The organism is Corynebacterium sp. HMSC055G02 (assembly GCF_001809065.1).
Classification (GTDB): Bacteria; Actinomycetota; Actinomycetes; order Mycobacteriales; family Mycobacteriaceae; genus Corynebacterium; species Corynebacterium jeikeium_D.
On record NZ_KV795671.1, the window covers coordinates 1 to 48391 of the forward strand.

The 48391-nt window shown below is 58.2% G+C and carries 47 protein-coding genes and 1 pseudogene; 23 read left to right on the forward strand and 25 right to left on the reverse strand.

The genetic code is table 11. From position 1 onward, the window contains the following. Nucleotides 1–164 precede the first annotated feature (164 nt). Both rpsT and HMPREF2547_RS08175 read right to left on the reverse strand, forming a co-directional pair. Nucleotides 165–431 carry a 30S ribosomal protein S20 gene (gene rpsT / locus HMPREF2547_RS08170; RefSeq protein WP_016422323.1) on the reverse strand — a complete coding sequence of 89 codons (267 nt, stop codon included), beginning with the start codon at nucleotides 429–431 and terminating at the stop codon, nucleotides 165–167. A gap of 271 nt (nucleotides 432–702) precedes the next feature. Next, nucleotides 703–1317: a type II toxin-antitoxin system PemK/MazF family toxin gene (locus HMPREF2547_RS08175; protein ID WP_069359618.1), complete on the reverse strand. Its 615-nt coding sequence runs from the start codon at nucleotides 1315–1317 to the stop codon at nucleotides 703–705. A gap of 162 nt (nucleotides 1318–1479) precedes the next feature. Here HMPREF2547_RS08175 and lepA point away from each other — a divergent pair, with 162 nt between their 5' ends. From lepA to HMPREF2547_RS08195, 4 genes are all read left to right on the forward strand, one after another. Beyond that, nucleotides 1480–3327, forward strand: coding sequence for a translation elongation factor 4 (lepA, locus tag HMPREF2547_RS08180; protein WP_070605494.1), 1848 nt, complete (start codon nucleotides 1480–1482; stop codon nucleotides 3325–3327). A 12-nt stretch (nucleotides 3328–3339) separates the two neighbouring features. Further along, nucleotides 3340–4356 (forward strand): ankyrin repeat domain-containing protein, encoded by a 1017-nt coding sequence (locus HMPREF2547_RS08185; protein ID WP_070605497.1) that lies wholly within the window; start codon nucleotides 3340–3342, stop codon nucleotides 4354–4356. Between the two features lie 91 nt (nucleotides 4357–4447). Next, complete coding sequence (locus HMPREF2547_RS08190; protein WP_070595784.1) at nucleotides 4448–6031, forward strand: cation:proton antiporter family protein; 1584 nt, start codon at nucleotides 4448–4450, stop codon at nucleotides 6029–6031. A 77-nt stretch (nucleotides 6032–6108) separates the two neighbouring features. Further along, complete coding sequence (locus tag HMPREF2547_RS08195; RefSeq protein WP_049172631.1) at nucleotides 6109–6681, forward strand: histidine phosphatase family protein; 573 nt, start codon at nucleotides 6109–6111, stop codon at nucleotides 6679–6681. A gap of 279 nt (nucleotides 6682–6960) precedes the next feature. Here HMPREF2547_RS08195 and HMPREF2547_RS08200 read toward each other — a convergent pair whose 3' ends face one another. Beyond that, complete coding sequence (locus tag HMPREF2547_RS08200) at nucleotides 6961–8046, reverse strand: lipoate--protein ligase family protein (protein WP_049172633.1); 1086 nt, start codon at nucleotides 8044–8046, stop codon at nucleotides 6961–6963. A 32-nt stretch (nucleotides 8047–8078) separates the two neighbouring features. Here HMPREF2547_RS08200 and HMPREF2547_RS08205 point away from each other — a divergent pair, with 32 nt between their 5' ends. Further along, on the forward strand, nucleotides 8079–8699 hold the full coding sequence (locus HMPREF2547_RS08205) for a cation efflux transmembrane domain-containing protein (RefSeq protein ID WP_049172738.1): 621 nt from the start codon (nucleotides 8079–8081) through the stop codon (nucleotides 8697–8699). Nucleotides 8700–8757: 58 nt separating this feature from the next. On the opposite strand, the gene nagB is transcribed toward HMPREF2547_RS08205, so the two are convergent. The 5 genes from nagB to HMPREF2547_RS08230 all read right to left on the reverse strand — a co-directional run bounded on the left by nagB (nucleotide 8758) and on the right by HMPREF2547_RS08230 (nucleotide 13121). Next, on the reverse strand, nucleotides 8758–9543 hold the full coding sequence (gene nagB / locus HMPREF2547_RS08210; protein WP_049172635.1) for a glucosamine-6-phosphate deaminase: 786 nt from the start codon (nucleotides 9541–9543) through the stop codon (nucleotides 8758–8760). Nucleotides 9544–9704: 161 nt separating this feature from the next. Then, nucleotides 9705–10016: a hypothetical protein gene (locus HMPREF2547_RS08215; RefSeq protein WP_049172637.1), complete on the reverse strand. Its 312-nt coding sequence runs from the start codon at nucleotides 10014–10016 to the stop codon at nucleotides 9705–9707. Between the two features lie 81 nt (nucleotides 10017–10097). Next, on the reverse strand, nucleotides 10098–10412 hold the full coding sequence (locus HMPREF2547_RS08220; RefSeq protein ID WP_049193606.1) for a cupin domain-containing protein: 315 nt from the start codon (nucleotides 10410–10412) through the stop codon (nucleotides 10098–10100). 65 nt (nucleotides 10413–10477) lie between these two features. Continuing rightward, nucleotides 10478–11266 (reverse strand): MerR family transcriptional regulator, encoded by a 789-nt coding sequence (locus tag HMPREF2547_RS08225; protein ID WP_070605499.1) that lies wholly within the window; start codon nucleotides 11264–11266, stop codon nucleotides 10478–10480. Nucleotides 11267–11381: 115 nt separating this feature from the next. Continuing rightward, on the reverse strand, nucleotides 11382–13121 hold the full coding sequence (locus tag HMPREF2547_RS08230; RefSeq protein WP_070605501.1) for an ABC-ATPase domain-containing protein: 1740 nt from the start codon (nucleotides 13119–13121) through the stop codon (nucleotides 11382–11384). 142 nt (nucleotides 13122–13263) lie between these two features. Between HMPREF2547_RS08230 and HMPREF2547_RS08235 the strand changes: the two genes are divergently transcribed. After that, the gene (locus HMPREF2547_RS08235) at nucleotides 13264–14583 is read left to right on the forward strand and encodes an MFS transporter (RefSeq protein ID WP_246816340.1); all 1320 of its coding nucleotides are present in this window, start codon (nucleotides 13264–13266) and stop codon (nucleotides 14581–14583) included. On the opposite strand, the gene HMPREF2547_RS08240 is transcribed toward HMPREF2547_RS08235, so the two are convergent. Both HMPREF2547_RS08240 and HMPREF2547_RS08245 read right to left on the reverse strand, forming a co-directional pair. Then, entirely contained in the window at nucleotides 14580–15614 is a 1035-nt protein-coding gene (locus HMPREF2547_RS08240; RefSeq protein WP_168161659.1) for an NADP-dependent oxidoreductase, read from the reverse strand. The genes HMPREF2547_RS08235 and HMPREF2547_RS08240 overlap by 4 nt on opposite strands. 59 nt (nucleotides 15615–15673) lie before the next feature. Next, nucleotides 15674–16270: an HD domain-containing protein gene (locus tag HMPREF2547_RS08245; RefSeq protein WP_016422339.1), complete on the reverse strand. Its 597-nt coding sequence runs from the start codon at nucleotides 16268–16270 to the stop codon at nucleotides 15674–15676. A 57-nt stretch (nucleotides 16271–16327) separates the two neighbouring features. Here HMPREF2547_RS08245 and HMPREF2547_RS08250 point away from each other — a divergent pair, with 57 nt between their 5' ends. From HMPREF2547_RS08250 to HMPREF2547_RS08260, 3 genes are all read left to right on the forward strand, one after another. Beyond that, complete coding sequence (locus HMPREF2547_RS08250; RefSeq protein WP_016422340.1) at nucleotides 16328–17422, forward strand: trimeric intracellular cation channel family protein; 1095 nt, start codon at nucleotides 16328–16330, stop codon at nucleotides 17420–17422. 15 nt (nucleotides 17423–17437) lie between these two features. Then, nucleotides 17438–18733, forward strand: coding sequence for an alpha/beta fold hydrolase (locus HMPREF2547_RS08255; protein WP_070605503.1), 1296 nt, complete (start codon nucleotides 17438–17440; stop codon nucleotides 18731–18733). Between the two features lie 104 nt (nucleotides 18734–18837). Then, nucleotides 18838–19482 (forward strand): class I SAM-dependent methyltransferase, encoded by a 645-nt coding sequence (locus HMPREF2547_RS08260; RefSeq protein ID WP_070605505.1) that lies wholly within the window; start codon nucleotides 18838–18840, stop codon nucleotides 19480–19482. 7 nt (nucleotides 19483–19489) lie between these two features. Here the strand turns inward: HMPREF2547_RS08260 and HMPREF2547_RS08265 are convergent, their stop codons facing one another. The 8 genes from HMPREF2547_RS08265 to arsC all read right to left on the reverse strand — a co-directional run bounded on the left by HMPREF2547_RS08265 (nucleotide 19490) and on the right by arsC (nucleotide 28637). Further along, nucleotides 19490–21316 carry an amino acid ABC transporter ATP-binding/permease protein gene (locus HMPREF2547_RS08265; protein WP_070429479.1) on the reverse strand — a complete coding sequence of 609 codons (1827 nt, stop codon included), beginning with the start codon at nucleotides 21314–21316 and terminating at the stop codon, nucleotides 19490–19492. 1 nt (nucleotide 21317) lies between these two features. Next, nucleotides 21318–23036, reverse strand: a complete 1719-nt coding sequence (locus HMPREF2547_RS08270; RefSeq protein ID WP_246818337.1) for an ATP-binding cassette domain-containing protein — start codon at nucleotides 23034–23036, stop codon at nucleotides 21318–21320. Between the two features lie 117 nt (nucleotides 23037–23153). Beyond that, nucleotides 23154–24179, reverse strand: coding sequence for an ABC transporter substrate-binding protein (locus HMPREF2547_RS08275; protein ID WP_070605507.1), 1026 nt, complete (start codon nucleotides 24177–24179; stop codon nucleotides 23154–23156). Nucleotides 24180–24290: 111 nt separating this feature from the next. Continuing rightward, nucleotides 24291–25151 (reverse strand): ABC transporter ATP-binding protein, encoded by an 861-nt coding sequence (locus HMPREF2547_RS08280; RefSeq protein WP_016422346.1) that lies wholly within the window; start codon nucleotides 25149–25151, stop codon nucleotides 24291–24293. After that, on the reverse strand, nucleotides 25148–26137 hold the full coding sequence (locus tag HMPREF2547_RS08285; RefSeq protein WP_231367182.1) for a FecCD family ABC transporter permease: 990 nt from the start codon (nucleotides 26135–26137) through the stop codon (nucleotides 25148–25150). Before HMPREF2547_RS08285 ends, HMPREF2547_RS08280 begins: the two co-directional genes overlap by 4 nt. A 250-nt stretch (nucleotides 26138–26387) precedes the next feature. Next, complete coding sequence (locus HMPREF2547_RS08290) at nucleotides 26388–26555, reverse strand: antitoxin (protein WP_016422348.1); 168 nt, start codon at nucleotides 26553–26555, stop codon at nucleotides 26388–26390. Nucleotides 26556–26697: 142 nt separating this feature from the next. After that, nucleotides 26698–28095, reverse strand: coding sequence for an MFS transporter (locus HMPREF2547_RS08295; protein WP_049189323.1), 1398 nt, complete (start codon nucleotides 28093–28095; stop codon nucleotides 26698–26700). A gap of 197 nt (nucleotides 28096–28292) precedes the next feature. Continuing rightward, on the reverse strand, nucleotides 28293–28637 hold the full coding sequence (gene arsC / locus HMPREF2547_RS08300) for an arsenate reductase (glutaredoxin) (protein ID WP_070605509.1): 345 nt from the start codon (nucleotides 28635–28637) through the stop codon (nucleotides 28293–28295). A gap of 275 nt (nucleotides 28638–28912) precedes the next feature. Here arsC and HMPREF2547_RS08305 point away from each other — a divergent pair, with 275 nt between their 5' ends. From HMPREF2547_RS08305 to HMPREF2547_RS08335, 7 genes are all read left to right on the forward strand, one after another. Then, entirely contained in the window at nucleotides 28913–30043 is a 1131-nt protein-coding gene (locus tag HMPREF2547_RS08305) for a metal ABC transporter substrate-binding protein (RefSeq protein ID WP_070605510.1), read from the forward strand. Between the two features lie 23 nt (nucleotides 30044–30066). After that, entirely contained in the window at nucleotides 30067–30735 is a 669-nt protein-coding gene (locus HMPREF2547_RS08310; protein WP_042388536.1) for a metal ABC transporter ATP-binding protein, read from the forward strand. After that, on the forward strand, nucleotides 30725–31555 hold the full coding sequence (locus HMPREF2547_RS08315) for a metal ABC transporter permease (protein WP_070605512.1): 831 nt from the start codon (nucleotides 30725–30727) through the stop codon (nucleotides 31553–31555). Before HMPREF2547_RS08310 ends, HMPREF2547_RS08315 begins: the two co-directional genes overlap by 11 nt. Then, nucleotides 31548–32366 carry a metal ABC transporter permease gene (locus HMPREF2547_RS08320; RefSeq protein WP_070605515.1) on the forward strand — a complete coding sequence of 273 codons (819 nt, stop codon included), beginning with the start codon at nucleotides 31548–31550 and terminating at the stop codon, nucleotides 32364–32366. The genes HMPREF2547_RS08315 and HMPREF2547_RS08320 overlap by 8 nt, the downstream gene beginning before the upstream one ends. Nucleotides 32367–32369: 3 nt before the next feature. Then, nucleotides 32370–33062: a metal-dependent transcriptional regulator gene (locus tag HMPREF2547_RS08325; RefSeq protein ID WP_049172669.1), complete on the forward strand. Its 693-nt coding sequence runs from the start codon at nucleotides 32370–32372 to the stop codon at nucleotides 33060–33062. Between the two features lie 92 nt (nucleotides 33063–33154). Further along, nucleotides 33155–33472 (forward strand): hypothetical protein, encoded by a 318-nt coding sequence (locus HMPREF2547_RS08330; RefSeq protein WP_126107947.1) that lies wholly within the window; start codon nucleotides 33155–33157, stop codon nucleotides 33470–33472. Next, complete coding sequence (locus tag HMPREF2547_RS08335) at nucleotides 33469–33990, forward strand: hypothetical protein (protein WP_070439451.1); 522 nt, start codon at nucleotides 33469–33471, stop codon at nucleotides 33988–33990. Before HMPREF2547_RS08330 ends, HMPREF2547_RS08335 begins: the two co-directional genes overlap by 4 nt. A 13-nt stretch (nucleotides 33991–34003) precedes the next feature. On the opposite strand, the gene HMPREF2547_RS08340 is transcribed toward HMPREF2547_RS08335, so the two are convergent. After that, the gene (locus HMPREF2547_RS08340) at nucleotides 34004–34969 is read right to left on the reverse strand and encodes a quinone oxidoreductase family protein (RefSeq protein WP_246819655.1); all 966 of its coding nucleotides are present in this window, start codon (nucleotides 34967–34969) and stop codon (nucleotides 34004–34006) included. Between the two features lie 30 nt (nucleotides 34970–34999). Continuing rightward, nucleotides 35000–35686, reverse strand: coding sequence for a GntR family transcriptional regulator (locus HMPREF2547_RS08345; RefSeq protein WP_070605563.1), 687 nt, complete (start codon nucleotides 35684–35686; stop codon nucleotides 35000–35002). A gap of 148 nt (nucleotides 35687–35834) precedes the next feature. Here HMPREF2547_RS08345 and HMPREF2547_RS08350 point away from each other — a divergent pair, with 148 nt between their 5' ends. The 5 genes from HMPREF2547_RS08350 (at nucleotide 35835) to HMPREF2547_RS08370 (ending at nucleotide 40095) form a co-directional block, all read left to right on the forward strand. Next, nucleotides 35835–37046, forward strand: coding sequence for an NRAMP family divalent metal transporter (locus tag HMPREF2547_RS08350; RefSeq protein WP_049193630.1), 1212 nt, complete (start codon nucleotides 35835–35837; stop codon nucleotides 37044–37046). 92 nt (nucleotides 37047–37138) lie between these two features. Next, nucleotides 37139–37912, forward strand: a complete 774-nt coding sequence (locus HMPREF2547_RS08355) for a LamB/YcsF family protein (protein ID WP_049193632.1) — start codon at nucleotides 37139–37141, stop codon at nucleotides 37910–37912. Between the two features lie 71 nt (nucleotides 37913–37983). Continuing rightward, entirely contained in the window at nucleotides 37984–38637 is a 654-nt protein-coding gene (locus tag HMPREF2547_RS08360) for a 5-oxoprolinase subunit B family protein (RefSeq protein WP_049172678.1), read from the forward strand. Nucleotides 38638–38655: 18 nt separating this feature from the next. Further along, nucleotides 38656–39540: a 5-oxoprolinase subunit C family protein gene (locus tag HMPREF2547_RS08365; RefSeq protein ID WP_049172680.1), complete on the forward strand. Its 885-nt coding sequence runs from the start codon at nucleotides 38656–38658 to the stop codon at nucleotides 39538–39540. 87 nt (nucleotides 39541–39627) lie between these two features. Further along, entirely contained in the window at nucleotides 39628–40095 is a 468-nt protein-coding gene (locus HMPREF2547_RS08370) for a GNAT family N-acetyltransferase (RefSeq protein ID WP_049193633.1), read from the forward strand. A 49-nt stretch (nucleotides 40096–40144) separates the two neighbouring features. Here the strand turns inward: HMPREF2547_RS08370 and HMPREF2547_RS10780 are convergent, their stop codons facing one another. Continuing rightward, on the reverse strand, nucleotides 40145–41620 hold the full coding sequence (locus HMPREF2547_RS10780) for an NAD(P)(+) transhydrogenase (Re/Si-specific) subunit beta (RefSeq protein WP_070595767.1): 1476 nt from the start codon (nucleotides 41618–41620) through the stop codon (nucleotides 40145–40147). Between the two features lie 6 nt (nucleotides 41621–41626). Further along, complete coding sequence (locus HMPREF2547_RS10785; RefSeq protein WP_070605519.1) at nucleotides 41627–43216, reverse strand: Re/Si-specific NAD(P)(+) transhydrogenase subunit alpha; 1590 nt, start codon at nucleotides 43214–43216, stop codon at nucleotides 41627–41629. 389 nt (nucleotides 43217–43605) lie between these two features. Here HMPREF2547_RS10785 and HMPREF2547_RS08385 point away from each other — a divergent pair, with 389 nt between their 5' ends. Then, nucleotides 43606–44808, forward strand: coding sequence for an alpha/beta hydrolase (locus HMPREF2547_RS08385; protein ID WP_070605521.1), 1203 nt, complete (start codon nucleotides 43606–43608; stop codon nucleotides 44806–44808). Between the two features lie 6 nt (nucleotides 44809–44814). Here the strand turns inward: HMPREF2547_RS08385 and HMPREF2547_RS11005 are convergent, their stop codons facing one another. From HMPREF2547_RS11005 to HMPREF2547_RS08395, 3 genes are read right to left on the reverse strand one after another with little or no spacing between them, the layout of a single operon-like run. Then, complete coding sequence (locus HMPREF2547_RS11005) at nucleotides 44815–45057, reverse strand: hypothetical protein (protein ID WP_246819657.1); 243 nt, start codon at nucleotides 45055–45057, stop codon at nucleotides 44815–44817. Next, the gene (locus tag HMPREF2547_RS08390; RefSeq protein WP_246819659.1) at nucleotides 44979–45359 is read right to left on the reverse strand and encodes a TetR/AcrR family transcriptional regulator; all 381 of its coding nucleotides are present in this window, start codon (nucleotides 45357–45359) and stop codon (nucleotides 44979–44981) included. Before HMPREF2547_RS08390 ends, HMPREF2547_RS11005 begins: the two co-directional genes overlap by 79 nt. Beyond that, nucleotides 45346–46842 carry an MFS transporter gene (locus tag HMPREF2547_RS08395; protein WP_070605523.1) on the reverse strand — a complete coding sequence of 499 codons (1497 nt, stop codon included), beginning with the start codon at nucleotides 46840–46842 and terminating at the stop codon, nucleotides 45346–45348. The genes HMPREF2547_RS08390 and HMPREF2547_RS08395 overlap by 14 nt, the downstream gene beginning before the upstream one ends. Before the next feature lie 384 nt (nucleotides 46843–47226). Here HMPREF2547_RS08395 and HMPREF2547_RS08400 point away from each other — a divergent pair. Next, a pseudogene (locus HMPREF2547_RS08400) lies at nucleotides 47227–48391 on the forward strand (IS110 family transposase); the annotation flags it as partial.

Genomic DNA, 48391 nt, shown 5'->3' on the forward strand with positions numbered 1-48391 from the left:
CGAGCGGACACACTTTTTGCTACTTAACCCACCACTAACTCGCGTTGGGGTTAAATAATAAAAACCGCCTCCCGCCACATCCGAAATGAAATCGGAAAATAGCAGGAAGCGGTTAATTTCACGGCGCAAGCGCAGCGCAGAATCAGCACAGCGCCAAAAGGGAATTAGCCCTCCAGCTTGTTGAAAGCCTTAGCCATACCGGACTTCTTGTTAGCCGCAGTGTTGCGGTGGAAGACGCCCTTGGTGACAGCCTTGTCCAGCTTGCGGGAAGCAACGCGCAGCTGAGCCTCAGCAGCAGCCTTGTCGCCAGCCTCAACAGCAGCCTGGAACTTGCGGATCTCAGTGCGGACTGCGGAGCGGATAGCCTGGTTACGCAGGCGAGCCTTCTCGTTGGTCTTGTTGCGCTTGATCTGGGACTTGATGTTTGCCATCGTGAATACCTCTTGTATCCGTAGTAGTTGGAATTGTTACCGCCCGCCACCAAGAAAAGTCCTGATCACAGTGCAAATTTCGGGTCGAACCTCTGCTGGTCAAACTAATTAACCAGCGAGTTAAAACCGCCCACTGCGCTTATACGACGATGAAAACGCGAACCCAAGGTCCTGCCCGCGCTCGCCGCAAAGGAACGCAACGGTAAACAACTTGCAGAATTCTAGCAAACAGCGCTGCCTAATACCAGCCGCTGCCTAGTTCCAGCCGCGGCTAATTCCAGCCGTAGTCCCCCCGCAACCGGGCGGCGATGAGCTCGAAGCGCCTGCGGGGCATCATTGCGCCTGCGCGGCGAATACCCGATTCTGGGATGAGCAAGATACGGTCCATGCGAACCCACGATGGCTTGGGGTCTTCATTCCAGAACCCGCTGCCGATAAACAGCCACTCCGGGTGCTCACTGTGCTCGCTGCGGGTGGAAATCAGCATGCCCAATAGGTACTGGTCATGGCGCCCAACCACGACCACAGCGCGCTCGCGCAGGGCAGCATTTTCACCTTCGAGCTGCAGCGGAATCCATACCACTTCGCCGGGGTCGGCCTGACCATCCATGTCGGGGCTGTAGACGATTGTGCGGGCCAACTCCGCGGTTGGGCGCGCGATGGTCACCGAATCTCGCAGTCGAAGTAGAGCCTCCTTGGACTCGTCGGAAAGCGAGGTGTCCTGAGCGAGCCCAAGTTGCGTGTTGAGCTTAAACAGTGCCTCATCGAGGGTGTCGGGGCCGCGGAACCACTCGGTACCGGCGAAAAGACGCGCGCTGATGCGATTACGCAGGCGGCGTGGCCAGCTTTCGCGTTCATTTTTATCGGTGGACGAAGTGGAGCTCATGGAATCTAAGTCTAGAGGTTTAGTGCGGAGGGAATCGATAGGTAAGATTGTGCGTGATTGTATTTAAGCCCGGCTGGTCGGTTTTCGAGGCCGGCGCATATGGGTCGGCCAACGCCGCGCCCCAATGCCCATAACGTCTTTATTTTTCGGAGTAGACCCAACGTGACCAAGAATTTTGCGGAGCAGACTTTTACGGACCCCTCACGGATTCGAAATTTCTGCATTATTGCGCACATTGACCACGGTAAGTCCACCCTGGCGGACCGAATTCTGCAGCTCTCGGGTGTTGTGGAGGCGCGCGACATGCGCGATCAGTACCTCGACAATATGGATATTGAGCGCGAACGCGGCATCACTATTAAGGCCCAGAACGTGCGCCTGCCGTGGGTTCCGAGCACAGGTCAGCACGCGGGGGAAGAGATTGTCCTGCACCTGATTGATACGCCTGGTCACGTTGACTTCACCTACGAGGTCTCGCGTGCGCTAGAGGCGTGTGAAGGCGCGATTCTGCTTGTCGACGCAGCTCAGGGCATTGAAGCGCAGACGCTGGCCAACCTCTACCTGGCCATGGAAAATGACCTGGAGATCATTCCGGTTCTGAACAAGATTGACCTGCCGGCCGCGGATCCGGACAAGTACGCGGAGGAGATCGCGCACATCATCGGCTGTGAGCCGGAGGATGTCATGCGTGTGTCGGGCAAGACCGGTGAGGGCGTTGCGGAAATGCTCGACCGAGTCTGTGAGCTCGTCCCGGCGCCGGTCGGCGACCCGGAGGCACCTGCCCGTGCACTGATTTTTGACTCGGTCTACGACACCTACCGTGGTGTGGTCACGTACATCCGTGTTGTTGATGGGCAGCTCAAGCCACGTGAAGTCATTCAGATGATGTCCACCGGCACCAAGCACGAGCTGTTGGAAATCGGCATCGTCTCGCCGCAGCCGAAGAAGTGTAAGGGCCTTGGCGTCGGCGAGGTCGGTTACCTCATCACCGGTGTGAAGGACGTTCGTCAGTCCAAGGTCGGTGACACCGTCACGCTGAACGCCACACCGGCGGAGGAGCCGCTGGAAGGCTACGCAGAGCCAAAGCCGATGGTCTACTCCGGTCTGTTCCCAATCTCTCAGCAGGACTATCCTGACCTGCGTGATGCGTTGGAAAAGCTCCAGCTTAACGACGCTTCGTTGACATTCGAACCTGAGACTTCGGTGGCCCTCGGATTCGGTTTCCGCGGGGGCTTCCTGGGCCTGTTGCACATGGAGATCACCCGCGCCCGACTGGAGCGCGAGTTCGACCTGGATCTCATTTCGACGGCCCCGAACGTTGTCTACCGCGTGGTCACTGAGGATGGCACCGAGGTCACTGTTCACAATCCGAGTGACTGGCCGGAGGGGAAGCTCCGCGAGATTTACGAGCCGATGGTTAAGTGCACCATCGTCGTGCCAAGCGAGTTCGTTGGCCCCACCATGGAGCTGTGCCAGCAGAAGCGCGGTGAGATGGGTGGTATGGACTACCTGTCTGAGGACCGCGTGGAACTGCGCTACAAGATGCCGCTGGGCGAGATTATCTTCGACTTCTTCGACATGCTGAAGTCCCGCACCAGGGGTTATGCTTCGCTGAACTACGAAGATGCCGGCGAGCAGATTGCCGACCTGGTCAAGGTGGACATCCTCCTGCAGGGCGAGGCCGTCGATGCATTCTCCGCTATCGTCCACCGCGATAACGCGCAGTGGTACGGCAACAAGATGACCAAGAAGCTGCGCGAGCTAATTCCTCGCCAGCAGTTCGAAGTCCCAGTTCAGGCTGCAATCGGTTCGAAGATTATCGCCCGCGAGAACATCCGTGCACTGCGCAAGGACGTCCTTGCTAAGTGCTACGGCGGTGACATCTCCCGTAAGCGCAAGCTGTTGGAGAAGCAGAAGGCCGGTAAGAAGCGCATGAAGAACATCGGTTCGGTCTCGGTGCCGCAGGAGGCATTCGTGGCTGCGCTGTCCACTGACGAGGGCAGTAAGTAAAGGGGAAACTGCATGCCACGGAAGCGGAAGAAACTGGTCGAAGATTTCGAAGAACTGCTCGAAGCCGGTGACCTGGATGCGCTGAAGGCCGTCTATGACACATGCGCTCTCGACGCAGTCTTTGGCTACAGCAAGGACACTGCACTAGCGCTCCGTGGCACCCCGCCAGAGCTCATGCGCTGGCTAATCGACCAGGGAATCGACGTCAACACCGAGAACCGCTTCGGTAAAACCGCCCTGGCAGAGCACGCAAGCCGGGGCGACATCGACAAGATGAAGCTCCTGCTCGACTGCGGTGCAGACATCGAAGCGGGCACCCATCCGCCGCTTTTCATGGCTGCGAAGAGCCATCAGCCCAAGGCCATTGCGCTTCTGCTGGAAAATGGCGCTGACCTTCACCGCGAGAACCGGCTCGGTCACGGCCGGACAGCGTTCAAAGAGGCCGTCGCTACCGCCGATACCGATGCCCTAAGTCGAGTCCTAGAGAGTATCGAGGTGCTCCTGGACGCTGGGTCGGAAATCGACGACGAAGTCCGCGAAGAGTTCACCAAATTCGGTCGCCGCTACAACCGCATGTCAGACAAGCAGCGCGACAAGTACCAGCCGGTCATGGATCGCCTCTACGAGGGCATCGGTGCGGAACGTCCGGACGTGATTACGCCTCACGATGGCCACAGCGACATCATTGTCCCCGCAGGCAAGTCGACCAACGGCCAGTTCCGATACCTCTGGAACTACCTGGTGCCGGGTGGTGGCGCAGCCGCGACTGTGCAGGGCGAGGTTATTCGAATCGTTGGCCGGCTCGGGTACGAGGCCCTGGAGATGGGCTACGTCAACTGGGACGAAGACTTTGTCGCGATGACCGACTTTTGGCTGGAGACGGTTGGGGCTGCCGAGGATGCAATGGCCGTCGTAAAGCAGCGTAAAGCTGGTGAGCAGGACGTTGATGCGCTGACGGCAGGGGCGGTCGCGTGGGTGGCGGAGCACCCGCAGCCGATTGCATTGGGCGAGGTTCCGTACCGACGCTAGCTCCCAAGACGCTAGCCCCAGTCGGGTGGCAAAGAACGGTTAATGGCCAACCTCTGCATTTATCAGTTGTGTCAGCCGTTATCTTTGATGGGTGGAATCCGTATACCTAACAGCAATACTGTTTTCGATTATCGGCGGGCTCGGTGCGTCGTTGCTTCGGCTGCCGCCGCTGATTGGTTTCCTTGGGGCCGGTTTTGCCGTTCATGCAATGGGGCTCGAGGAAATCCCGTTCATTGATTCGCTGGCCGAGCTCGGTGTTACCACCTTGCTGTTCACGATTGGTCTGAAGCTAAATCCGAAGGATATCGTGGCGCCGCGAGTGGTCTTTTCGGGGTTGGGCCACGCATTTTTAAACACGGTAGTTTTTGCCGCGCTATTCGGTATCGCCAGTTTCTTGCCGCTGCGTGAGCTCACCGGGCTGTCGGTGACTGCGTTGATTTACATCGGCATTGCGACTTCCTTCTCGTCGACGGTGTTCGTGATGAGCCACTTGGAGGAGCAGAACCGCGGTGCTTCGGCCATCGGACGCATCGCGATTGGTGTGCTCATTCTGCAGGACATCATTGCGGTTGGTGTGCTGGTGGCATCGTCGGGTAAGACCCCGGAGCTGTGGGCGCTGGCTCTACCACTGTTGTTCTTCATCCGTCCGCTGGCGGCGCGTCTTCCCAACCGCATGTTCCGCACTGAGCTGCTGGTTCTCACCGGTATCGGCATCGCAGTGGCCGCGTACTCGGCTTTCGAGCTGGCAGGGCTGTCCGGCTCGCTGGGCTCCTTGGTTGCCGGTATTCTGCTGTCCTCGCACCCAATTTCTGACCGTCTGTCGGAAGCTCTGATTAGTATCCGCGAGCTGCTGCTGGTCGCGTTCTTTATCCAAATTGGCCTCGGTGGTCTGCCAAGTGCTGGCGGCTACGTTATCGCCGCGATTATGGTCCTGTTCCTGGTGTTCAAGGTCACTATCTTCATCGGGATCCTCAAGCGCACCGGACTGTCCCTGCGCACTAGCGCGTTGGCGGGCCTGACGCTGAGTAACTACTCGGAGTTCGGTCTCATTGTCATGGCTGCGGCGACGCAACAGGACATTCTGCCCGATGAGTGGACCTCGATCATGGCGGTCGCCGTGGCGGGTAGCTTCATTGCCAGCTCGCTGATGGTCCCGCATGAGGACAAGCTGGTCAGCTTCCTGCAGAAGTTCGTCCCAGAAACCCCAGAGGACCGCCTGGTCCCAGAAGAGGCAACGGTCATTATTGATAACGCTGATGCCCTCATCATGGGTATGGGGCGCGTCGGCGTCGGTGTCTACGGCAGGTTGGTTAATGAGTACGGCATGAACGTCTTCGGCGTTGACTTCGATGAGGATCGCATCGAAGAGCTGCGTGAGCAGGGCTACCAGGTTATCTCGGGTGATGTGACAGACCCAGAGCTGTGGCACCACATCGAGTTGGAGAAGAAACCAGCGCTGTACGTGTTGGCGCTGTCTGAGCACGCTGAGACCTACGCGATGATTCAGAACATCCGTAAGCAGGACACCGAAGCCGTGGTTGCTACCACCACTAAGGTGCAGAGGTTTAAGGATCAGCTTCTCAACGTTGGTGCCGACATGGCCGTCTACCTTTATGACGGTGCTGGCGAGGAGCTTGCCGACCGCGCAGTGGAAACACTTAAGCAGCGTTCGTAGCCGGATCCGTGACCCCGTGATGGGCTAGCAGGGCTGCCGCGGCTAACCGCACTTTCAGATAAGCCTAAGCTGGAACTATGACTGATTTATATCTCGTGCGGCACGGCGAAACTGAGTGGTCGCGCACTGGACAGCACACATCGGTAACTGATCTTCCTCTGACTGACAACGGTCGGGAAGAAGCCGAGGCCCTGAACGGCTGGCTGGATCCGAAGGACTTTGGGCTAGTGCTGGCATCACCCCGCCAGCGTGCCCAAGAGACCGCTCGATTGGCAGGATTCCACGACTTCGAAGTCGAAGAGGATCTCGCGGAATGGTTCTACGGCGACTACGAGGGGATTACCTCGAAGGAAGTGCAGAAGACTGTTCCCGACTGGCAGATTTGGACTCACGGTGTGCCCAATGGCGAAACCGCGGAAGAAGTCCGCAAGCGCGTTGAACGTGTAGTCAAAAGGGTTCGTGAATCGGGTGAAGACAAGGCGATTCTATTCGCCCACGGTCACTCGCTGCGTGCGCTCACTACGGCCTGGTTGGAACTGCCCATTGAACTTGGCCAGTCCTTCCCATTGAATACTGCGTCCCTGTCAGTGCTTGGTCGCTACCATGACCGGCCTGCGGTTCTGCGCTGGAACCTCTCGCGGGGGCTGTAGCGGCGTTGTGGCCAGTGTCTCGGTGAATTCGCCGACACCGTTCAAGCTCTGTAGTGGGCGCCCGTGAATCACAATTCCGGTGCCTTCGATATCGGGGAGACCACCACGGCGGTGTTGTTACGGCGCGCGCCGAACCCTTCACCAGGTTTTGGTGCATATTCGCAGGATAGGACCCAATTGCACGCTCGCCGCTCACGTCGACTCTCCTTTGTTTACTTGTCTCCTTTAGTTAACTCCTTTTCCCGACCAGCTGTCGTATACAAGTAAGCAGTGCGACGTTTAGGGGACTCGGTGAGTCCAGCCCTCCGTGCCGTATTTGGTGTCAATAAGATGCTGCGCCGCAGCGAAGTCCTCGTCGGAAAGCGATGCCTCGGTGGCGCCGTAGCGGTTGATGAATGTCTGCTTCATCGTGTCAATGACTTCCGCGCGGCTGGCACCGGTCTGGCGACGGAGCGGATCGACGCGCTTCTTCGCGCTGCGCAGGCCCTTATCGGCAATCTTGGCCTTGCCAATGCGCAGGACTTCCATCATTTTGTCGGCATCGATGTCATAACTCATGGTGACGTGGTGGAGCACTGTCGAACCACGGCGCTTCTGTGCGGCACCACCAATCTTGCCGCCATCGGAGGTGATGTCATTGATGGGGACGTACCACGCATTGACGCCGAGCTGTGCGAGTGCGGCGATGACCCAGCGGTCGAGGAACTCATAGGATTCGACGTAGCTGAGGCCGGCGACCAGCTTCTCCGGAACATAGATCGAGTAGGTGACGCAGTTGCCACCCTCCATGAACATCGCGCCACCGCCGGAGAGACGACGCACCACTTGCACATCGTGCTTCTCTACGCCCTCGGGTTCGAGTTCATTGACATAGGACTGGTAGGAACCGATGACGGTGGCACGATCATCCCAATCCCAGAAGCGCAGAGTTGGTCCGCGCTGTCCGGAATTGACTTGGTCAAGGAGGAGTTCGTCGAGGGCAACATTCATCACCGTCGGCAGGACTCCCGGCTGCAAAACCTCCCACTCCAAATCAGTGAAGTCGACAGCCTGTGTCAGTGCACGTCGAACGACCTGCGCAATGATGTGGGTATCAAAACCGTGCAGTCGCACCTCGCGACCAGACTGCTCCTCAAAATCCTTCAGCGCCGCATCGAGGCGAGCCTGTAGGCGTTCCGTATTGTCCCCGGCAGGCGCACCGAGGAGAGCGTCATTAATAATGTCGTAGGCTTCATCGGGTTCGAGGAAAAAATCGCCCGAAATGCTTATCGACGAAATAGTGTCACCGGTGGTCTCGCAGTCGGCAACAACCAATTTGCCGCCGGGAACCTTCATTTCTGAGTGGAATTTCTGCGGGTGCGTCATAGGATTCGATGGTACTCGCGCCGGGCGTTACGATGTCCTCCGTGTTTACCTCATCAACTTTGGATCACCGCGCCCGCAAAATTGTTGCGTGGGTAGCAGGCCTGAATCTTCTCGGATTCTTCATTGAATTAATTGTTGCCTCAATTATTGGTTCCGCAGCGCTGTTCGCCGACGCTGCAGACTTTCTTGAAGACTTTCTGATCAACCTGCTGGTTCTCACCGCATTGGGGTGGTCGCTGGCGAGCCGTCGTAAAGCGAGCTTCGGCCTTGCCGGGCTGATTCTGATTCCGGCGATTGCGGCGTTCGGCACCGCCATTTGGAAGATGATTAGCGGTGAGCCGCCAGAGCCACTAACGCTGTCGGTGACGGCAATTATCGCGATGGTCATCAACCTGGTCTGTGCGATTTTGCTGATGAACCTGCGCAAGGCCGACAGTGCGCTCATGCGCGGCGCGTGGTTGGCGGCGCGTAACGACGTCCTGGCGAACCTGCTCATTCTCGCCGCCGGAGTGGTCACCATTTTCTGGTTCAGCGCATGGCCGGACATCGTCGTGGGACTTGTCATCGGCGTCATTAATCTCACGGCAGCGAAGGAAGTTTACGAGCAGGCGCGTGCCGAAGACCCCGAGCTGGAGATGGATGATGACGACTAGCGCTGACTAGTCCGGGGGTGGGAGCGAAGGTTGGGAAGGGGCCGTGGAGGGCCGGGGCCTACTTCCACATATCCTTCTGCCACTGCGGCTTATGGGCGTAGGTGAACTCGTAGTATTCCTTGTTCTTCAGCTCACTGGCTGCGGCCTGGTCAATGACAACCGTGGCCCGTGGGTGCAGCTGCAATACGGACGCAGGCATCGACGCGCTCAGTGGGCCCTCGATGGATGCGGCAATAGCGTGCGCCTTTGCGGTGCCGGTGGCCAGCAGCAGGAGGTGCCCCGCACGTGAAATGGTGCCAAGCCCCTGGGTGACCACGTGGTACGGCACATCGTCCGCGGAGTCGAAGAAGCGGGCGTTATCCAGCACGGTCTGCGGGTGCAGCGTCTTAATGCGAGTCAGAGAGCCAAAAGAGCTGGCGGGCTCGTTAAAACCAACATGCCCATTGGTGCCGATGCCCAGCAACTGAATGTCAATGCCGCCGGCCTCGATAATCTTTCGCTCGTAATCCTCGCAGGCCGCGCCGATATCGTCCGCGAGGCCATCGGGAATATGGACCCTCGCCGGGTCAACATCCACGTGATCGGAAAACTCATTGTGAATCACGTGGTAGTAGCTCTGCTCATGCTCGATGGGCAGTCCCACGTATTCGTCGAGTGCGAAGAAACTGCAGTCCTTAAAAGTGACTTCACCAGCCCGATGGCGACGAATCAGTTCCCGATACGTCGCAAGCGGAGTCGATCCTGTCGCTACACCGAGGTTTCCACCTTTGTTGGCGTAGTGAGCGAGGTAGTCCGAAGCGATGCTCGCGACTTCGGCCTCAGAATCGACGATGATGATTTCCATGGTGGAACACTCCTGAAAACGAGGGCTCGTGGCAGAAATTGCAAAAGGTGCGAGACAGAGTACCAGTGACTCCACAACGCTAAGCGCTATAGCCCTATTCAGATGAGGTTAATCTGCCACGGGGTGAGACCTGTAATTGAGCCCTGTTTTTCCTGCGTAGGCTACTTCACCCAGAAGTTGCCGTCTTCATCCTTGTAGATGATGTCGCCAGCGTGAGCGACCTGGGTGTCGTTAACCTGAAGCTCAACCAAATCCAGCGTTTCGACGATTGGTTCAATGTAGACGCCACCGTTAAACCAAACCTTGAAAGCATCTGCTGAAGTCGAAGAACCGGAGAAACGGTGTTCTTCATACTTGTGCACTGGTGCAAAGGGGCAACCAATAGCCTGTGCGACAGCTGGAGAGGCAGCAACAGCGCCCAGCACAGTAGCGGCACCGATGGCGACAGCGGCGATAGAGCGAGAGAATTTCATGGTTAATTCCTTCCCGAGTCGGGGATATGACGGAGTTATGGAGATGCCGAAGTGTGCACTGTCAGCTGCTGTTGCTGTGGGCTAGACTGAGCCTTCTTTTTCAATGACAAGCATGCGCGCCTCGCCCTGCGGGTGCGCGACATGTTCGTCGCCGGCTTCTGCGAAACAGATAGTGCCAGGCGTTAATGTGCGTACGCATTCCTCTCCCGCATCGCGGTAGTGCATATCGACGGCTCCGTCGACAACCACAAAGACCTCTTCGCCATCATTGATGTGCCACTTGTATGGCTGATCGCTCCAGTGGAGCCGAACGCTTGTGGCTCCAGTCATAGTGACCACATCCAGTGCGCCCCACGGGCGATCAGCGGTGAAGTCTGCGGCTTCGATGAATTTCATGAGGCAATTCTATGCCGATTCAGTCCCGGATGGGAAGGCCGGGCTGAACGGCTGCTTCCCTGTATTTACCGCCACTCGGCAGTTGCCGGGTCAATGCCTTCCTTACGGGCCTGAGCTTCAATCAGCTCCAGCAGGTAGCCAGCATTGCCGCGGTAGTACCGATCAAACCGGGAATCAGCGACGTACATGCGAGCCAACAGAATCTGCTTTTCTCGACCAGCCTCGTAGAAGCGAGTAATAGAGGCCAAGTGACGGTCAACTAGCTCGGCCGCCTCAGCGGAACCGGGCTCGACGTGGCGCTCGGCGGCGTCGGCAAGCGCATCGGCAAAATCCTTAGCCTCTGCTTCAAGCTCGGCCCAGTCGCTGTCCTTCATCTTTTCCTGAGCCTGCTGAGACTGCTCCCACTCAGTGGTGTCGCCCCCGCGCTCCTCAGCTTCGGCTTCTAGATTCTGCCAGTCGCGGCCCAAGAGCTCCGCTTTCGTCTTTGCTTTCATGGTATTTCCTTCCTCAATCAGTTTGTCCAAGGACTGCACCATGTGGTGCAGGTCAGCGATCTTCTCGGTGAGAACAGTTCGCTGTGCGAGTAAACGATCTTTCCGACTTCTCGGGGAGGAATCGCCGTGGATGAACTCCTCGATAGTCTTCAACGGCACACCGGCGGCGCGGTAGACCAGAATCTCCAGCGCGGTGTCGATGTCCTCATCGGTGTAGAGGCGGTAATCGGACCACGTGCGATACTGCGGGCTGAGTAGTCCGATGGCATCCCAATGCCTCAGCGTGCGTGTGGTAACGCCCAGGAGCTCGGCTGCCTCGCCGATGGTGTACTCGTTGTCGTTGTTGCTCACGGGAATCATCTTTCTGTTTGACGCCGCGTCAAGGTCAAGACCTGACGCCGAAATCCGTCGAGGAAGTTAGCTGGGGCAGCCGCAGGGGAGGGAGCGGGGCCGGGGTCCGCCAATCTTCGAGGCTCTACCGCAAGAGCCGAAGCCGATTGATTGCCGCTGCGACCTCCTGGACGCGAGGCTCGGCCAGATGACCAGAGTTGGTGAACTCAGCTGTCACATCGAAGAGTGAATGACAAAAGTTGTCGTACTCGCGCTGGATTAGGTCGGTGAGGTCAGTACGCCCATCGAGCTGCTTTACGACGGCGCCCAGAATCCGGGCAATTGCTTCTGTTTGGGAGGAGTCCATCAATTGGCTGACAGCGCGCAAATCAAGATTGTCCTTGCCCACCTGAATCAGCTCTAGACCACGAGCACGCGGTGGCTTAGGTGGTTTCGCACCGCCACCGCGCCCACCGCGACCGCCGCCGCGGCCGCCATGCCCACCACGGCCACCACCGGCGGGGAAGTCAGCCTGCAGAAAACGCTCACCGATCTGCGCAAAAGCAGGCGAAGGCTCGGCCGGAGTAGCCGATTCGCGGAGCTCACGGGCGCGCTTGGTGACGTCGTAAGGCGTGTACGCATCCATAGCAATCACGGTGTCCGCGACATCGATGAATGCACCAGAACCACCAGCGACGATGACCGTGGAGATTCCGTGGTTTTCCCAGAGCTCGCGGACCCGTGCGACCAGTGGAGTAATCGGCTCGCGGTCATCGGGGATGAGGCGGCGCATGCGCTCATCGCGAATCATAAAGTTGGTCGCGGAGGTGTCCTCATCGATGAGCAGCACTCGCGCACCGGAACCTAGCGCCTCCATCAGGCCCGCAGCTTGCGACGTCGACCCCGATGCATTCGCGGTGGAAAATCGAGTCGTGTCATCACCGGAGGGAAGGCCGTTGATAAACGGCGAGATATCCACACCAGTGATGGCTCGGCCGTCCTCGGCACGCAGCGCAACCGCAGTCTCGTCGGCGACTACAAACTCGCGGCCATCGCCAGCGACATGGTTATAAACACCCGTGACCAGGGAAGACAACAACGTGGACTTGCCGTGATAACCGCCACCAACAATCAACGTCACGCCCCGCGGAATACCCATGCCGTGCACGGTTTTGCCCGACGGCAGCTGAAAACTGTGCTGCAGCGATTCCGGCGAGGTAAACGCAGTCGCGCCGGGCTTCGGAAGCTGGCTATTGCCCGCCTGACGAGGCAACACCGCACTGTCTGCCACAAACCCAATCAGGTCCGCGTCCGCCACTGCACGGCGCAAAAAGAGCTGGTCATACTCCAATTCCGCGGCTGCCTCGAGCGCATCGATGGGTGCGTTCACGATGGCGTCGTCAAGCGCGTCAAACAGATCCTCACAGATCAAGCGCGCCGCCTCACGCCCGAGAATGCGTCGGCCGCGGGCGGGCAGTTGGATTTCTAGGCTGATCTGTAGGGCATCGCCATGCTTATCGACGTCGTGCGCATCCGCACGGAGCTCAGCGACAGCTGCTCGGCGCAAGACCTGCTGACCTGGAGAATCAATGAATAGCCCGCGACCATACTTCTTCAAAGCGCGCACGAGACGGCGGTTCAGCAAATCGAGCTCCGCCGTGCTGAACCTGCCGGGCTGTGACCGGGAGGCGCCGCGATAGTCCAGTACGGACAGCGGAATATGGACGCGTGCCCGTGATGCCGGGGCATAGGGGTCGGATTGGACCTTGTCGATAAACAGCGTCGCGTCCAGATCCGGCAGGTCGTGGGAGCCACGCAAAGATTTGTATGCACCGTAGCTCTTGCCATCGAGGTTGGAGAGACGCCGATAAAGGTCAGCGGGCATATTTCTACTTTCGTTGAAGCTGTTAGATGTTCTTCCCGCGAGTGTAGTGGCTGAGGGGACAAGCGCGATTCGGTCTTTGACTGGCCTGGGCAGACAGCCACGTGCGGTAGCGCCGTTGCTACAGGCAGGTAGCGTAAAAGGTATGACTGATAGCTCGGAAGCTGCCAAACCCGCAGGGGAGAACCCAGAGTCGGTGCAAAAACACGCCAGCGCCAACGCCAAGCGCTACGTTTGGGCGCACGGTTTGCAGAATATCGGCGATCAAATCGTTGCGGCAAAGACGCTGTTGCCATGGTTACTTCATTCGGCTGGAGCGCCGGGCTTCTTCATCGCCATGCTTGTGCCGGTGCGTGAGTCTGGTTCGATGCTTCCGCAGGCAGCGCTGACACCGTGGGTAAAGTCTCGCCCGCGCCGCACAACCGTCTGGATCGCTGGTGCTTTGGGACAAGCCATCGCGGCGGTGCTGATTGGTCTGGCGGCATTGTTCCTGGAAGGCACCGCGCTCGGCGTCGCTGTCATCATTGCACTTGCAGGCTTTGCGACGGCACGAGCCCTGTGCTCGATGGCCTCGAAGGATGTTCAGGGACGCACGATTCCGAAGGGGCAGCGCGGGCAGATCAGCGGCCGAGCTGCGATGTTGGGCGGTGTCGCCGCAATTATCGTTGGTGCGGTGTTGTGGATCATCCGCGACAACGTCACCAAACCAATCGTGGCGGGGCTCATCTTTGTTGCGGCGCTGTCGTGGGTGGCAGCGGTTTTGATCTTCCGCGGAATTGTCGAGCCCACCAATGAAGATGACAAGGACGAGCCGAATAAAACCTGGTGGCAGGACACCTGGCGGCTATTTGCGGAGGATAAGAACTTCCGTGACTTCGTGATTGTCCGTAGCTTGTTGCTGGTCACAGCACTATCCACGTCGTTCATCGTCACGCTAAGTGCACAGGTGGGTGCTGACCTGGAAGCCTCTGACGGTAGTGGCGGGGGAGTGAGCGCAAACGTCGGCATCTTCATGCTCGCCGCCGGGTTCGCGTCGCTCATTGGCGGAAAAGTCGCCGGAATCTGGTCTGATAAATCCTCGAAGAAGGTCCTGACCTACTCTTCGCTGGTCGGTTCGATTGTGCTTTTCCTGCTGGTCGCCAGTTCACACTGGCTTTCCACCAGCACCAATGCCTGGATATTCCCACTCGGCTTCTTCGCAATGTCGGTCGTCCACGCCGGTGTTCGCGTGGCTCGGTCGACCTATGTCGTTGACATGGCAGAAGGAGACAAGCGCACCGAGTACGTCGGAGCGGCCAACACCATCATGGGCGTTGTCCTGCTCATCGTCGGTGCGTTGTCAGGTGTTATCGCTAGCTTCGGTCCCGCGGCAGCTTTGATCTTCCTGGCGCTGATGGGATTGGTTGGTGTCGCGATGTCCAGCAGGCTGAAGGAAGTCTCGGTTCCGCGCAAGGCAGGTCTTTAGAACTCTACGACCATCTTGCCGGTATTGCCTCCGCTAAACAGCTCGAGGAATGCAGCTGGCATGTTCTCGATACCGTGGCGAGTGGTGACATCGTAAGCGACCTTACCGCTGACGACCAGCGGAGCCATTCGCTCCTGGAATTCACCTGCCAGGTGCAGGTACTTGCCCAATACGAAGCCGCGCAGCGTAATGCACTTGCCAATGGCCAGAGCTAGGTTGCGTGGTCCGGTCGGAGCTCCGGTGTTGTTGTACTGGGAGATTGCGCCACACATAGCGACACGGCCAAAGGTGCGCATCGCGCCGATGGCTGCCTCCAGGTGGTCTCCACCAACGTTGTCGAAGTAGAAGTCAATGCCCTCTGGTGCCGCCTTTGCTAGCTGCTCTGCAACCGGGCCGTCGTTGTAGTTAAAAGCGGCATCAAAGCCGAGTTCGAGCAGGCGCTCAACCTTCTCGTCCGAGCCAGCGGAGCCAATGACGCGGGATGCTCCCAACTGCTTGGCGAACTGACCAGCAGCCGAGCCAACTGCGCCAGCAGCGCCAGAGATAAAGACGACGTCGCCTTCCTTCATCTCTCCGATGGCACTCAGCCCAACGTAAGCAGTAAGTCCAGTAAGACCAAGAATGCCCAGGTATGCAGCAGCTGGAGCAACGTTGAGGTCAACCGGTGTTGCCTCGGAATCGGCAATAACAGCATTGGTCTGCCAGCCGTAAGAGTGGCGGACAGCGTCGCCACCCTTGAACTTATCCGACTTGGACGCGAGGACAGTGCCCACAGCACCGCCAGTCATTGGCTGGTCGAGCTGGAATGGTGGGACGTACGACTTGACATCATTCATACGGCCGCGCATGTATGGATCGACGGTAGCGACCGAGTTGGCTACCAAAATGTCTCCGTCGTTAAGCTCTGGCAAATCGACAGTCTCAAGGCGGAAACTCTCGTCAGTTGGCAGGCCGGTCGGGCGAGAAGCTAAAACCCACTGCTGAGTGGTGGTGGGCAGATTAGTCGTGGACGATGCATCGGTGGAAGTCACTATTATTCTCCTGTTGCGCGTTCCCGGATTTATTGTCGGTTTAATTGTTGACTCGCAGGTTACGCCTCTTGTACCCAGGAATCGAGGCGCTCAATAAGAACGCTCAGGTCCGCTAGCAAAGGCATGTCGGGCAGTCGTTCGGCAATCACGTTGCGGACGCTTGTGTACCACCACAGTTGCTGGCTCGGAGTAGACCGAAAGCGGTCCCACAGAGCGTGGCCATCGCGGTCTAAATCCTCCAGAGTCTGGCTGAGATTGTGGAACTTATCCGCAGCGGCCACGATGAGGGACTCCTCGCTGCCATGAGAAAGCTGCTCCAGGTAGGCATCGGCACGCTCCTGCCACGAGGGCAGGGAAGAGTCTTTGGTGACGCCCTCGACGATCTCAACCACGCGAGGCCCGAACTCATCTTCCATCTCGGCACGTGAGTAGTTTTCCGGCACGTCTTCCAAAATGTCGTGGAAGAGGGCTGCCAACAGCACGTCTTCGTCGTTAGTCACGCTCGCCGCAATCAACATCACTGACATCGGATGGCTGATATAGGGAAGGCCAGAGCCCTTTCGGTAGTGCCCATCGTGTGCGCGGGAAGCAGTTGCGATGCCGCGCATGAGCCTGCTGCTGGGGCGTGCTGAAGCAAAGGTGTCAGCGTTTTGCATGGGTATCCCGACCTTTCGTTGATGCTTGAAAAATAGCAGCGTCTAAGCTTGAACATCATGAACGTCGCAGAAGTAGATCCGCTCATCGAGTCGATGTACCGGTGGTCCGATGTCAGTGGTGTCCTGCTCATGGGCATCATCGGTGGCACCATCGCCCGGCAACGAGGCTACGACATCATCGGGTTCTTCTTTATTGCGCTGTTCTCCGCACTGGGGGGCGGCATGATTCGCGATGTTCTGATTAACCAGGGCACCGTCGCCGCAATGAGCCAGCCGGAGTACCTAATCCTGGCGTTTACTGGTGCGCTCATTGCGCGATTTTTCTATTTCAAAGGAAAGACCTGGGAATACGTTCAGGTCCACGGTGACGCTGTGGTCTCGGGACTCTGGGCAGCTACGGGAACGGTCAAAGGCGTCACGTATGGTCTGCCCATTCTGCCGTGCATCATGATGGGCGTTTTCACCGCCACTGGTGGTTCCATGATCCGCGACATTGTGACCGGGCGAGTACCCGCTGTTTTCGGCGGCAACCAGCCCACGGTCATCCCGGCCGTGGCTTGCGCGGTCATTGTCATCGGAGGCCACCATTTGGGATTTATGGCCGTGTCCATGGTCATTGGTCCTATCGTCAGCATCCTGCTTTCGCTGCTGGGGTACTGGGGTAATTGGCGAGTGTCGGCACACTCGGAGTGGGCGCCACTGAACGACACCGCGGCGCAGATTGCGGTCCTCGCACGTCGCGCAGAGGGCAAGAGCCGCGAGGTTGGTCGACGTTTCGAGCCCGCACGCCTCCGCAGCTGGCGTCACCGACAGATGGAAAAAGCGCTGCAGCGTCGCATTCAGGCTGAGGTTGATAGGGGAGTGTCGCGTTCCGACGCCGAGGCCAACGCGGAGGAATTCCTGGAGGAGTTCAATGCGGACTTCCCAGCGGATCTGCACATGCCGACGGCGCAGCAGGAGACAGTGCAGGATGACAGCGACGAATCCGATTTCGGTGTGGACCTATCCGGTGATTCCTATGATGACTACGGAGAAGATACGGCACTGCGGCAGCGGGAATACCGGGAGATGTTGGATCAAATTCTTGCGGACGATGAGGCGACCGATTTACTCGTCGCAAAGCTGATGAAGAAATACGAGCAGCGGGATTAGAGGAGCGGCAGAGACATGGCATCGACGAGTACTGCAAGCAGGCATTTTGGGTACATTATTAAGGAACACACCGTTGAGGTGCCCTGGGATCCTTTTACCGAAGCTGCGAATGCCGCGACATTTGAGCTTTTCGCCAGGGAAATCTATGCGCCAGGAAATGAGGATGCGCCGGCAATTGTCTATTTGCAGGGCGGCCCGGGATTTCCGGCACCGCGTCCGGTAGGTGCCAGCGGAGTAATCGGTGAGGCGCTGAAGGAATTCCGCGTCATCCTGCTGGATCAGCGCGGCACTGGGCGCTCGCATCGAATTGATGCGGCCAATATTGCAGATGTTCCGGCCGAGCGGCTTGCCCAATTGCGTCAGGAATACATCGTCGAAGACGCGGAGGCATTGCGAAAGCATTTGGGCATTGCCAAATGGTCGCTGTATGGCCAGTCTTTTGGCGGGTTTTGTATTACTTCGTATCTCAGCTGCTATCCGGAATCCGTGGAGCACGCTTATCTCACAGGCGGTTTACCTGTTCTGGACCGTGGTGCTGACGACCTTTATCGCACGACGTATGCGAAGCTGCGCACCCGTCACGAGCGTTTTTATCGCGAGTATCCGTGGGTCGAAAACCGAATTCGAGAAATCTGCGCGCACCTCGAGCAATCTGCAGAAACTCTCCCCACCGGTGAGCGACTGAGTTCTCGCCGATTCCGCACCATCGGAATTGAATTAGGCCGCGGAGATGGATTCCACAATCTGGCGTATTTGTTGGAAGAGCCATTCCACATTCGCAATGGCGAAAAGCAATTGCGCACCGATTTTCTGGCCGATGTAGGGACCCGCGTGAGTTTCGCCGACGGTCCGCTATACGCCGCGATTCATGAATCCATTTATGGTGGCGTCGGGAACCAGCCCACAACTAATTGGGCAGCTCACCGTATTCGCGAGGAAATCCCAGGTTTTGAAGAAAAAGCCAATCCTGCAGGAGACGAGCCGTTTTATCTCACCGGTGAGCACGTTTTCCCCTGGCAATTCGACGAGGACCCCGCGCTCGTTCCTTTCAAGGAAAAGGCGGAAGCATTTGCGCAGCACACCTGGGAAAGCTCGCCGTATGATTCCGCACGCTTGCTTGCCGACGCCCCGACCTCGGCAGCCGCGGTTTACCTCGACGATATTTTCGTGCCGTTCGAGTACTCCATGGAGACAGCCAACTGCTACCGGGACCTGCGGCCACATGTGACCAATGCATTCCAGCATGACGGCATTCGCCACGATGGTGCGGCAATCTTTGCCCGGCTCCGCGAGCTCGTCGAGGATCACTAGGATGCCAGTTTGCCGGTGGAGATTCTCTCCCCGTAGAACTTCAAACCTCCGCAGAACCTCATGTAGTCCAGCATTGCCTCTCGGTGCCGTCTATCCTGGTGAGCATGTCGACAGCAGAGTTCTGGGATGGGAAATTCACCGCAGATCGCGAGGCCGCAAGTGACGGTTCGCGCTCTTTCTTTGGCGGCGAACCGAATCCGACAATCGCGCAGCATGTTGAGGTAATCTGGAAAGGTTTCTCCGACCCCTCACGTGCGCTCGACCTAGGCTGTGGCCGTGGCCGTCACACGGTGTGGTTAGCCAGCCAGGGCTGGGATGTCACCGGCATGGATTTCTCCAGCGTCGGGCTCGAACATACTGGAGCCGCGTTGGCAGCTGAAGGGCTCTCTGCGAACCTGGTCCAGCAAGACTTAACAGACTGGCAGCCGGAAGCAGGAAGCTTTGAGCTGGTAGTCGCCGCATTTATTCACCTGCCGCGCAGGGACAGGGAGAACCTCTGGCGAGCCGTCGCTGAGGCTCTCACTCCGGGTGGCTACTTTGTCTCAGTCTCACACCATCCGGACAACGAAGTCCACGGCCCGGGAGACCCCGAGCTGCTCTACAGCGCGGATGAGGTCACTGATTTCTTTGCGCACGAGCCGCAGAGTCTCGAAGCGGTGGTGGCGCAGCGTGACGTCGTCAAGCAAATCGATGGCAAGAACGTTGTCGACACCGTGGTGGTGCTGCGGAAGACCTGCGCGGAGAGCTAGAAGGAGCCTAGACCTCGGCGCGCGCAAGTCGAGCAAATGCGCCGTCTGCGTTGAGGAGGTTGTCATACGTGCCGCGTTCGATGAGCTGGCCGTTTTCGATGACCAGGATGTCATCGGCCTCGGCCAGTGTCTGAAGTCGGTGCGCAATAAAGATGCAGGTCGCTCCACATGCGCGGGCATTGTCTACGATACGAGCCTGCGTCAGTGGATCCTGGTGGCTGGTGGCTTCGTCGAAAATAACAATCTTTCCGGCGAGGTGTGCAGCGAGGTCATTGGGCTTAGTGCCGTCGGCTAGTACCGCGCGTAAGTAGGTGCGGGCCAGCGCCAGACGTTGACGCTGACCACCGCTGAGCCGCTGCGCGCGGCGGCCAATGGGCCTGTCCAGCGGCATCTCAGCAGGGTTGATGGCGGCGAGTTCGAGCGCCCAGTGCATCAGTGATTCGGGAACCTCGCAGCCATCAGGCGCGCCGAGACATAGATTCTCAGCGATGGTGGCCTCCATGAGAAAGGGATTCTGATCTGCGACAACAACCGTTCGGCAGACATTGGTTGAGCCGAGGTCACGGGCATTGTGGCCATTGATGATGACCTCGCCGACATCCGGATCGACATGCCGCTGGATTAGCCGGGAGAGTGTGGACTTGCCCGAACCAGTTGGGCCGACCACACCGATGAACTGGCCTGAGGCAATGCGCAGATTGATCTTGGTCAGTGCAGGGTTATCGGCGCCAGGGTAGCGGTAGCTGACATCGCTCAGTTCGAGGGCAGGGACTGAGTCGCCGGAGTTGGCCCTCGCGGTCTGCGCGTGGTGCAGGTCCAGCGACTCCGGCTGCTTCGGCTCTTCCACAGTCGGCGGCTGCGCGGCCAGCTCCCTGATCCGAGTGACTGCATTGAGTCCCGCTGGCAGAGAAGATGCCAGGCGCTCGATCGAATCCATTGATGAAGCAGTTCCCGCCACCAGGGACGTCGTCACCAAAACAGCAGGGAGCATACGGTAGTCGGCTGAAAGCGCCGGGATACCAGCACAAAAGACGGCAATGCTGCCACCCCAAATCCGAAGTCCGGTCGCGCCAGAGCGCAGTCCAGCCCGCTTGCCGCCTGCACGCATTTTCTGAGCAAGCTGTTCATCGAGCTCACGCAATCCCCGCAGCCGCTGCTCGGCTGCGCCGTAGATGAGGATTTCCTCCCGAAGGCGCAGCGTATCGGCAATGTACTGCGCAATGTCCGTGCGTGTGGAGTTCGTTGCGGAAGCCTCCGTCGTCGCCTTCTTAGAGCCTGCGAGCGCAATCACAAAGCCAACCGCGAAGGTCAGCGTCAGAGCAATCGCAGGCAGGGCTCCGGCAGTCGATGCCGCTGTCACGACCGCCATCAGCGGAATCAGTACGGCCGTCACCGCGGGCGCAATTGTGTGCGCGAAGAAGACTTCCACTCGGTCAACATCACGAATCGCAATTGTGTGAATCCTGGCAGTACCCAGCCCATCGGTTACCGCGGGCGCCTGCGGGATAAGACGCTCGACGATCCACAGCCGCAGCTCGCCGAGCAGCCGAAACGCAGCCAGATGCCCGAGGTACTGCTCGACATACCGCAGAATCGCTTTCAACAGCGCCAGCCCTGCAACCACGCCAATGACCGCCCACGTCCACTGCATGCTCAAGCTTTGCGACGAGTCGGTTGCGTCCCACTTCGACAGCGCAATTGTGGCAATTGCCCAGGCGGGCACAGCCAGCATCAATGCACCCAGAATGTGCCCAGCCACGCGTGCGAGGATAGATGCACTGAGCGCTCCGCGAGCCTGTGCGGAAAAGCGCAGCAACCAGATGATGTTGTTCATGTCAGCTCTCCTCGGTCAGCGCTCGTGCGTAATACTCATTGCTTGTGCTCAGTTGGTCGGGTTTGCCCGCAGCCACGATCCGGCCTTCGGCGACGACAATGACCAGATCAACGTCCGATAGCGCTTCCATGCGGTGAGCGACCATGATGCTCGTTCGTCCTTCAGCAAGGCGGGTCAAGGACTCCTTGATGAGACCTTCCGTCCGACGATCGATGTCCGCTGTCGGCTCGTCGAGAAGCACAATCGGAGCGGCGCCGAGCAGACCACGCGCAATGGCCAGGCGGCGTCGTTGCCCGCCTGAGAGCCAATTGCCCTGATCGCCGACCTCCGAATCGAGACCACCAGGGCGCTGCTCGATTTCAGCGAGTAAGTGCACGTCGCGAAGTGCTTTTCGCATATCGACGGCCGTTGCGTCCGGGCATGCGATGCGAAGATTGTCCGCGACGGTGGTGCCGAAAATGGCTGGCTGCTGGGAGATGAGCAGCGAGTTGGCGAGCAACTCCGGGGTCGAAAGCGCGTCGCCGTCAAGGCAGACTTCCCCGGAATGCGGCTGTAGGCCTGCGAGTACACGCAGGAGTGTGCTCTTTCCGGAACCGCTGGGGCCAACGATGCCGACTCTGCTGCCGGCTGGAATTGTCAGGTTGATATCGGAGAGAATGCGCTTTTCGCCGATGTCAACGCTCACATCGCGGAGGGAAATCTCCGGTGCGTGCGGTGCGGAGGCTTTGGCGGAATGCGCTGTTCCGGTTGTGAACGCTTTAGCGGCAGGCTCACCGAATACCTCCACTATTCCGTTTCGATGCGTGCGCCCGCCGAGTCCGATGTAGAAAGTGCGGCCGACGCGATTGACGGGCTCGTAGAGCAGAACGGATAGGAAAACACCTGCGAGGGCCGTGCCCACGCTGATTGCATCTGCCTGCAAACGCAGCAAGACAAGACCGATTGCGGTCGTCGACATTGCAATACCAAAAACCGCGTCGTTGACAATAATCATCAGCTGATTGCGGGCGAGTAGGGCGGTGAGCTCAGACATCGCAGTGCGAGTTTGGCTGGCAAAACGTGCCATGACTCGATCAATTGCTCCAAGAACTTTGAATGTTCCCAGCCCTTCGAGCATCTCCAAGTAGGCATGCGTGGCCTTCGCTTGCTTTCGGCGATACGTCGCATTGGATTTCCGCAGAATCTTTCCCGCACCAATAATGATCAGCGGCGTGGAAATGAAAAATAGTGCCAGCCACAAGGCGGTTTTCGTATCCACCCACAAAGCCCAGACCGCCAAAATGATCAGTGGAGCACTAAACGAGGCCAACGTGGGAGCGAGAAATGTCGCTCGGTAGTTCGCGGTCTGTTCGACGCTTGTGGTCGCGGCATCGAAGAGTAGGCCTTCGCCAGTGTTGGACGCGCTTCGGTGTGAGTGACCGGATTTCCCGCCACCGTGCCCTCTTCCATGCGCGTGCTTCGGGGCTTGTTCAGGAGCGGAAAACTCCGGCTTCAGCACACTGCCAACCACATGTGAGCGCCACAGCTTTTCCTGCTCGCCAGCAAGCCGTGGTGGCAATGCCTCGGTGACATAAGCACAGAGGCTTCCCAGAATGACCGCCACAATTGCAGCGGACAGGGATTCATGAAGTCCCCACTGCCCAAACCAGTTGCCGCCACTGGTGTCTGCGACACCGCCGTACAAACTGCTTAGAGCATCGAGCGTGTATCCAAGAGACACGGCGCTGAGAGCGAAGAAAAAGCTGCGCCCCCAGCTGGATAACAAAACCCAGTGCATTCGGCGGGGTGGGGAAGTCAGTGCTTCATGAATCCACATAGCGACGTGAAAACCTATTTTCTATTTAGCCAGTGCGTCAGCGATCTCACGCAGTCCATCGGGCATGTGCATTCCGGCGGTGCCAGAGGTCGTCTTCGCATCAATTAGTTGCACTCGATCATTCTTGACCGCAGCGACGTCGGCAAGCGCCGGATTATCCAGCAACTCCTGGAATGGAGCCTTGCCCTGGCCGTGGAAATCCTGAATCAAAATGACATCCGGATTCAGCTGCACAATTGTTTCCGGATCAGCGGGAACGGCACCCGGGCGCTTACCCTTTGGCGAAATCGGCTCGCCACCGGCCAGCTCAACGAGATTCGTCGTCGCCGACTGCATGCCCATAATCATCTTCTGACCACCGCGGGCAAACAGGACCAGCGTCTTTGGCTTAGTTGTGGAGTCAATTTCCGAGAGAATCTCTTCGGTTTCCGATTCAATCTTGGCAACCATCTCGGCCGCCTTATCTTCGGCTCCGAGCAACTTGCCGAGTTTGGTCACCGACTCTGCCAGCGCCTTCGGCGAGGCGAAATCACTGCTGGCAAACGCCGCGGTCGGAACATCGCTGGCACCCAGCAGCTCACTTGCCGACTGCTCCTGATCATGGCGGCTGGTCATCAACACCATGTCCGGCTCATAGGACAGAATCTGCTCCGGATCCGGCTTCGTGGAGTTGGCAATCGCGTTAGGCACCTGACGCGCCAGCTCAACCTGATTACCCGAGTTCTCATCGAGCGCATTCTTCGTCACGGCTACGACACGCTCTGGCCCAACCAGTTCCAACGCCAGATCCGCAACCTCGGTCGACAGTGCAACGATGCGCTTCGGCTGACTCTGCACCGTAACGTCGTGGTCACCGACGGTCACAGTACGCGGCCACTGCGCCTGCTGGTTTGTCGAAGTTTCGCTTGACGACGACTGCTGCGCCGTCTCCTCCGAGGAAGAACAAGCGACCACCGCAGCGAGGGGGAGTGCTGCAATCAACGGCAGAGTGACGGCCTTTTTAGAGTTTCGCTTCAAGGCAGAGATAGGAGAAGTTGGTGAAAACACGAAAGTACTTCCTTGAGTGTTGAGTTTTGATTGTTGGGGAGTTTTCGGTTGCGTTGGTGCTAGCTGGAATCAGACAGTGTGAGTCAGACAGTCTGAAACAGCCAACTGCAATCAGTCAGCCGGGCGAGCCCGAGCCAACGCCGTCACTCGCACCGAACCGGTATGTGGATCGGTATCGACAGCGCTGGAGATGCGATAAATCGCATCTATTCGGGGAGGCGTCAGCACTTCTTCGGCGGAACCAGTGACTTCCAATCCGCCGTTGTGAATCACACTGAGCCGGTGGCAGCTGCGGGCCGCGAGGTTGAGGTCATGAAGGACGACTCCGATACCGTGGCCCTCGTCGGCAAGCTCGCCGAGGAGCTCGAGGATTTCCAGCTGAAACCCGATGTCCAAGGCCGCAGTGGGTTCGTCGAAAAGCATGACCTTGGCCTGTTGTGCCAATAGCTTTGCGATGAACACCAATTGCCGCTGCCCGCCGGACAGAGCCGTGATGGGACGGTCGGCGAGTGCGGTGACACCAACGCGGTCGAGGGCATAGGCGACGATGTCGTGGTCCGTGGAGTTCAGTGAACTGCGGAAACGGTCACGCCGACGGTGGTGCGCGTACCTGCCGAGTGCCACGACAGTTCGAACGTCAATAGCGGCATCGGCCGGTGTGTGCTGCGGCAGGTACGCCAACCGGGTGGCGCGTTCGTGGGCACGAAGCTTCGTCAGCGGCGCACCGAGGAGCTCAACCTGCCCCGAACTCGGTGTCACAATGCCCGCCATAGCACGGAGCAAGGAGGATTTTCCGGTGCCATTGGAACCGATGATGCCGTGGACCTCGCCAGGTCGAATAGCGAGGTTCACGCCACTTACGACGGTCCGATTGCGGTAACCGACACTGAGGTCGGTAGCCCGCAGCAGCGCGGTGCTATCGGCGTCTGGCTTAGTGACGTGGTCGCTGAGGTTTTGTGTCTGCTGACTCATGACTGGCGGCCACCTTGCCGAAGAATCAACGCGAGTAGCGCCGGTGCGCCAAGGAACGCGGTGACTGTGCCAGTTTGCAGAGCAACTGGGGAAAAGAGACTGCGGGCGACGAGGTCGGCGAGAATGAGAAACACTGCGCCGAGGCACATAGAAATGGGCAGCAGGCTGCGGTGATCGGGGCCGATGGCAAGGCGAATCAGGTGCGGGACGACCAATCCGACAAAGGAAATAACGCCAGTGACAGCGACGCCCGCTGCCGTGACTAACGCAGCCAGGGCGAGCAGCAGTTGCCGGATCCACACTGTGCGCATACCAGTGGCAGCGGCCTGTTCTTCGCCGAGGAGGAACAGGTTGAGTTCGGGAATGAGCATCATCAAGATAACCGTGCCGACGGTAATGGGGCCGACTGCCAGTGCAATGTCCTGCCAATTCGAAGCAGTTAAATCGCCGTTGAGCCAGAACATGGCCTGTTGAGCGTCATCGCTGTGTGGCGCGTTCGCGATGGTGGCGGAGATGACTGCGCCGAGGAACGCGTTGAGTGCAATACCGACGAGCAACAGGGTTGCTCCACTGCCGCCATTGAGACCGGCGACGATTTGGACAAATATGACAGCCAGCAACGCGCCTATGAATGCGCCAGCCGAAAGAACCCACGGTGCTTTCGCGGCCACGCCAGTGACGATGAGAATGACGGCTACCACTGCTGCACCGGAGGAGACACCGGTAACACCGGGTTCGGCCAGCGGATTGCGAAAAACTGCCTGCATGGTTGCACCTGCGACAGCGAGCGAGGCACCGACCAGTCCAGCAAGGAGGACACGGGGCAGCCGGATGCTCCAGACAAGTGATTGCGTGGCAGGGGATATCTCTGGCAGAAGGTGGTTGAGAGCCGGGAGGTCGTCGGAAAGCGTCTTGATGAGCGGGGTGAGCAGCGCGACGATGCCGTTGCTGAAACCTGTTCCCGCGGGGCCTATGGAGATCGCCAAGAGGATTGTGGCGGGGACGGCCAGGAAAAGTAGAAAGCCGAAGAGCCGGGCTCGAAGTTTTTGTTTTCGAGTGCGCGGAAGAGAAGCTCTATCGACAATAGTTTTCACTTGGTTAATGATGGACAATTTGAAAATAATTGTCAATAAAGGCGTGTCGGTGGGGCTGTGGGGTCCCCTAAGAACAGCAAAACCCCGCACCAGCTCCCTTGTGAAAACAGGGTGCTAATGCGGGGTGAAGAAGCTCTGTAGCTTACTTCTTGTCGCCCAGGCGCTCGTCTGCCATGTCGCGAACCTTCTTGATCTGGTCGGCCTTGTCCTCGCCGAGCTTGTCCTTGCCCAGCTGCTCAGCCTTGTCCAGAACCTTGTCGGTGTTCTCTTCGTTGCTCAGTGCTTCCTTGGCCTTGTCCATAAGTCCCATGGTGAAGACTCCTTCCATTTTTAATGTCTATTCGCGTTTTTTCGTTTGTGACATAGAGTGTACCGATGAATTGGCGACCTTGCGACCGTATTGGCCCCACGGAGTGAAGTTGAGATTCGACTAGCTACACCGTGGCCGACAGTTATTGAGCTGTTTTGGTGCGGGCTTCATCTGCCTTGTGCATGACATCGCGCTCGTACTTGCCGACGAACATCATGAGGACAAACGCTATAGCGACAACGCCAATGAGGGTTGCGAATGTAACATTCCAGCCTGCGAAGTCGATCAAGAGGCCGACACCAGTCGAGGCGAGTGTTGCGCCGAGAAGGTATCCAAACAATCCAGTGAAACCAGCTGCGGTTCCCGCAACATACTTAGGCGAGAGGTCGATGGCCTGCAGTCCGATGAGCATGATTGGACCGTAAATGAGTGCGCCGATCAGAGAGATGAGCACGTAGAACATCCACAATGGTGCCGTAGCGGGTAGCTGCCAGTACGCGAAAATGGTGATGCCGGTGCCGACCAGGAAGAGCATGCCGGCGCCTGAGCGCCAACCCTTGAAGACCTTGTCGGAGACCCATCCGCACAGCAAGGTGCCCACAATTGCTGCGCCCTCGTAGAGCATGAATCCGATGATTCCGCCCGTGACGTTGGTCTTGTGCAATTCGTTTGTCAAGTAAATCGGAATCCAGTTAAGAACTCCGTAACGGAGTGCGTAGACGAACACATTGGCCAGCGCCAGCATGACGATAACCGGATTGGTAAGAACATGGTTCTTGACGATTGTGAACCAGGGTTCTTGTGCCTCGTCATTAGTTCCTTCGACCTTGTCCGGGTCGTTCCGGTATTCCTCTACCGGAGGCAGGCCCATGGATTGCGGGTTATCTCGAATCAGCAGGAATGCGATGGCGGCAATCACGAGCGCGACAATTGCCGGTAGCCAGAATGCGGGAGTCCAGTCGGCGTCGGAAGTGGCGAACGAATGCAAGCCCCAGGCTGCCAGAGCACCGCCGACGGCGGCGCCGACATTGTGGGCAGTGTTCCAGATCGACATCAAGGTGCCACGCTCGGATGTCGAGAACCAGTGGACGACAACGCGTCCAGAAGGAGGCCAGCCCATGCCTTGGAACCAGCCATTGATGAACATGACTGTCGCGAAAATTGCAACAGAGGCACTGATTGCTGGGACGAATGCAACAAAGAGGTTTACGACCGCGGACAGTGCTAGGCCAAGTGGGAGGAAGTACCTGGCATTGGCCCTGTCGGAGAGCATGGCCATGAAGAATTTGGATAGGCCGTAGGAGAACAGAACTGCATTGGCTACGATGCCGATTCCGGCTGCGCCAAGTAGGTCGTGCTTTTCCAGTACGGCGGACACCAGGGGGATGTTATTTCTGATGAGGTAGAAGCCCGCGTAGCCGATGAAGATGCCCATGAAGACGTTGAATCGCCAGGTCCGGTAGGTCGGGGCAATTTTTTCCTCGGGGAGGGGAGCTGCTGGGCCGGGTGCGCTGAGCCAGCCGAGCCTCTGACTGCTCATAATGACAGTCCTTTCGCTGAAGGCCGCCGTTGCCTCTAATGCAACCTGTGCGGGTGGTTAGGGCAGCAGGCGGGGAGCTTTATCGTTTCAGCGTTGAGTTTACAGAGACTTCAGTCTCTATTAACGGGGCATTAACCTCCCGGCCTTGGAGGTCTTTGAGAGGGGTTGGCGTAAAAGCAATTAATGCTTGTCACTGCCTAGAGAATGTCATTAATGGCCTCGGTGGGGCGAGCCATCCTTACCCCCTTATTGGTGGCGACAAACGGGCGCTCAATCAGGCGTGGGTGTGTGACCATTGCGTCCAGCAGTTCCTCGTCGCTGGAGTCCTTGGAGAGTCCCAGTTCCTTGAACTCTGCTTCCTTGGTGCGCACGGCATCGATGACGCTCAGGCCGGCCGCCTCGATTAGCGAGCGCAGCTCGGTCTTGGTTGGGGGAGTGTCTAGGTACTTGATGATCTCCGGCTCGATTCCGGCCTCGCGTAGTACGGCGAGAGCTTGGCGGGACTTTGAGCAGCGGGGGTTGTGGTAAATCTTCGCTTCCATGTCTCCATCATGGCTGATGTTGTGGTGTGGCGGTAGATGGAGCGGTGTAACTGTATGGGGTGAGACCTTGTTCATTATTTATCCTGAAAGGCTGTAAAGCCAACAACACTTAAGTTCAATAGGTTGAAAATAGTTGTCGTTAGGTTTACTCTCACACGTGATAGATGAACGGCGAAGTGCGCCCCAACCGCCCCTAAGGTGACCAGATTTACTGAAGCGGCCGGTCAGCGTAGCCGTCGTAAAGCAATAACAAACAATCAAGAGCGGACACCAACATGACAATTTCCGGAAAACTTTCGCGATCAGCTAAGTCCATGTGTGCGGGCCTTTCGATCTTGCTAGCGGGCGCTGGCCTTGCAGCGTGTGGCGATGGCAGTGAGGGAGCCAGCGGCGAGAACCCAATCAACGTCGTGGCTTCCACGACGCAGATTTGTGATTACGTGAAGCAGCTGGACATCGATGAAGTGGATCTGACCTGCCTGTTGGCGCCGAATGCAACAGCACATGAGCTGGAAATGACCCACGAGCAGCTGACCAAGACTGGTAACGCCGATCTCTTGTTCGTCAACGGCGTTGACCTGGAGCACTTCCTGGATCAGGCGATTGAGTCCTCGGGCTTTTCCGGAACGATGGCAGTAACCAGTGGCGTTCTCACTGCAGGTGACGTAGATGCCATGAAGGCAGCCAAGGACACGGACAAAACAAAGCCACTGCCACCAGAGAAGGCGAAGAATGGTAACTACACCATCGACCGAGGGGTGGAAAAGATTGATGTCGCCCCATGGCCATTCCCGCCGGAAGAACCCGGTGAGGAGGCGGAATTCCGCTTCGATCCGCATGTATGGACCTCACCGAAGAACGCCAAGATCCAGGTTGCCAATATCGGCTATGCCCTGGAACAGGTCGCTGAGGAACGTGGCGACAATGAGCTGAAGTCCACCATCGCCGACCACGTTGCGGCCTACCAGGAGAAGCTGAATCAGCTGGATGAGTGGGCAAATAAGTCCATCGCCACCGTGTCGGACCCTGTGCTGTTTACCAGCCACGATGCCTTTGGATACTTCTCCCACGAGTTCAATATCAACTTCATCGGCGCAGCGCTGTCTGATTTCAACGAGCAGCAGGATGCCACGGCCGCGCATATCGCCGAGGCGGCAAAGACCGTGAAGGACTCGGGTGCAACCGCGCTGTTTGCGGAGAACTCGAACAACTCGAAATCAATTGAGGCGATCGCCAAGGCCGCAGGTGTCAAGGCCATCGTTGGTGAGGACGCACTCTACGGCGACTCCCTTGGTCCGGCTGGCAGTGCCGGCGAGACCTACATCGGTTCCATCATCCACAACGTCACTCAGGTTGTGACGGCATGGGACGGAACTGTCGCGCCGCTGCCAGAGGGCATCAAGTGAGCCGTAACCGCTTAGCTAACCCCATGTCTGCTGACCCCATAGTCACGCTCCGCGATGCCTCATTCGGCTACACGGCGGTACCCATCGTCAATCACATCACCGCCAATGTCGCGCCGGGTACCGGGCTTGCACTCATCGGCGCCAATGGCTCTGGAAAAACGACTGTGCTGCGCGGAATCCTAGGTGGGACTCGTCTTCTCGCTGGTGAGATGCACAACAACGCGAAGATTGTGTCCTACGTCCCGCAGTCGGCAGACCTCGATCGCACTTTTCCGGTCACGGCGTTCGATGTCGTCGCCATGGGGGTGCTGCACGAACTGCGCCCCTTCCAACCGCTTGGACACCGCAAAGAACGCATCCACGCAGCGCTAGCCAAAGTCGGGCTTGCCGACCGCACCAGTGAACGTTTCGGCAACCTCTCCGGTGGTCAGCAGCAACGCGTTCTGTTGGCGCGTGCCATCGTCGCACGTCCGCAACTCGTGCTTCTCGACGAGCCGTTCAACGGCCTCGACACTGAAAATCGGGCGATGCTGCTGAATCTCCTCAACGAACTGAAGGAAAATGGCACGGCAATTATCGCGGCCACCCATGATCTTGTTCTTGCTGAGGAGACCTGCGAAAACACATTAATTGTGGCGGAGCAGCCGGCTTTTGGTGCGACCTCGAAGTTGGTGCCAGCCTATGTGGACTGAGCTTGCGAATGAGCTTGGGGTAGCGCCTTTCATGTTCAGGCCACTAGTGCTGCTGATTGCCCTCGGGGCGGTCTCTGGCCTGGTCGGTGTCATCGTGAACCTGCGTGGCCTCGAGTTCAATGCCGAGGCCATGGTGCATTCGATTTTTCCCGGAATTGTGGCCGGTGCCGTATTCGGCGGCATCGACATGATTATCCCGGTGGCTGCAGCATTTGCGGTGGTAGTGGCAGTAGCACTGACCTTGGTATCGCGCTCGCACATGTCGGAAGCCGGAGTGGCAGTTGTACTGACCAGCTTCTTTTCCATCGGTGTGATTCTCTCGCTGAAGAAAGGTGACCAGTCAGGACAGCTGGAAGCGCTCATGTTCGGGCGACTGCTGGAAGTCACTGACTCCCGTCTCACCAGCGCCCTGATTGTCTGTGCCATCGCCTTGGTTCTTATCGCAGTGACCTGGCGCCGGCAGGTGTTTGTTGCCTTTGATCGCTTCGGTGCCAAAGCCGCAGGCGTCAATGTGTGGGGCATCGACCTCACCATTAACGCGGCGATTGCTGCGGTCGTGGTGTCGTCGGCAAGCGCTGTGGGCGTGCTTCTGGTAGTCGGATATCTGGTCGTGCCGGGAGCGGCGGCGAGACTGCTGACTCGCCGAGTTCATGTGATGGTGCCGATTGCGATTGCAGTGGGCTGCCTCAGCGGAATCGTTGGTTTGGCACTGGTGCCTTTGGGGCCGGTGTCGCCTCAGGCAGTCGTCGCGCTGACCTCGGTGGGACTGTATTTCATGGCACTGGGACTGCGCGGCGTGATGGGAGGCGACCGTGTCTAGCATCCTGATTTTGCCAATCATCGAGCTGATATTGGTCGGCGCATTGGCCGGCGTGGTGGGGGTACTCGCGGTGCTGGGCAAACAAGTGTTCTTCGCAGAAGCGATTACACATGCGACTTTTCCCGGTGCGGTGGTGGGCGTTGTTATTGCGGCAGCGCTCGGCCTGAGCCACTCGTGGATTTCGGTGTTCCTCTTTATCGGGGCATTTCTGATGTGTATTCCGATTGGGGCACTGTTCGGTCTGTCAAAGGTGGGAACGACGTCCTCGGCGGCAGGAATTGTGCTGACATTTGGGTTCGCACTGGGCTACTTCCTGAACAAGTGGTTCGCCCCGTTGCCGGTGAAGGTTGAGAGTTTCCTGGTCGGCAGCGTACTCAACGTGAACAAGATTGATATTGCGCTGTCGGGTGGGCTCTTGCTGCTGGTGGCGTTGGTGCTGGTGGCTCGGTGGCGCCAGCTGATTTACTTCACATTCGATCCGGAGTCTTTCGGGGTCGCGCATTCGAGGAGAAGAGCACAGTTGGTCATCAGCGGGCTAATCGTTCTGACTCTGGTGGCGCTGATTCCGGCTGTCGGCACGATTCTATCCATCGCGCTGTTGGCTGCCCCGGCAGCTGCGCTCGTTGGGGTAGTGAACGATACCCGTTTGCTATTCGTGTTAGCACCATTGATGGGTATCGCGATTGGCCTGGTGGGGCTATTCATTGCGGTGGCGGCGAACTTGTCAGTTGGTGGCTGTATTGGCGTGTGCGCCGGTTGTTTCTATGTCCCCCTCAAGATTGCGTCAACACGCAATAGCGCTAGAGTTTGAAGAATGCACGTGGAGGATTTACCAGCAAAGACCCAGGACTACCTCAAGGTCATTTGGGATTTGCACGAGCGCACCGGTGAAAAAGTGGCACTAGGCGACGTCGCTGAGCGGATGGGTGAAAAGAAGCCCACCGCCAGCGAAGCTGTGAAGAAGCTAGCTGCACGTGGACTTGTCAACCACGAGCCGTACCGGGGCATTAGCCTGTCGGACCGTGGGCGAGACATTGCGCTGATCATGGTGCGTCGCCACCGGCTTATTGAAAGCTTCTTGGTCTCGACTCTGGGATACACCTGGGATGAGGTTCACGAGGAAGCTGAAAAGCTTGAGCATGCGGTCTCGGATGATTTCATTAGTCGCATTGATGCAATGCTGGGATTCCCTGAGCGCGATCCGCATGGCGATCCAATTCCCAGCGCAAGCGGTACCATCGCCAGCGCAGTGCGCACCGACCTGACGGATATCGAAGCCGGCGCGATGGTGGTAGTCGATCGCATTAACGACTCCGACCCTGAACTACTGCGCTATTTGGCTACATCAGGGGTAGGCCCGGGGACCGTGCTCCGAGCCGAAGCCGCACCATATGCAGGTATGCATGTCTTCGCCATCATCGATGAGGTGGGCGATAACGAGCCAAAGAAAATTCATGTGGCAGACTCGGCACTATGGGCAATCAAGGCGACTCCAACAACCAACTGACGAGAGCCGCAGCGCGCTCTTACTATAAGGTGTCGCGGAATCTCACTGGGCCGACGAAAGTGCCACCCGCACCGTCAGTGTCGTTCGACAGCGTGAAGAGTGCTCGTCGGCAGGCATATGCCAGTGTCGAGAGTGTTGATGTGCCGTTGAATGCCATCGCTATCTCACGCGCCGAGCAGCAGGAACACATGGTTGACCTCGAACGTCGATTGAATGCCTCGACCAAAGACATGCGTGCCCTGGTTGACTACGAAGAGCAGCGCATTGCGGTTACTAGCACTGTCAAAGAGGCAATCGTCTATACGTTGCTGGCAATACTCCTTTTGGCAGCAGCCATCGGACTTGGCTACGCCAGCCACCTGGGGGCCGATGCGATTTTGAATGCTGCGGCGGAGGTGACGCCGCGATGAGTAAACGCTCAGGCTCCGACAACGGGTGCGCGACGGTCATTGTCGTATTTTTCTTCTTCGGCCTGATTGTTCAGCTCTTCGGTGTCACGCTGTGGATTCTGCAATATGCATTGCCAGTGGCGGGTTTGGTGCTTGCGATTCTCATCGCATACCAGGCTTGGGCCGGTGTGCGCCGTAGTGCTGAGGCGCACGAGCTCGCCGAGCGTAATCACGCGGAGCTGCAGCAGATTGCCATGGACACCGAGTACCAGCTCACCGCAATCCTTACTGCCTGGGACAATGTGAACACCACAATGGGTGTCGGCACCATCTACAAGGATGTATTTGCCTCCGGTGAGGCTACGCCGGAGCTCATCGAGCTACGCGGTGAGCTCTCTCGTGCCCGGAAGCTAAACAACCGACTGCGCGAGCAGCGCGAAACTATGACCAACCGGGAGCTGGTGGAAGCCATCTCTGATGCCGACGAGCTCTGGTGCTCGCTGACGAAGACATATCAGAACGCTCGTCGCGAGCTGTAGTAACGCACTTGAATTAGTCGACGGTCATCACAATCTTGCCGTCAGCGTGTCCGTCTTCCAATACTCGGTGGACCTCCGCGACCTCGGTGAGGTTTTTAGTCAGGCCGATAGGAAGTGAAATCTCACCGGCAACCACGCGGTCGGCCAGGTCGGCATAAATAGTCGTGTCATTCGAAATGGCCGGAATGTGTGCCTCAATGCCACGTTCCCTCGCCGGTGTCAGGTCGGCCAGTGAAGGCAGCGCCACAATCCGACCATCCGATGCCAACACATCCAGCGAGGGGAGGAAAGTGTCGAAGTACACGCCATCGAGCACAACATCAACGCCCTCGGGGAACCGCCGGCGCACAGCCTCGAATACATCTTCCGCTGTGTAATCAATATGCTGCGCGCCAAAGCCCACTAGTTTTTCATGATGGCGTGACGACGCACTGGCCAACACAGTTGCGCCACGGGCAACCGCCAGCTGTGTCATCAGCTGGCCAACACCGCCACCTGCACCATGGATGAGTACGGTGTCACCGCTTTTTACCTTTGCAAGCTGCTCGACAGCGACGGTCGCCGTGATTCCCACTAGGGCAAGACCCGCAGCGGTAACGTCGTCAAGCGAATCGGGCGTTCGGACCACACCGTCGGCGGGGAAGACGTTGTGCGTTGCGTAGGTGCCGCGGAAGTCGTCGAAGCCGCGCATGCCGAAGACACGGTCGCCGGGGACGAAGCTGTCCACACCTTCGCCGACGGCAACGACTTCGCCAGCGGCTTCGCGTCCGAGGACGGCGGGAGGGGTGAACTTTGCGCACAGACCGGAAGAGCCATCGCGCATCTTGTAATCCAGCGGATTCGCGCCGATGGCTGTGGTTTTGACCAGGATTTCGCCGGGGCCGGGCTCCGCAGGCTCGATAGATGTCCTGGTGAAAATGTCAGCGGGGCCGAACTCCGGAATGGTCATTGCGTATGCGTTGCCTGAATTTGCTGCCATGTCCATCACTTTAGTCCTAGCAGCTAATTATCAACGGTCGGCAAGCGGGAGGGCAGCGGTGACGGCACTGAACGACTCATTGAGGTAGGCGCTGAGGAGGTCGGCGGCGTGGTGTGGGGTGTCCTCGATGAGAACTTTGGCGATACTGATGTGGCGATCGGCGTATCGGGCATGGAGCTCGATGCTTTGGGGGTAGGAGAGAAAGCAAAGACGGAGTTGGGCCTGAATGGATTCGGCGGTTGCTAACAGGTCGGGAGACCCGGAAGCTCTGACGATGGCGAGGTGAAAGGCATTATTCCGTTCGGGAAGGTTCAATGATGACTGCGAACCACAAATAGAAAGAATCTCCTCGCCGAGGAGCTTTGCTTGGCTCTTGCTTAGCGACCGCAGTGTTCCGCATTCGGCGACATGGCGAAAAGCATACAGCTCGCGGATGCGTTCTTTGTCGAAGGAGGCGATAAAAACGCCGTGATGAGGGATATGAGTAAGAAGCCCCTCAGATTCCAGCTTCCGGTACGCCTGTCGGATGGTGTTGCGACTGACCTGCAGTCGCGCAGCAAGTTGGGTTTCACGGAGCTGCTCGCCGCTGTAGTGCTTTCCGGCGAGAATCTCTCGGCGCAGGACAGTTGCGGTGACATCCGCTACTGAAACGTCTTGTTGTTTTTCCCCAGAGGACGTGTGGGTCTGATCGTCGAGGATGCTTCCGGGGGTAGTCATGTAATACAGACTACTAAAGCACTTTTGTGTGGCGGCCATCACCAATTAACATACGAGACATTGTTCAACAATCTCTGTGCAGGCGATCTTCAACGTGGGAATCCTTCAACGTGGGAATCGTCAGACTTGTAGGGAAAGGCCTTACGCTATGGACGCTTCAACATCTGCCCATAAGGCGCGGCGAACGGCACTCCTCGGCGCCGTATTCCTGATGGCGACCAGTGCTATCGGGCCGGGCTTCCTCACCCAGACCGCAACCTTTACGGCCAAGCTTGGCGCGGCTTTCGCCTTTGCCATTGTGATCTCGGTGCTTCTTGATATCGCGATTCAGCTCAACGTGTGGCGAGTGATTGCTGTCTCTGGACGCCGCGCGCAGGAGCTCGGCAACGCCGTGCTTCCGGGGCTGGGCTGGTTAATGTCAATTCTCATTGTCATCGGTGGTGTGGTCTTCAATATTGGCAACGTCGGCGGTGCTGGACTTGGTGCGAACGCGATGTTGGGCGTGGACGCAAAGATTGGCGGCATTGTTACTGCAATCCTCGCCATTGGCTTCTTCCTCTCCCGTCGGGCGGGTATGGCGCTGGACAAGGCACTCGTTGTGCTCGGTGTCGTGATGATTCTGGTCACTGGAATTGTGGCGTTCAGTTCTAACCCGCCAGTAGGGGAAGCACTGAAGAACACGGTCATGCCCGACACGATTGACTTGTTGGCAATCATCACGCTCGTCGGTGGCACTGTTGGCGGGTACATTACTTACGCTGGCGCTCACCGCATGCTTGATGCTGGCGCCGGCGGTGTAGAGAACCTCGCACAGACCACTCGCTCATCTGTTACGAGCATCATCGTCACAGCCATCATGCGTTTCCTCCTTTTCCTAGCTGTCTTGGGAGTGGTTGCGGGTGGCGTGGTCCTCAATACGGATGGAAACCCCGCTGCAGAGGCATTCCAAGCTGCGGCAGGAGATTGGGGTATGCGCTTCTTTGGCGTTGTCCTGTGGGCTGCGGGAATCTCGTCGATTGTGGGTGCCAGCTACACCTCAGCAACATTTCTGACTCGTTCCTCGGGTGCTGGAGCCAAGACTCAAAACACGATCACCATTGTCCTAATTGCAATCTCCACGCTGCTCTTCGGTGTCATCGGTACGGCTCCAGCGACGCTGTTGGTTTTCGCCGGAGCCTTCAATGGTTTGGTTCTTCCAATTGGCGTTACTGTGCTGATTTACATCGCGCTGTTCCGTGCGGATCTCATGAATGGTTACAAGTACCCGAAGTGGTTGGCGGCTATCGGAATCTTGGGTGTCGCAGTCGCCTGGTTCTTGGCGTGGCGCTCATTCGGCGGTGTGTTTGAAATGCTCGGCTAATCCCCCCCCGGTTTCTCGCACAGCTCAGATGAGAACCAACATAACAACGGTACAAAGACCAGCATTACTACCTGGAAGGAGCGGTGACGTTTATGGGCGCCACTATCGATCTCAACTCTGACCTTGGGGAAGCGTTCGGCTCGTGGAAGATGGGTGATGATATCGCTCTGCTGAACATTGCGACCAGTGCCAATATTGCCTGCGGGTATCACGCGGGTGACGCTAGCGTCATGATGGAGACCTGTGAGGCAGCTGCCGTGCGCGGAATTCGCATCGGCGCGCACGTCGCCTACCGCGATCTCGCCGGATTCGGACGACGACGCATGGATTACTCACATCGAGAATTGCGAGCCGAAACCGTCTACCAGATTGGTGCACTTTCGGCATGTGCACGGGCGGTGGGTACCGAAGTTTCCTACGTCAAGCCCCACGGTGCCCTCTACAACCGCATCGCAGTGGATGAAAATCAGGCCGCTGCAGTGGTGGAGGCGCTCCTGCTCGCTCGCTCCACCTGCGGAGATGAGCTTGCCATTATGGCGCAGCCGGGGTCGGTCATCGAACGGCTCAGCCTCGACGCGGACCTCCCTGTGATTAGGGAAGCTTTTGCAGATCGCGCTTACAACTCCGATGGAACTCTGGTGTCCCGAGTACTCGAGGGGTCGGTCATTGTAGAACCCGATGCCGTCGTCAAACGCGTCATTGCAATGGCTAGCGGGGAACCAATCGTCGCCTACGACGGTTCACCGTTGACCGTGCAGGCTGACTCTATTTGTTTGCACGGAGACACCCCTGGTGCGGTCGAACTCTCCCGTATGATTCGCCAAGGGCTCGTCGACGCCGGAGTCACCGTCGCTGCCCACGTATAGCGCGGACTCGCACACCGGTCTTATCAACCGCAGTTTTTCAACCCCGCAAGAAAGAAAGGATCAGCACCGCCATGGCCGAGATTCGCCCTATGGGAACAAATGCGCTGCTTATCGACTATTCATCATCGGCCAATCCGTTGGCGAAGGTACTTCGTGCACACTCTGCTGCGGCTGAGATTGAGGGACTCGTTGACAGGGTACCTGCAGCCCAAACGCTCCTTCTTCGCTTTCGCGGACCGGCTCGTCGTTACCTCGGCGCAGTAGAAACCGCGCTGCGGGGCAACAATGCGCAGAGGCAGACCGTCGACAAGCGAAAAACAATGACGATTCCCGTTCACTATGACGGCGCGGACCTTGAGTCCTTGGCACAAAGCCTTGGGATGAGCCCTCAAGCGTTAATCGATTGGCACTGCGAACGCCCTTGGACGGCCGCGTTCGGTGGATTCGCGCCGGGCTTTTATTACATGGTGCGCGGGAGCGGTCAGGGGTGGCCAGAGCCGCTTGATATTCCCCGCCTTACGACGCCGCGCACTCGAGTTCCCAAGGGCTCCGTCGGACTTGCGGGCCAATTCGCAGGTGTATATCCCATCGATTCGCCCGGTGGCTGGCAGCTCTTGGGACATACAGATGTGGAGATGTGGGACTTGAATCGGCCTAATCCGGCGCTGCTTGAGCCCGGGGTTGAGGTGCAATTTGAAGCGACTTCTACGGTGAGTGCGGCGTAGAAAAAGGGGGCGGAAGAGATGAAGAATTCTATCGAGATTATTCGACCCGGCATATTGACGACGATTCAGGATTTGGGCCGTGCAGGGCAAGGCAGCCTGGGCGTGAGTACTTCCGGTGCGTTCGACCACGAGTCCGCGGCAGCTGCTAACCGGATGGTTGTCAACGAAGAAAGCCTGGCGGTGCTTGAGTGCGTCGTCGGCGGGTTGGAGTTCCAAGTAGCGGAGGGAGCAATCATATCCTTCGCAGGAGCCCACGGTGAGGTGACTGTCGAGCAGGATGGCAAGGTCATCAAGACCTCGATGAATAGTCGAATTGTGGTCGGGGCGAAGGCAATTGTGCGGCTTGGTACCTTCGATGCAGGTCTTCGCGGGTACGTCGCGATTCGAGGGGGCATCGATGTCGCGGAAGTGCTGGGCTCGCGGTCATACGATACGCTCGGCAAGCTCGGCCCAGCGCCTTTGCAGGCCGGTCAGGTCTTGCAGGTCGGCGACCCGGAGTATTCGACGGGGTCGTCAATCGCAATTTATCCCGCGCCTCATTGGTCGAGCGAGGCTGCGCGCTTAGATGTTGTTCCTGGCCCTCGGGCGGACTGGTTTACGCGGGAAAGCGTCAGTGATTTCTTTCACGAGACATGGACCGTGACGCAAGAGGCCAACCGCGTCGGACTTCGGCTGAATGGGACTACTCTTGAGCGCCAGGTCACCCATGAGTTGGCAAGCGAGGGAATGGTCCCCGGTGCGATACAAGTGCCCGCATCGGGGCAGCCGATTATTTTCGGTCCTGATCATCCGGCGACGGGTGGATATCCGGTCATTGGTGTGTTGACGGAGCCGTCATTGTCGAGGGCCGGGCAATTGGTGCCCGGCGCGAAGGTACAATTCCGCCGGGTGCGGGCGGTATAGGTCTGCGGCTTCATTCTGCGCGATGGTGCGCCACTACGTTTGCCAGCTATGAGCGTCACACCGTTCTTCGCAGTAAAATCAGCCACCATGATTGAACACGCCTCCTTTTCTCAACTCAGCGCGACGGATGTTTATGCCATCTCGGCACTGCGCACCGATGTGTTCTATCTTGAGCAGTCCTGTACAGAGCCGGAAATGGATTGGCGCGACCTGGAAGATACCGCAGAGCACTATTTCATCCGCGACGACAATGACTCCCGCAAGATTATTGCGTACTTGCGTGTAATTGACACGCTCGATGAGTTCTCGACGAGCTACCCGCGCACCATCGGCCGAGTTGTCGTCGATGCTGCGAGCCGGGGTAGGGGGTTGTCCTCGAAACTGCTGCAGCAGGTCATCGCTGACCACCCAGATACGGGGCTGATTCTGCATGCCCAGACGCAGGCGAAGGCTGTGTACGCAAAAGCCGGCTTCCATGAGATCGGGGAGACCTTCATAGAAGCCGGCATTGAGCACATCACGATGGTTCGTGATGCAGCCCGTGGCGAAGCCTAGGAATTAATCGCCTAGGCTCCGATTTGTACGGCGTTGCTTGCCTGAAGTTTTAAGCGTTGACCTTCGAACTCGCCAGGATGCGGTTCAGAGAGTCGACGCTGGCCTTCGCATCGCCGATAAGCATGTCGGTGTTTTCGTTGAAGAACAACGGGTTCTGCACGCCCGAGTAACCCGAACCCATCGAACGCTTGAGAACAATCACGCGCTCAGATTCCCACACCTTCAGCACCGGCATACCCGCAATCGGGGAGCCCGGCTGCTCTGCCATCGGGTTGACGGTGTCATTTGCACCGATGACCAGGGTGACATCCACATCAGCGAAGTCATCGTTGACCTCGTCCAGCTCCAGCACGATGTCGTAGGGAACCTTGGCCTCAGCCAGCAGCACGTTCATGTGACCCGGCAGGCGGCCAGCGACTGGGTGGATACCGAAGACCACTTCCTTGCCGGCCTCACGCAGGTTACGGACTAGGTCAGCAACAGCGTACTGAGCCTGTGCCACAGCCATACCGTAGCCCGGAGCGATGAGGATCTTGTCTGCGTCACGCAGAATCTCGGAGGTGTCCTCGTGGCTGACCTCGGTGTGGGAGCCTTCCACGGCGCTTCCCGACGAAGCCTCGGAGCCAAAGCCACCCAGAATAACGTTGGCAAAGGAGCGGTTCATGGCCTCACACATGATGTATGACAGGTAGGCGCCGGAGGAACCAACCAGCGCACCGGTGATGATGAGCAGCGGGTTGCCAAGCATGAGACCGGTGAAAGCAGCGGCCCAACCGGAATACGAGTTCATGATGGACACGACAACCGGCATGTCGCCGCCACCGATGGCGATGACCAGGTGCCAGCCCAAGAACAGGCCCAAAGCAGTGACTGCAACCATGCATGCCCATGCGATGGCGCCGCCCTCGGTGCCGGTTGCGATGAAGACAGCCAGGAGAACCAGAGTGACCACCAGAATGGCAATGTTCAGAGCGTTGCGGCCCGGCAGCAGTAGCGGCGAGCCCTTGATCTTCTCAGACAGCTTCAGGCCTGCGACGATGGAGCCAGTGAAAGTCACAGCGCCGATGAAGACGCCAATGTAAACCTCGCCGAAGTGGAACTTCAGGGCATCGGGGGCGACATCTTCGGCGAAGATGTAGGAGTTGAAGCCGATGAAGATAGCGCCGAGTCCAACCAGACCGTTGAACAGTGCAATCAGCTGCGGCATACCAGTCATGGCAACGCTGCGTGCGCGACTGATACCGATGACACCACCGATGCCGATAGCGACAGCGATGAGAATCAGGGTAATCAGCGGGGAGAAGTGAGAATCCGGCTTGGTGTCAGCGGTGACGAGTGCCTGGAAGATGGCGATGACAACGGCGACGGCCATGCCGGCAATACCGAAGGCGTTTCCGCGGCGAGCGGTCTCCGGCTTGGACAGGCCCGAGAGTGCAGCGAGGAACAGGACGGCGGCGACAATGTAGCCGACGTTGGACAGACGGTAGGTCCAGTCCAGAAGCGAAGCAGTATCAATGCTAGCCATTAGACTTTATGCCTCCTCTTTCACAAACATGCCAAGCATGCGGTCGGTGACGGCGAAACCGCCGAAGATATTGATGGAGCTGACTACGATGGCCGCGAACGCGAGACCGGAAACTAACAGGTTGGAGCTTCCCACCTGGAGAATCGCACCCACCAGAACAATGCCGGAAATCGCGTTGGTCTCAGACATCAGCGGTGTGTGCAGGCGCGGCGTGACCGCAGAGATCACGTAGAAGCCAAGCACGATAGCCAAGGTGAGAACCATGAAGTTGGCGCTCACGCTGTGCGGTGCGCTGAGCATAACCACAATTGCCAGCAGTGCCGTCAGGCCCAGAGCAATCTTCGAGCCCATGCCCGATCCCATGAAGGAAACCTTCTCCGGAGCGTTTTCTTCAAACGCAGCCTGCTGAGCCTGCTGCTCCTGCAGTGGGGCAGCAGGGGTGACAGCGACCTTGATGGGCGGTGGTGGCCAGAGAATCTCAGCTCCGGTAGCGCCGCCGCCATTCTGTGGGCGAGCCTTTGTCACCGTGATGCCACGGATAATCTCGTCCTCGAGATTGAGAACTGGAGAGCCATCCTTTTCTGGCGTAATCAGCTTGAACAGGTTGAAAATGTTCTGACCGTACAGCGACGATGCCTGTGCGGGCAGACGCCCTGCAAGGTCGGTGTAACCGATGATGGTCACACCGTTGTCAGTGACAATGGTCTTGCCTGGAACTGTCATCTCGCAGTTACCGCCACCGGCGGCAGCCATGTCGACGATGACGCTGCCTGGTTTCATAGCTGCAACATCGGCAGCAGTCAGCAGCAGCGGAGAGCGGCGGCCCGGGATATTCGCGGTGGTGATGACAATGTCAGCTTGCGCGGACTGCTCGGAGTAGAGCTTCGCGGCAGCGGCAGCCTGATCATTGGTCATTTCCTTGGCGTAGCCATCTTCGGACTTCTCAGTGGCGGCCGGAATCGGGATGAACTCTGCACCCATCGATTCGACCTGTTCACCGGCTTCAGGGCGCAGGTCTGTTGCCTTGACAATCGCGCCCATAGAGTTGGCGGTACCGATTGCGGCAAGTCCGCCGACACCAGCGCCGATGACGTAAACGGTAGCTGGCGGCATCTTGCCTGCGGCAGTCACCTGACCAGTGAAAAGGCGACCATACGCAGCAGCCGCTTCGACTACTGCGCGGTAACCACCGATGTTGGCCATCGACGACAGCACGTCCATCGACTGTGCCCTGGAAATACGGGGAACCGCATCCATAGCAAGGGCAGTGATGTTGCGGTGCGCGAGCTCTTCGACCAGCTCTTCGTTACGCCCTGGCGCAAGTCGGCTAATCAGCATGGCACCGTCGTTAAGCAGTGCACGGAACTGTTCCGGCGGAGTGTCGAGCGTTACGACGATATCGCTGTGCCAGACAGACTCGTCGACAATGGTGGCGCCGGCGGATTCGTAGTCCGCGTCGGTGAACTTAGCAGCCAGGCCGGCGTCAGCCTGCACGGCGACCTCGTAGCCAAGCTTGACGAGTTTGCCGACGGTCTCCGGGGTCGCAGCCACAATTGTTTGCTGGGGATCGGGTTCTAAAGGGATGCCGATTCTCATTGTGGGAGTTCTTTTCTGTTCGGGGGTTTTATTAAGGGCCATGCACACTCGGTTGTCGGTTAACAGTGAGCGTGGGCGTGACCGCTTTCTCCTTGGTGTCAATAAGGTATGCGCTGGCGGGGAGGCAGCGGAGGCGTTTGTGGAAAAAGGTAATAAAAATATGTGGGTAACGGTGGTGAGGTGGGTTTTTCTGAGTTTGCGCACTCTTAGAAAGGGGGTAGGAAATGGGGGTAATAGTGCTAATTGTGGGCGAGAGTGAACATTTGTAGCGCCCTGAATGATTGTTTGAGGGGTGAAGTATGGGGGAGGATGATTCTGTCTTTACGTACGTCTTTACGCATTAGGTAGATTCGTATTCCAAGGCTTTTGGCAAGAGTTAAGGAAAAACGATGATTGGTTCACTAAGTGTCGCCGGAAAGACCGTGTCGGCATCCCGCCGAGGGCAGGGGCGTACGTTCTCGAAGGTGGTTGCTCTCTCGCTCGCAGCTGGTGTAGTTCTCGGCGGACAGGTGCCAGCGCAGGCGGCACCGCGCATTGGTCAGCTGCCGGATATCACTGCACGCGAAAGCACTATTGACTACCAGAACTCGGAAACCGTGGACAAAATTGGCGGTGGTCTGGTGGATGTCATGGGTGGCGTGAACCGTGTCATTTCCGGTGGCGAAAGTGGCCATATCACCGAGCCGTTCGCCCCAGAGGCGGGGCAGCTGCGCAAGGAGTTCGGAGCGATGGGCTCCCATCCAGTTGCCGCAACCCGCGAAGCAATGCCATGTGATGGTGTCGTCTACACCATCTATAACCGCGTACTGCGGGACCTCCACGGTCTCCACGGCACCACCGGCTGCTATGACGTATTGCCTGAATCGGCCAACGCCTCCCCAGTTGGCGCACAGCTTATCTACCCGGCGGATATTGACTCCATGGAGTCTGCGCCACTGATGGTTCTCAGCCCTGGCATTGGTACTGAGCCGGGTATGTACGACGCGCAAGCGCGACTCTATGCAAGCCACGGATACGTCGTGGCTCTTGGCTACAACTTCACCAACTGGTTCGCGCCACAGATGGTGCTGGCAGCTTCAGTTGCCGCAGCGGCCAATGAGGACGAGTCCACACCACTTGCAGGCAAGATCGATTTCTCCCGCACGATGCTGGTCGGGCATTCCGCAGGTGGTGGCTCCGCAATCTTCCTGAACAACAGGATGGATAAGGCCTTCCAGGCTGCGGGGATTGACATGGTCACCCGCGGTCTGGTCGCCATCAACCCAGGGCCTTCCGACGCTGGACTAATCTCCACACCGCCGGAGATTCCAAGCCTGGTGGCCATTGCGGAGCACGAGGACATCGTTCCTTTTGATGCGGATCGACGTGGTTACCGCGATGCTGAATGGCCCGCCTGGGAAGCGGTAGTCACCGGTTCCTACCACGGCACCTACCTGGATGATCCGTCCAAGAATGTGCTTGGCTCGCTGGTGCTGTCCTTTAGTGAGTATGTGCTCGGCGGAACGAGTCGAGCAAAGGCCGTCTATGAGGGTGCTAACTACGGCCTGGCTACTGACTCCGAGCTCAAGGACGTTCAGCGCAAGGGCGTTTAGAGCTGGCTACTCCATCGACTCTGGAATCAGCTTTGCCGCGGCCTCGGCGATTGCCTTACGCTGTGCTTTCGTGAGCTGATTGCCGTTGAGATAGTCGTTGGCCCAGAGTCCATCGGAAATCATTTGGACAACGTAGGCCATGCAGGCTTCCTCATCGGTGGCAATCTGTTCTACCGGCGGATTCCACCGGCGCAAAAGGCGCGTCCAGATCTCGCGCAGCTCCGGTTCGGCGGCAGAGTCGATGGACATGAGTAGCTCGGCCCTCGTTGCTGTATCCAGCGAGACCTGGAGGTTTGCGCGTAGGCGGTTGGCGGGGGAGACCTCCTCTGCGGGCCGCCCGCGGCTTCAATCAGTTCTTCCTCCCATAGCTGCGCCATGTGCTCATGGACGCTGCGAATCATGTCTTCGCGGGAGGGGAAGTGGTAAATCAACCCTGATTTACTCATTCCGCATTGAGTTGCGACATTTTCGTAGGTGACCTCGGAAAAGCCATTTGTCTCGATAATCTCAACGATTGTGTCGAGAATGGCAGTGCGCTTACTCGTGCGCATATTCAGTCTCCTTCGGGTTGCCGCGGAATGCCACCGCAGTCGCAATCGCTGCAATGACAGCAACGACAGCCAGGATAATCAAAATGGCCAGGTAGGAACTGTCGAGGCCGGCGCGGGCGCCGTCGTTAAGCGCTGGCGTGTGAAGTGCATCGGTGAGTGAGATGCTGGCGTCGACAGGCGTGAACAAGGCGTAGAACATGGGTAGGAGGCTGCCTGTGATTGCGACGGTGATCAGTGTGCCAAATTCGTAGGACACGGATTCCATCGCCGCCGCCATACCGGCCTTTGACCTCGGGGCTGAGCCGATAATCGCGGTCGACGACACCGACATCACAGAACCTGCGCCCGCGCCGAGCAGTATCAATCCTGCGATCATGAGCGGGAAATTGCCCGAGGAAACACCGTAGTACATGCCTGCCAGGCCGATGGCGTTGAGGAGGAATCCGCCGGTGATGAGTGTGCGGAAACCCACTCGATGCAGCACCATGCCGCCGATGACACCAACTGGCAAGGACGCCAGTGCCGCGGTGGCAACTAGCAAGCCCGCGTCGAGTGGTGTGTATCCGACGGAAATCTGGAAGCGCTGCGTCGTCATCAATTCGGCGCCTGCCAGGACAAACATGGCAAGCGCGGCTGCCAGCACGCCACCGGAAAACATCCGCGAACGGAAGACGGAGAAGTCGATGAGGGGTTCAGTGAGACGTGCCTGACGACGCTGAAACAGTACCGCGCCCACTAGCCCGCAGGCGATAGCTGCGACGATGACGGTGGAGGAGCGATGACCAGCGAGTTCCTTAATGAGCGAAACCAGGCCCAACATGGCCAGCATCGCGTAGAGGCTGGTGAGGAAATCCCAGCGCTTGGCTGGGTTGGGCTGATTCGGCGGAGCAAAAATCAGCGTGCCAATGATTGCGAAAACTACGACAGGGATGTTGATAAGGAAGATTGAGCCCCACCAGAAGTGCTCCAATAGGAAACCGCCAACGACGGGGCCAGCGGCGGCACCCAGTGTTGCTGTGGCAGACCAAATGCCAATAGCTGTGGCAAGTTCACGAGGGTGGCGGAAGGTCTCACGTAGCAGTGCGAGGGTCGCCGGCATCATGGTCGCGGCGCCCAGTCCTAGACAGCCGCGGGCGATGACCAGCGCCCAGGCGTGCGGCGCAAAGGCCGCGGCCAGGGAAGAGAAGCCAAAAATTGTCAGGCCCACAAGAAACATCTTGCGGTGACCGATGCGGTCGCCTAGGGTGCCTGTGCCGAGGAGGAGTGCGGAGATCACCAGTGGGTAGGCGTTGATGATCCACAGGCCCTCCAATTCGGTTGTGTGGAGCTGCTCGCGCAGAACCGGCAGAGCAGTGTAGAGCACCGAGTTATCTATGCCGATGAGTAGTAGGCCGGCGCTGATGATAGCGAGGAAGATCCACCTGTGGGTGACTGAAGTGGGCGGATTAGCCCTTGTGGAAGCGGCGTGGTCGGTACTTGTCATTCCAATAACTGTAACGAACGTTCGGTTTAGTTACAACTTCTGAAGAGTGCCGATGTAGGCCTAAAACTTCAAGAAAAGTAAGCCAACCCCGCCCAAGGAGCCGGTGAAAAAGTGCCTAAGTTGAAGGCGTTGTTGAGGTACGAATTCACGGACGCCGTTCGATCCGTTACCGTGATGGTGCCCCCTCACGGGGCGCGGTCACCGGGCCCGGCATGGCTTATCTGCGTGAACATTTCCATAATCCGGGGATATTGCCACCGGACACCGGGGACAACCGCTGACAGCTAATAGGGACACGGACCAAACAGAGATCTCGTCGTAACGTGGGTGCCTGCAACGGATGTCCAAGACACCGGCGACCAGCCGCAACAGAAGGGCACCACCATGGAACCGTCCACAAAACCCGAAATCATCATCGGCCTCGACGTCGGCAAAACCGACCACCATGCCTGCGCGCTGACCAACACCGGCGAGAGAATTTACGACAAACCACTGCCCCAAGACGAAGCCGCACGGCGTGAAATCTTCGCGTCCATGCAGGCCCACGGCAGCGTTCTCATGGTCGTCGATCAACCCAACACGATCGGCGCCCTGCCCATCGCCGTGGCCCGCGACTGCGGCTCTCCCCGACCTAGCCATGCGAAAAGCAGCCGATCTCTACCCTGGACGATCAAAAACTGACCGCCGGGCTGCATTCATCATCGCCGACACCGCCCGCACCATGCTGCACACTCTGCGGGCAGTCGACCGCGACGACGAGATACTAGCAGCGCTGAAGATGCTCGCCGGATTCCACGACGACATCGCCAAAGACGCCACCCGAACGAAAAACCGCCTTCGCAGCGTGCTCACACAGATTCACCCCGCACTCGAGCGCGTCTTTGCAGGTGAGATTCTCTCGCGCACGTTGGTGCTGGACTCGCTCATCCACTACGAAGGTCCGACAAAACTGGCCGCCGCAGGTCGGGGCCGGGTCCTGAAGTGGATGCGCAACCGCTCCAAGAAGGCCCCTGCTGCCCTGGTTGACGCAATTTTCGCTGCCCTTGCCGAGCAAACTGTCACGGTACCCGGCACTGCGGCAGCAGAATTGGTCATTTCCCAGCTGGCGGCGAACATCAAAGCGCTTCAAGCACAGCGCGACACGATTGCCGGACAAGTCGAGGAGATGCTTGAATCGTTCCCTCTTGCCCAGGTCTTGATGTCGATGCCCGGCGTAGGCATCACGACTGCCTCTAACATCTTGTTGTCCATCGGCGATTGCCAGGACTTCGCCGATGCCGCGCACTTGGCCGCTTACGCCGGCATCGCGCCGACCACCCGGCAGTCGGGTACGTCGGTCCGCGGCGAGTTTCCCACCAGGGCCGGCAATAAACAGTTGTAAAACGCGATGTTTCAATCGGCGTGGATCGCGTCGAACTGCCATCCTGCATCGCGCGACTACTACCTGCGTAAACGGACTGAAGGACAGAAGCACAATGCCGCGGTGATGCGGCTTGCCCGGAGCCGCTGCAACGTCATCTATGCCCTGTTGACTCGGCGTGAGTTCTTC

Bases quoted from the DNA above. Each gene is read 5' to 3' on its own strand.
- rpsT (WP_016422323.1), bottom strand. From the start codon at position 431: ATGGCAAACATCAAGTCCCAGATCAAGCGCAACAAGACCAACGAGAAG.
- HMPREF2547_RS08175 (WP_069359618.1), bottom strand. From the start codon at position 1,317: ATGAGCTCCACTTCGTCCACCGATAAAAATGAACGCGAAAGCTGGCCA.
- HMPREF2547_RS08185 (WP_070605497.1), top strand. From the start codon at position 3,340: ATGCCACGGAAGCGGAAGAAACTGGTCGAAGATTTCGAAGAACTGCTC.
- HMPREF2547_RS08195 (WP_049172631.1), top strand. From the start codon at position 6,109: ATGACTGATTTATATCTCGTGCGGCACGGCGAAACTGAGTGGTCGCGC.
- HMPREF2547_RS08200 (WP_049172633.1), bottom strand. From the start codon at position 8,046: ATGACGCACCCGCAGAAATTCCACTCAGAAATGAAGGTTCCCGGCGGC.
- HMPREF2547_RS08205 (WP_049172738.1), top strand. From the start codon at position 8,079: ATGTCCTCCGTGTTTACCTCATCAACTTTGGATCACCGCGCCCGCAAA.
- nagB (WP_049172635.1), bottom strand. From the start codon at position 9,543: ATGGAAATCATCATCGTCGATTCTGAGGCCGAAGTCGCGAGCATCGCT.
- HMPREF2547_RS08215 (WP_049172637.1), bottom strand. From the start codon at position 10,016: ATGAAATTCTCTCGCTCTATCGCCGCTGTCGCCATCGGTGCCGCTACT.
- HMPREF2547_RS08220 (WP_049193606.1), bottom strand. From the start codon at position 10,412: ATGAAATTCATCGAAGCCGCAGACTTCACCGCTGATCGCCCGTGGGGC.
- HMPREF2547_RS08225 (WP_070605499.1), bottom strand. From the start codon at position 11,266: ATGATTCCCGTGAGCAACAACGACAACGAGTACACCATCGGCGAGGCA.
- HMPREF2547_RS08230 (WP_070605501.1), bottom strand. From the start codon at position 13,121: ATGCCCGCTGACCTTTATCGGCGTCTCTCCAACCTCGATGGCAAGAGC.
- HMPREF2547_RS08235 (WP_246816340.1), top strand. From the start codon at position 13,264: ATGACTGATAGCTCGGAAGCTGCCAAACCCGCAGGGGAGAACCCAGAG.
- HMPREF2547_RS08245 (WP_016422339.1), bottom strand. From the start codon at position 16,270: ATGCAAAACGCTGACACCTTTGCTTCAGCACGCCCCAGCAGCAGGCTC.
- HMPREF2547_RS08250 (WP_016422340.1), top strand. From the start codon at position 16,328: ATGAACGTCGCAGAAGTAGATCCGCTCATCGAGTCGATGTACCGGTGG.
- HMPREF2547_RS08255 (WP_070605503.1), top strand. From the start codon at position 17,438: ATGGCATCGACGAGTACTGCAAGCAGGCATTTTGGGTACATTATTAAG.
- HMPREF2547_RS08260 (WP_070605505.1), top strand. From the start codon at position 18,838: ATGTCGACAGCAGAGTTCTGGGATGGGAAATTCACCGCAGATCGCGAG.
- HMPREF2547_RS08265 (WP_070429479.1), bottom strand. From the start codon at position 21,316: ATGAACAACATCATCTGGTTGCTGCGCTTTTCCGCACAGGCTCGCGGA.
- HMPREF2547_RS08280 (WP_016422346.1), bottom strand. From the start codon at position 25,151: ATGAGTCAGCAGACACAAAACCTCAGCGACCACGTCACTAAGCCAGAC.
- HMPREF2547_RS08290 (WP_016422348.1), bottom strand. From the start codon at position 26,555: ATGGGACTTATGGACAAGGCCAAGGAAGCACTGAGCAACGAAGAGAAC.
- HMPREF2547_RS08295 (WP_049189323.1), bottom strand. From the start codon at position 28,095: ATGAGCAGTCAGAGGCTCGGCTGGCTCAGCGCACCCGGCCCAGCAGCT.
- arsC (WP_070605509.1), bottom strand. From the start codon at position 28,637: ATGGAAGCGAAGATTTACCACAACCCCCGCTGCTCAAAGTCCCGCCAA.
- HMPREF2547_RS08305 (WP_070605510.1), top strand. From the start codon at position 28,913: ATGACAATTTCCGGAAAACTTTCGCGATCAGCTAAGTCCATGTGTGCG.
- HMPREF2547_RS08310 (WP_042388536.1), top strand. From the start codon at position 30,067: ATGTCTGCTGACCCCATAGTCACGCTCCGCGATGCCTCATTCGGCTAC.
- HMPREF2547_RS08315 (WP_070605512.1), top strand. From the start codon at position 30,725: ATGTGGACTGAGCTTGCGAATGAGCTTGGGGTAGCGCCTTTCATGTTC.
- HMPREF2547_RS08325 (WP_049172669.1), top strand. From the start codon at position 32,370: ATGCACGTGGAGGATTTACCAGCAAAGACCCAGGACTACCTCAAGGTC.
- HMPREF2547_RS08335 (WP_070439451.1), top strand. From the start codon at position 33,469: ATGAGTAAACGCTCAGGCTCCGACAACGGGTGCGCGACGGTCATTGTC.
- HMPREF2547_RS08340 (WP_246819655.1), bottom strand. From the start codon at position 34,969: ATGGCAGCAAATTCAGGCAACGCATACGCAATGACCATTCCGGAGTTC.
- HMPREF2547_RS08345 (WP_070605563.1), bottom strand. From the start codon at position 35,686: ATGACTACCCCCGGAAGCATCCTCGACGATCAGACCCACACGTCCTCT.
- HMPREF2547_RS08350 (WP_049193630.1), top strand. From the start codon at position 35,835: ATGGACGCTTCAACATCTGCCCATAAGGCGCGGCGAACGGCACTCCTC.
- HMPREF2547_RS08355 (WP_049193632.1), top strand. From the start codon at position 37,139: ATGGGCGCCACTATCGATCTCAACTCTGACCTTGGGGAAGCGTTCGGC.
- HMPREF2547_RS08360 (WP_049172678.1), top strand. From the start codon at position 37,984: ATGGCCGAGATTCGCCCTATGGGAACAAATGCGCTGCTTATCGACTAT.
- HMPREF2547_RS08365 (WP_049172680.1), top strand. From the start codon at position 38,656: ATGAAGAATTCTATCGAGATTATTCGACCCGGCATATTGACGACGATT.
- HMPREF2547_RS08370 (WP_049193633.1), top strand. From the start codon at position 39,628: ATGATTGAACACGCCTCCTTTTCTCAACTCAGCGCGACGGATGTTTAT.
- HMPREF2547_RS10780 (WP_070595767.1), bottom strand. From the start codon at position 41,620: ATGGCTAGCATTGATACTGCTTCGCTTCTGGACTGGACCTACCGTCTG.
- HMPREF2547_RS10785 (WP_070605519.1), bottom strand. From the start codon at position 43,216: ATGAGAATCGGCATCCCTTTAGAACCCGATCCCCAGCAAACAATTGTG.
- HMPREF2547_RS08385 (WP_070605521.1), top strand. From the start codon at position 43,606: ATGATTGGTTCACTAAGTGTCGCCGGAAAGACCGTGTCGGCATCCCGC.
- HMPREF2547_RS11005 (WP_246819657.1), bottom strand. From the start codon at position 45,057: ATGTCCATCGACTCTGCCGCCGAACCGGAGCTGCGCGAGATCTGGACG.
- HMPREF2547_RS08390 (WP_246819659.1), bottom strand. From the start codon at position 45,359: ATGCGCACGAGTAAGCGCACTGCCATTCTCGACACAATCGTTGAGATT.
- HMPREF2547_RS08395 (WP_070605523.1), bottom strand. From the start codon at position 46,842: ATGACAAGTACCGACCACGCCGCTTCCACAAGGGCTAATCCGCCCACT.